The sequence below is a fragment of the Salinicoccus halitifaciens genome (assembly GCF_021026095.1).
GTDB lineage: Bacteria > Bacillota > Bacilli > Staphylococcales > Salinicoccaceae > Lacicoccus > Lacicoccus halitifaciens.
The window spans coordinates 115343-173013 of record NZ_JAJNCU010000001.1 but is presented as its reverse complement, the minus strand read 5'-3'; the positions used below and the strand labels follow the sequence as shown (position 1 = coordinate 173013).

The window sequence follows — 57671 nt, the reverse complement described above, 5'->3', positions numbered from 1 at the left end:
AATAAACCTTCAGTCTGATACATGACAAAATAATGACAAAAGACCAACACACAGTGTTGGTCTTTTGTATTTCTAGTTGACCGGTGCCCCGATCCAGACGATATAGACGAATGTCACACAGAATGCTATCGCGAAATAAAATCCTGTCATCATGAACAATTTGGCGAATTGATGCCCATTGTCCTTCATGTGCATAAAATAGTAGAACTGCAGTATAACCTGGATGAATGCAAAACCGAGTACGAGCGGAATCGTGAATTGGGCCGGAATTACCTCCATGGCTGTCAGTCCAAATGCAATGAACGTCAGGAAAATCATCAGCCCGAATGATACGAGCTGCTGACGCATTTCCCGTGTGCGCTGTCTTCTCAAGTATTCCAACTGTGCCTTTGTCATAGGTTCCTGATTAAGTTCTGCCATTTATAACACCCCTAACAAGTAAACGATAGTAAAGATGAACACCCATACTACGTCGATAAAGTGCCAGTAAAGTGCAAAAGTGTTGACTTTCGCAGCCGTGTAGACGGATAAGCCACGTTTTGCGTTACGCAGGATGAGTAATGTCGCCCAGATCAGGCCGACGATTACGTGGAAACCGTGAGTTCCGATCAGGAAGTAGAAAGCACTACCGAAGGCGCTGCTCCTGAATGTATGACCAAGACCGGTGTATTCCACGAACTCATAAATCTCAAGCGCAAGGAACGCCGCACCCAGCAGCACCGTGATACCGAGCCACAACTGCATCTTCTGGAAGTTGTTGTTCCTCATGTGGTACACCGCGTAGACACTCGTCAGTGACGATGTCAAAAGCAGCATCGTCATGACAAATGCAAGCGGCAGGTGGAAAAGGTCAGCGGCGAGCAGATGATCATCGCTCGGCACTGAATCTTTCAACGCCAGATATGTTGCAAAAAGTGAGGCGAATAACGCTGTCTCACCTGCAAGGAATATCCAGAAACCGACGAACTTATTCTGGCCTTCCTGCGTCGCTGTCTCGGGATGAGCCGGCCATCTTTCTGTAGGTACATTGTACTCCATGTTAGCCATTATTTCCCACCCCTTTCAAGTTCTTCAAGATCTCTCTCAACTTCCTCTTTCGTCACATAGTAACCGAGGTCATCTTTCCATGAACGTATGCCCATGGATACGAATGTGATGCCGAGGCCGATGATGAGTACAGGCAGGGCCCAAGGTTTCGGTTCGAGTCCTGATACTGCATCAATCGCCCACTCCTGACCGTCCGGGAAGTACATCGCACCGAATGCTGCAATGAACAATCCGAGTGACATCACTACAGGCAGGATGGAGTTGTTCGGCATATGGAAGTCCGTAAGGGATTCTGACGGCATCATCTTGCCGTTGCCTTCCTTCTTCTCGACCCAGTAAGCATCCAGACCACGGACCAGTGGAATCTGTGCAAAGTTGTAATAAGGGACCGGCAGTGGGATTGACCATTCGAGCGTACGTCCGTCGCCCCAAGGATCCATTCCGACTCTTTCATTTTTAGCAAGTGTGATGATGATGTTCACCACAAGCACGATGACCGCAATGGCCATCAGGAATGCCCCGATTGTCGAAATCATGTTGGCCGCGTTGTAGCCCTGTCCGTCCAGGTACGTGAACACACGTCTCGGCATGCCCCACAGTCCCAGGAAGTGCTGGATCAGGAACGTCATATGGAAGCCGACGAAGAAGAACCAGAACGTGATTTTACCCAATGTTTCATTCAGCATCGTATTGAACATGATCGGCCAGTAATAATGGAGGCCTGCCAATAATGCGAATACCACACCGCCTACGATGACGTAGTGGAAATGCGCAACGATGAAGTAGGAGTCGTGGTACTGGTAGTCAGCCGGCGCTGCCGCCTGCATGATACCCGTGACCCCGCCCATTGTAAATGATGGTATGAATGCGAGTGCATACAGCATCGGGGTTGTGAATTCTATGCTTCCGCCCCATATGGTGGCGATCCAGTTGAATATTTTGATACCTGTCGGCACTGCGATTGCCATCGTCGCAACTGCGAAGATCGCGTTCGCCGTCGGTCCAAGACCAACTGTGAACATGTGGTGCGCCCAAACCATGAATCCGAAGAAACCGATAAGGACTGTCGCGAACACCATCGCTGAGTAACCGAACAATCTTTTACGTGCGAATGTTGCAAAAATCTCCGAGAATATACCGAACGCCGGAAGTATCAGTATGTAAACTTCAGGGTGTCCGAATATCCAGAACAGATGCTCCCAGATGATCGTGTTACCGCCCGCTTCCACTATGAAGAAGTTTGAACCGAACATACGGTCAAACATCAGCAGGAAGATACCGATTGTAAGCGGCGGGAATGCGAATACGATCAGTACGGACGCAACGAGCGTCGTCCATGTCATAAGCGGCATTCTCATGTAAGTCATACCTGGTGCTCTCATTGTGATGATCGTCGTTGCAAAGTTGATACCCGTGATCAATGTACCGGCACCTGAAATCTGAAGACCAAGTGCATAGAAATCGATACCGTGTCCGGGTGATGCGATGGACAGTGACGCATAGCTTGTCCAACCTGCATCCGGTGCGCCGCCCATGAACCATGAAAGGTTAAGGAAGATACCACCGAATATGAACAGCCAGACCCCTAACGAGTTAAGAAAAGGGAAGGCTAAGTCGCGTGCTCCAATTTGTAAAGGTACGGTTGCGTTCATGAACGCAAACAGTAACGGCATGGCTGCAAGGAATATCATCGTCGTACCATGCATGGTGATCACTTCGTTGAATAGTCCTGCTGATAAGAAGTCGTTGTTCGGCACCGCAAGCTGGATACGGATCAACATGGCCTCTATACCACCGAGTACGAAGAAGAAACCGCCGGCAATCAGATATAATATAGCAATCTTCTTATGGTCAACAGTCGTTAAATATTCCCAAATTACAGAACCAACACCTTGTTTCCGAGCAGATGTCTGTGCCATGTGTTAGTTCCCCTCCTCTTCGTCTTCATCATCTTGTGTTTCTTCATCCGCTGAACCTTCTCCAGGCTCACCATCGCCGGAAGCTTCCCGGGATTCCTGAAGTGCTTCAACATCGCCGGATCCTTCTTCAACAGAAAGCTCCATCAGGTAAGCGGATACCAGTTCAATCTCTTCGTCCGACAGGTCGTATGTACCTGTCATCTTGTTGCCCGGCTTGAGTGACTCAGGGTCCCTGATCCACTCCTGCAGGTTCTCTTCGTTGTGCTCGAGGTATCCTGCAATCAGTTCACGATCCGCAAAGTTCGTCAGGTTCGGCCCCATTGCGCCTGCACCTGTTGCAGTCGTTGCGTGACAGCCCATGCAGGAGTTGTTGAAGATCTCCTGACCTGCCTGTGCATCTTCGGAAGACGGCTGTACAGGCTCTTCGATCGCCTGCATGTCTGCAAGCCACTGATCATAGTCTGCTTCAGACAATGCAGTGACTTTGAAGTCCATCAAAGCGTGTGAAGGTCCGCAGAGCTCGGCACACTTGCCGTAGAAGAGACGATCGGTCTCAGCAGCAGCGTCTTCATCGAATATCAGATAGAAGCTGTTGATGCCGTCGATGTTCGTATCCATCTTACCACCGGCTGCCGGCACCCAGAATGAGTGCTTAACATCTGCGCCGAGAAGGTTGAAGTAAACTCTTGAATCCGTCGGAACGACCAGATCCTGGGAAGTGACGACACCTTCACTCGGATATTCGAACTCCCACCAGTACTGGTAGGCACGTACATTGATTACTGTTTCTTCCGGATTGACTTCACCGTCATCCGTCACACTTGCACTCGTATCCGCCTGTTTGAACACAAGGTATACAGTCGGTACTGCGAGTATGATGAGCAATACGATCGGGATTGAAGTCCAGATCACTTCAAGTGTGTGGTTTGTTGCCACATCTTTGGGCTGGAAATTTTCGCCCTTCTTGCTTCGGCGGTTCCTGGTGACTGCGATGGCAAACAGTATTGTGACCACGACCACCACGAACAGCATGATAATAATTGAAAGAATCATCAAGTAGAACTGCTCTCGGCCGACTTCACCGGCAGGTCTGAGCGTACTTAAGTGATTCTTACCACATCCAGATAAAAAGACCATCAGGACAGTGAGTAAACCTATCCATTTTGCCTTCATCCAATGATTCTTCATGATTTAACCCCTCTTTCATCCATTAAACTTTATACATTCACGAGTAAGCCGGCAATCACGATCATCACGAAAAAGATGATGATGTAATTCAGAGAGAAGACAAATATCCGACCGGCATAGCGGTTATAGTCTTCGACAGGTTTGAACCGATTGAGAGATATGTACAGCCAGGTCAGATTTAAAGCTGTCGCCAGCAGTGCAAACCATAAACCGAGTTCCAGCAGTAAGACAGGTGTGAACAAAAGAAGCGTTATCCAGAACACGATCGAACGCCTGGCTCTTTCATTACCTTTCACAGATGGCAGCATCGGAATGCCGGCGAGTGCGTATTCTTCGCTCCGCCGGATGGCAAGTCCGTAAAAGTGCGGCATCTGCCATATGAACATCACGATGAACATTGCCCACGCTATCACATGCAGCCCAGGGTCGATCACCGCCCATCCAATCAGCGGGGGCATCGCGCCCGGCACAGCACCGATGATTGTGTTGGAAACGAAATGCCTCTTTGCAAACATCGAATATACGACTGCATAACCGAATGCCGCCACCAATCCGAGCGTTCCCGCCGTAAGGTTGACTGAAAATAAAATGATCAGCCCGGCTACCAGACAACCAAAACCGATCACCAATATCTGTGTCCCGGTAAATGTCCCATCAATGCTGGGACGGTCCTGTTTCGACTCCATGATTCTGTCGATGTCTCTGTCATAAAAATTATTCAGCGCACAAACACCGCCTATGACCAGAGCTGTCGCTAAAGTCATTAAAAGCAGGAGTGGCAGGTTCTGAAAAAATGACAAGCTGTAGTACATCACAGCGATAAATCCGGCAGCAAATGCTGGAATGAGATTGGATTTGATGATCCCATCCTTCAATAATGTCTTCACTGCATGATATGTTATTGCATTTGGACTATGCTGTACATTTTCACTGTAAGCATCACCTTGCATCTTCACGCCTCCTTTCATAACAGAAACATTTACCTCTAATAATAAATTACTTGGGACACAAATACTATACAATTTCACAATAAAAATGTTACTTTTTATTATGTTTGTAGAAGGTTTAACAAATCGTTCATAAATTCTTCATGAACGATGTGTGTACCGGATGATGAAGTGATTTATAATTGTCTAGGATGTTTCACATATTGATTTTACCACATATTTAAGAATTGTTAAGAGTAATTCTAAATTAATGAGATTGCAAATGTAACTTCCATCATATATATTATGAAAACACGGAGTTGCTTTTATAAAGTCTTAATTGAGGTGTAACGATTGTATAAAAATTTAAAGATTGTGGCACTCCTGACCACTATTGTCATGGTTTTCGTCCAGATCGGCGGGGCCCTCGTCACCAAGACGGGATCGGCCGACGGGTGCGGGGACTCCTGGCCATTGTGTCACGGGCAGGTCATACCGAGCGACTGGCCGCTCGACACCATCATTGAAATTGCACACAGGGGCGTTTCAGGTATAGCGATCATCCTGCTCGCCATTCTATGTATCATGGCATGGAGGCAGATACCTGAAAAACGCGAGACGAAATTCCTCGTCATCGTTTCTTTCGGATTCATCATCGTCCAGTCATTGATCGGCGCTGCCGCGGTGATCGGCATATGGGAAGGCGATTTCGTGCTTGCGGCACACTTCGGCATATCCCTGATATGTTTCGCTGCTGTATTCCTGCTGACCCTGCTCATATTTGAAGTGGATTTGAAGTTTGATGCGACCAAGCTGAAAGTCGGGTCCTTCTTAAGATACAATACGATATTCGTCACGATTTACATATATCTGGTCGTCTATTCAGGCGCACTTGTCAGGCATACGGACTCTTCACTCGCCTGCCTGAGCTGGCCGCATTGTAAACCGGGCCATATCATGCCGACGAACTTTTATGAGGCCGTGCAGATGGGCCACCGTGCACTTGCGGGCATCGCCATCATCTGGATCCTGCTGATCATGATTCACGCGATACGCCATTACAGCGAGTACCGTGTGATAGAGTACGGCTGGATCATCGCCTTCACACTGATCATGCTGCAGATGATCACAGGCCTGCTCAGCGTGTTCACAATGGTGAACATCTTCATCGCATTGCTGCACGCACTGTTCATCACGCTGCTCTTCGGGTTGTTGTGTTACTTCATAATGCTGTTGTCCCGGACCAGATGATGCAGACCACAAGTTTAAAAGCCGGCACCTCAATACGGGGTGCCGGCTTTTTTATTCTGCCCATGAAAAAGAGCACCAGCCGGGAGGCTGATGCTCTAACTGATGAATCTAGTCCGTCTTTTCCACTTTCATCATCAGGTCGTTGGATCCCACTTTATCGCCCTCTTCAACATAGACATCCGTCACTTTGCCTGCAAACGGTGCCTTGACGGAGTTTTCCATCTTCATCGCTTCCGTTATGATGATGATGTCCCCCTTGTTGAATGTATCGCCGGCCTTGAAAGGCACAAGGCTCACTGTACCAGGCATCTGCGCACCGATGTGCCCCATATCTTTAGGGTCGGCCTGCTGCAGTCTCGCAACTTTCGATTCGACGCTTTCATCCTTGATCTTGACTTTACGCGGGAAGCCGTTCAATTCGAAGTACATCCAGCGGTAGCCGTCTTCGTGTACGTGACCGATCGACAGCAGGTTCACGATCAATGTCTTGCCTTTATCGATGACGATTTCAAGCTCTTCGTTTTTACGCATGCCGAACAGGAATGTCGGTGTATCCAGCCTGTCCACATTGCCGAATGCCTCGTTCGTCGCGACGAACTCCCTGTACACCTTAGGATACAGCGCATAGCTCAGGACATCCTTGTCGGTGACTTCACTTTCCTGGAATTCCGCAACTTCCTCCCTCAATGCCTCAAAATCGATCGGCTCGAGGATTTTACCTGCACGGTCCGTCAGAGGTTCTGCACCTTTGAGGACGAGCTTCTGGAGCTCTTCATTGAAGCCTGTTGCCGGGATGCCGATTTCACCTTTGAAGAAGCTCACGACGGAGTCCGGGAAGTCCAGATGTTCTCCGCGTTCGAATAGAGACTCTTCATCCAAGTCGTTCTGAACCATGAACAATGCCATGTCACCCACGACTTTTGAGGACGGCGTCACTTTGACGATATCGCCGAACAGGATGTTCACTTTCTGGTACATCTTCTTCACTTCGCCGTATCTTTCGCCAAGCCCCATCGATTTCGCCTGGGACAGCAGGTTGGAGTACTGGCCGCCCGGCATTTCATGCTCGTATATTTCAGTATGCGGGCTCTTGATGTCACTTTCGAAATCAACATAGTACTTGCGCACATCTTCCCAGTACTGGCTCAAAGTCTCCAGGCTGTCGATGTCTGCACGGATGTTCCTGTCCGTGCCGTTCAGTGCATAGGAGAGGCTGTTTGCGCTCGGCTGGGATGTGAGGCCGGAGAGCGCCCCGAGTGCCGTGTCGACGACATCCACGCCCGCTTCAATCGCTTTAGCGTAAGTCATGACGCCGTTTCCGCTCGTATCGTGCATATGCAGATGGATCGGCAGGTCGACGGTCTCCTTCAGTTCCCCGATCAGTTCATAGGCAGCCTGCGGCTTCAGGAGCCCCGCCATATCCTTGATCGCGAGTATGTGGACACCTTCCGCCTCGAGTGCCTTGGCCATCTCTTTATAGTAGTCCAGCGTGTAGACGTTCGAACGTTCCGGATCCAGTATGTCGCCGGTGTAGCAGATCGCACCTTCGGCAACTTTGCCCGTCTTCAGTACGGACTCGATTGCAGGCTTCATCGCATCCAGCCAGTTCAGGGAGTCGAAGATCCTGAATACATCGATGCCACGCTCGGCACTTTCCTGGACGAACTTCTCGACGAGGTTGTCCGGATAGTTTTTATATCCGACCGCATTCGATGCACGGAGCAGCATCTGGAAGAGGACATTCGGGATATCCTTCCTCAGTGTCTCAAGACGCGCCCACGGGTCTTCCTTCAGGAAGTTGTATGCGACATCGAACGTCGCCCCGCCCCACATCTCAAGACTGAAGGCGTTGCCCAGGCCTTCTGCCGTGTACGGTGCAATCTTCTTCATATCATAAGTCCTGATGCGCGTTGTGAGGAGCGACTGGTGCGCATCACGCATCGTCGTATCGGTGATGAGCGTCTCATCCTGCTCCTTCAGCCACTTGCTCAGGCCTTCCGGACCGCGCTCATCGAGTATCTGCTTCGTACCGTCGATGATTTCAGGCTTGTGCTTCGGGATCCTCGGCGGGTCGAAGTGAGGTTTCTCCCGCTTCTCGACTCCCGGGAAACCGTTGACCGTGATCGTCGAAATGTAGTTGAGCGTCTTCGTGCCCCGGTCCTTCGGCTTTTCAAACACAAATAGTGAAGGTGTCGTATCGATGAATTTCGTCGAGTAGTCACCTTTCAGGAAATCCTTGTCCTGAACGACGTTCAAGAGGAACTGGAGGTTCGTCTTGATTCCGCGGATACGCATTTCCTTTAAGCTCCGTGCCATCTTTTCATTGGCATCTTTGTATGTGAGGCCGTGTGTGGAGAGCTTCACGAGCAGCGAATCGTAATAAGGTGAAATCTCCGCACCCTGGAACCCGTCGCCTGCATCCAGCCTCACACCGAAGCCGCCGCTTGAACGGTAAGCCATGATTTCACCCGTATCCGGCATGAAATCATTCAGCGGATCTTCCGTCGTGATACGGCACTGCACCGCATATCCCATGAGTGGGATATCTTCCTGCTTCGGCATGCCGACCTCTTCACCGAAAAGTTCCGCGCCGTCTGCAACGAGAATCTGCGTTTTGACGATGTCCACACCGGTCACCATTTCAGTGATCGTATGCTCCACCTGGACGCGCGGGTTCACTTCGATGAAGTAATACTCGCCGTCCGCCACCAGGAATTCAACAGTACCCGCGTTGACGTAGCCGATCTGCTCGGACATACTTTTCGCAGCGTTACAGATATCTTCACGCAGTTCATCCGTCAGCCCGACGGACGGTGCCACCTCAACGAGCTTCTGATGGCGCCTCTGCACGGAACAGTCCCTTTCATACAGATGGACGATGTTGCCATGCGTGTCCCCGATGATCTGGACTTCGATATGCTTCGGCCTGTCGATGTATTTTTCAAGATAAACTTCGGCGTTGCCGAATGATTTCGATGCTTCACTTTTGGCGCGGTCATATGCATCCCTCAGGTTGTCGTCTTCATTGACGACGCGCATCCCTTTACCGCCGCCGCCTGAAATGGCTTTGATGATGATCGGGAAGCCGTGTTCTTCGATGAACGCCTCGACTTCGCTGAAATCAGTGACCGCCCCTTCACTGCCCGGGATGATCGGCAGACCCGTCTGAATCGCCGTTTCACGTGCACGGACTTTATCTCCGAACATCTCGAGATGGCGGACTTCAGGCCCTATGAAGATGATGCCCTCTTCCGCACAGCGGGTCGCGAACTCTTTATTTTCACTCAGGAAGCCGTAGCCCGGATGGATTGCATCCACGCCGGCATCCTTGGCCACTTTGATGATGGCCTCTATATTGAGGTAACTTTCGGTCGGTGATAAGTTCGGATCCACCAGGTACGCTTCGTCCGCTTTATAACGGTGCAGGGCACCTTTGTCCTCATTGCTGTAAATTGCGACGGTGGTGATATCAAGCTCGGTTGCGGCCCTGAAAATCCGGATCGCAATTTCACCCCTGTTCGCAACGAGTAACTTATGTATTTTCCTCATAAACAAAATCCTCCCACAAAGCATAATGAATTCATTATATAGCAAAAGTTCTAAAATTCACACTATTTTTTATACGAAAAACCGGTAATTTTTAAATTACCGGCGTTTAAAATCCTGCTTTTTCCCTTTTAACATGTTTTGCTGCAATGGTCAATAATCCTATCGCAATGGAGACGGAGAGGAATGAAGAACCTCCGTAGCTGAGCAGCGGCAGCGGCACACCCGTCAATGGGATGATCTTTGATATACCGCCGATGTTGATGAACAGCTGCATACCGATATACAAAGCCACCCCGATGCAGATCAGGCTGTAAAATTTATCGTTTGAGATTGCAGCGTATCTGAGCGCCTTGAAAACCAGCACCATGTAGAGTATCAATATCAAATAAATCCCCACAAGGCCGAGCTCTTCTGCAATGACCGCAGATATGAAGTCGGTGTGCGGTTCAGGCAGGTAGCCGAGCTTCATCACTCCGCTGCCGAGCCCGTTGCCGAATATCCCGCCGTGCGAAATCGCTATGAGGGAATTGGTCAGCTGGTACCCCGCCCCCATCGGATCGACGAATGGGTTTATGAATGTCTCGATGCGCGCGACCTGGTAGTCCGAGAGCACCTGCCCGCGGAACAGCATGGAGATGGCGATCAGCACACCGGCAGCCACAGTGAGGACGAGCCCGGTCTTCATGATGAGCTTGAGCGGCACGCCCGAATAAAGGAAGACGCCGGCAATAATGGAAATGATGACCAGCCAGGTGCCGAAATCGTTCATGAGGACAAGCGTGGAACATATCCCGATGAAAGTGAGGGGATAAATGTAATCCGCATTGTCGAACCTGTGCTGGGAGAGCTTCTTGTCATATATGTAGGCCATGTATATGATGACGACTATCTTGAAGAACTCCGAAGTCTGCAGGCGCAGCGGGCCGACGTCTATCCAGTTCCTTTCCCCGTTGACTTCCACGCCGAAAAACATCGTGTATAACAAGAGGACCAGGATGGCGATCAGCGAAGTCATCTGGAATCTTTTATTCCTGAGCAGTTCTCCCGACATGAAGTAGGTCATGAAAAAAACGATGGAGAAGCCGAGAATGATGAACATGATCTGCCTCAGATAATAATATTCGGGTGTGCCTTCCACCCTCGATGCCATCACCATGCTGGCACTGTAGATCATGACGAGTCCGATCACGCTCAGCAGCACATACGTGATGATGATGGTGAAGTCCACATATTTGGAATATACTTTGACGTAATTGAAAAAATCTTTTATGTATTGCACATTGGTCCCCTCATTTAAAAAAAGTCTAAAGATTAAATTTCTTTAGACTCAAGTTTTTCCTCTTGCATATATAGATCATGGACTTTTGAGACTTCGATCTCGAGTTTCTCCAAGAGCTCCCGTCCATCTTCCGCATCCACCAACCCAAGACGTACAGCAAAATTCACTTGCTTGGAAAGTCCGTACATTTGTGTATCTAAAACTTCCTCATAGACAGGGCATTGGGGCATCGTCAAATTGTCCATCTGCACCTTGATCAGCTGTACTATACGATCTGCATCCGCTTCGAGCTGTGCATATGCCTGATGACGCAATTCTTCATTCATGGACTCACTTACCCCCTCTTCTTGCTATAATGAAAATTTTATATCACGAAAGATAAAATTGCAAGGAAACCAAAGGCTGTAAATTCACCAAAGGCGTATAATATAAAAGCGGACTTTGATATAATTGAGGTCATAAGGAGCGATGTTATGATTATACAAATTCAGGGAGATATCAAATTCCAGATCACACTAGACCCTTCAACATGGATTTTCGATGACCGCAAAATGACTTTGGACGAGGCACTGACCGCCCCGAAGGAGGATGAGGCCATATCCTTCGACGACAATACGGAGTGGAACCGCCAGATCATCGAAGGCACCTCAAAACCGCCGACACTCAAATCGGAGAAGAAGTATAAGAACAGCCAGCTGCTCGAAGAGACATTCATCATCGGCCTCAAGCCTTTTCTTGAGTATACGGAACCTGAACGCGGGGACGATGCGATGATTACATATACACATGACGACGGCACGACGATACTGCCCTTCAATGAACGCGGAAAACACTTCGCGCAGTTCAGTGAAGAGGGTAAAAGGCTGTATGATGACAATATGATCGACCTTGTCGTCATCCAGGACAATCAACCGGAGACGCGCCTGAAGCACGTGACGGCAATCTCCATAAAATAAAAACACGCCTTCCGGCGTGTTTTTTTCATCTGACTTCTTTTTGTTTCGGCGGTATATTGCCCGCCTTACGCTCCCTGTGCAGCCTGAAGCGGTAAAGGCCGAGCACGATCGCAGCAACGATCAGGCTTTCCGCCACAGGCAGGAACGCACCGAAGAACGTTAAAATCAGGCACCCTATGAACATCACGATATAGATCACTATATTCTGCCACAGTTTGATCTTCCGGGCGAAGCCCAGAATATAAACGATGACGGAGAGTATGAAGATGGTGATGAACAAAAGCCACATCCCGAGCTCGGGGTTCGTATCGAGGCCGTACAGGCGGCCGAAAAAAGTCAGGCGCTCATTGACATTGACTGAAGCATTGGACAGTACAACTGGGAGAAACAATTATATTCACTCCGATTCAAGTCTTATCTTTTCTTTCTTCTGGGCACGTTCTCTCGCGCTCTTATCGAGGATCCTCTTCCTCAATCTGACAGTATCCGGCGTCACTTCGACAAGCTCATCTTCATTGATGAATTCAAGTGCTTCCTCAAGTGTCATGACACGCGGTTTCTTCATCGTCTCCGTCTGTTCCTTCGTTGCGGAGCGGATATTGTTCGCCGCCTTCACTTTGGTGATGTTCACCGTGAGGTCGTTATCGCGGGAGTTTTCGCCGACGATCATCCCTTCATACACATCGGTGCCGGGCTCCATGAAGTTCGTGCCGCGGTCCGAAAGCTGGAGGATCGCATAGGTGGAGGCAGTGCCTTTGTCCATCGAGACGAGTACACCGTTCCTTCTGCCGCCGATGCGGCCTTTGATTGCCGGACGGTACTCTTCGAATGTATGGTTCAAAATGCCGTAGCCGCTCGTCATGGACATGAACTCGGTCCTGTAGCCGATGAGGCCCCTTGCAGGCACGAGGAACACAAGACGGGTCTGGCCGTTGCCGGTGTTCGACATATCCAGCATTTCGCCCTTGCGCTGGCCGAGGGACTCGATGATGCTGCCCGTATCGCCTTCCGGCACATCGATCTGTACACGTTCGAACGGTTCACATTTGACGCCGTCGATCTCTTTTTCGATGACGATCGGCTTGGATACCTGAAGTTCGAAACCTTCACGCCTCATGTTCTCGATCAGGATGGATAAATGCAGCTCGCCGCGTCCGGAAACGACCCACGCATCCGGCTGATCGGTCGGTTCGACCTTCAGGGATACATCCGTCTCCAGCTGCTGCTCGAGGCGCTCTTCTATTTTGCGTGCGGTGACGAACTTGCCGTCGCGCCCTGCAAACGGCGAGTTGTTGACCGAAAACGTCATCTGGAGCGTCGGCTCGTCGATCCTAAGGACCGGCATCGCCTCCTGATGGTCGACAGGTGTCACCGTCTCCCCGACGTTGATGTCCTCCATGCCGCTCACCGCGATGAGGTCGCCCGCCTTCGCATGGTCGATTTCAAGACGGTTCAGCCCGAAGAAGCCGAATATTTTGGTCACCCGGAAATTCTTCACGGTGCCGTCGATTTTGATCAGTGATACCTGCTGACCGACGCGCATCTCCCCGCGGAACACACGTCCGACGCCGATACGTCCGACGTAGTCGTTGTAATCCAGCAGCGCCACCTGAAACTGAAGCGGCTCATCGCTGTTATCAACAGGTGCAGGCACATAATCGACGATCATTTCATAGATGGACTGCATGTCTTCATCCTGTTTATCCGGATCCTCACTTGCCGTCCCGTTCATCGCCGATGCATAGGCGACCGGAAATTCGAGCTGTTCGTCATTGGCATCCAGCTCAATGAACAGTTCCAGCACTTCATCCACGACCTCTTCCGGACGTGCCGCTTCTTTATCAATTTTGTTCACGACGACGAGCGGCTTCAAATCCTGCTCAAGCGCCTTCTTCAACACGAAGCGCGTCTGCGGCATCGTCCCTTCATATGCATCCACGACAAGGATGACGCCATCCACCATCTTCATGATCCGCTCGACTTCCCCGCCGAAATCGGCGTGGCCAGGCGTATCGAGGATGTTTATTCGTGTGCCCTTATAATCAATCGCGGTATTTTTGGCAAGTATCGTGATACCGCGCTCTCTCTCTATATCATTCGAGTCCATCGCACGTTCTTCCACATGCTCATTTTCGCGGAACATGCCGGACTGTTTCAGTAATTGGTCGACTAATGTGGTCTTCCCATGATCGACATGGGCGATGATTGCGATATTGCGGATATCTTCTCTTAATTTCATTAAGACTTTCCCTTCATTGTTAGAATTGATCTTTAACTGTACCATTATATCACAGTTGCCCTTTAATTCATATAAAATGTAATCTGTTGATAAAGTGGTAAATATGCTATACTGTTAGGATATAATGACACGTAAGGAGTTCCGGATCATGGATAAACCCAAATCTAAATCTATATTTTTACTGCTCGCTTTTCTGGCCGTTTTGATGATGGTCGCTTTTTCGGTCTTCGCGGCGGAAGCGATGTGGGTGTTCGCAGCCCTCACAGTGCTGATTTTCATCGGCATCTTCGGGGTCGGTTTTACACTGAAGAAAAAATACCGTGAAAACGGCTGGTTATAAAAACTACAGTTTTCGTTTTTCTGCATCATTCCACAAACAGAATTTGAATTTCCGCTGAACAGAAACCGGGTTTCTGTTCTTTTTTCATGCCAAAAATCAAATTGTTGCACTTTGACGACAATTCCCCTCTTATGCACAATTGAAGCAATACTTATTAAAGGGGTGCAACAGATGCGCAAGAAAAATGAAAAACTGAAGATTTATGAATTCCTCTACAACCGCCTGCCGTTTTCCGAAGATGAGACGAAGGAATACCGGGCCCTCCGCCGCTCCGAAAAACTTGAAGAAGAGTTCGAACTGTACCTGGACGAAATAAAGACCGCAAACATCGATGTGTACTGGCACTCTGAAGTGTATGTCGATGGTGATTACGAATTCGTCCATGTGCTGATGGTCACGGATTACTGCTACTACATATTCATCCTCCACGACCTCGCCGGCGGCCATTACATCAACGCCTTCAACATCCTGTGCAATGATGCGCACGCTGCAGTGCTCGACTTGAACCGCAGCGACAAACTGTACCAGATGTTTAGGGCCCGGCTGATCGATGAAGGCGAGTTCCAGCGCCCGATCATCGTGAAGTACGTGATGATGAATGATGATTTCGTACTGAAGACCCGGAAGTCGGACCTGTTTTTATCGAAGCTGAATCTGCCCTACTACCTGAAGGCCATCGAGCAGTCCGCCGTCCTGAAGAATAAAGACACGCCGCTTCCCAGTTGACTTATTCCAAAAGGGCCGCCATGCATTCGACCTGTCTCTATTCAAGCCCGGAATAAGGTGCCTGAAGTGCCGTTCCCATGATTTCACGATATTCAACAGCAACCTCATGCAGTGCAATGTCTGCCTCTCCATCGACAGCCTGCTGCATCTGGCGGAAGACTACTTCTTCTGCCTGGAGAAGGTCGCGCCCGGTGTTGTCTACAGCCGTCGGGACATATTCCTCCATACGGGATTCGAGCTGAACAACTATGCATACACCAGGCTGACCGGGGCGCTCTTCAGGAAAATTTCCGCCCGCAAATATAAATTCGGGAGTGATGCGGATTAAAGTTTATGGAATTCTTTATGATTTTTGATGAATGCCTCATCAGCCTTGAAGTACTCTGTAAGCTCTCCATGTATCTTTTTATTTGCAGCAAGGATGCTGTTCGTCTTGAGCAGCCTGACCTCGTCGCCGAGCAGCGTCGTCGTGATGCCGCCGACTTCGTTCAGCAGGATGATGCCGCCTGCGAAATCCCATGGGTGGAGCCTGTAAAAGAGGGCCGCACTGCTCGTCCCGCGGACGACGTTGACGAATTCAAGGGCCGCCGAGCCGAGTGAGCGTACGCTGCGGGCATCTTTGACCACCTGGATGAACGGGGTGTTGATCCCCTCCCGCACGAGCCAGTTGGCATTCGTCGAGATGAGCGAGGACTTCAGGCTCGATTCCTCTATATCATGCAGTACCTCGTCGTTCTTATAGGCGCCCTGCTCATAGGCTGCATGGTAGAGGTCATTCTTCATGACATCGAGTATGAGGCCTGCATACGGCTTGCCGTCGATGTAGATGCCGATGGAGACGGCGAAGTTTTCAAGCTGGTGCACGAAATTCAGCGTGCCGTCGATCGGGTCGATGATCCATAAGACACCGTCTGCGTCTTCGATGTCTGCGCCGGCGCCCTCTTCACCGAGGATCCTGTGCTCCGGGTATCTTTCTTCAATTTTATCAAACAGGAATTGTTCGGTTTCTTTATCGACGTCAGTGACAAGGTCATTGGCATTCATTTTGCTGTCGATATTAAAGTCTTCAATCATCCGGTTCCGTATGAATTCCCCGGCATCCAGTATGATTTCCTGTGCAAATCTATAGATTTCCATAAATACACCTCAAAAGTTTGATTGGGTTCTTTTATTATTTTATCATATTAACAGCGATAATTTTAGAAGGGAAAATATACATGACAAAATACAGCTTTACACAAAAAGATTTCGACATATTCAAAATCGACGGCCTCGCCCCCCGCATGGAGGCATTGAAGGAAAATCCACGCGTGAAATTATATAACCTCGGCGACCATTTCTCTGGTTTCCTGACGGATCTTACCGGGGAGGAGCATTTTGCGCACGTTGCGATGCACGCCCGCCGCAAAGTGAATCCGCCGGATGATACATGGGTGGCCTTCTCGGCCAACAAGCGCGGCTATAAGATGATGCCGCATTTCCAGATCGGCCTGTGGGGGGACCACGCATTCTGCATGTACGGCGTGATCTATGAATCCCCGGACAAAAAGAACGTGGCGGAGAAATGGCTCAGTGAATCTGAGATGTTCAGGGAGCTGCCCCAGGATTATTCCATTTCACTCGATCATATGAAACCTGAAAAACCTCAATTGTCCGAGATCTCGGATGAAGAATTGGAAGCCGGACTCGTCCGGCTGCGTGATGTGAAGAAAGGTGAATTCCTCGTCGGCAAAGTCTACCATCCGGGGGATGCCGAACTCGAATCTGATGAAGCGTTCATCAATGATTTGGAAAAAGTGATGACCGACCTCGTCAAATTCTATTGATGAGGGAGAAAAGCCTGAAGCATGCCCAGCTCGAGATTTTGAACAGGCGCACCGTATTGAGTGCCCGGGACAGGAAAGACCTCCTGAAATACCGGCTGGGCTACACCGGAGAGCTGCAGTTTGATGGAATTGTGGAGGACCTCGGGGTGCCGGTTGTGCATCTCAAGGATTACAGGTTCCGCCTTGATGCTGCCGCGGATGACAGGAAAACAGCCGCCGGCCCGTCCGAAGTCCAGATCGATAACATCATCATCGCCGGCGACCAGATATATACATTTGAAATAAAGAACTACCAGTACGATATCGAATACACGGCCGACCGGTCATGGCGGTTTGTCGGCGGTAAGGAAATCGTCAACCCGCTGAACCAGGTCGACAACCACCGTAATGTCCTGACGGAAATGATGCGCGAATTCAATATGCACTTCAATATGACGAACAACATCGTCTTCATCCATCCGGAACAGACAATCTACAATTTTCCGAACCATCAGAACCTCTATATCCGAAACAACCTGAAGAAGCGGCTGAAGTACGTGCTGCAGCCAAACCAGTATGATTACTCCCGATTCATTGAAATGCTCGATTCAAGGCGTGTCGTCAAATCCGCCTACGATGCAGACGCAAACGTCACCTTCGAAGAACTCTCCGGTGGAGTGTTCTGCCCGGATTGTGAGCATGTGCCCCTTCAGCGGGTGCATCGTGATAAGTTTGCGTGCGGGACATGTCAGGCTGAATTTTGGCAGTATGAGGTGGTACAGCAGTTAATTGCAGAACTGCGGATATTGAATGCCTCATGGCAACTGAATTCAGAAATGATTTCAAAGTACAGCAATAAACTTATAAGCAGCTCCACTGTAAGAAGATACAGAATTAAAGGCCTGATTGAATACTGATATTTTATCTAACTTATAAAATGGGAAGGCACCCACCAACGAGGACAACTCTTGGTGGGTGTAATTTTTAGTTTTGATAATGTAATCGACAGGTAAAATACTTGTCGATTCCCCGTTACTGTTTAGCTGGGGCTGGTTCTGCCATTAACTAAACACTAAAGGGCCTCTCCCGTTTAGATAGCCTCGAAAATTATGCCAACTAAACACTTGGGGGCCTCTGCCGTTTAGATAGGCCTGAGAATTAGGCTAACTAAACACTTGGGGGCCTCTGCCGTTTAGGTAGCCTCGAATATCATGCTAACTAAACACTTGGAGGCTTCTGCCGTTTAGATAGGCTTGAGAATTAGGCTAACTAAACACTTAAAGGCTTCTGCCGTTTAGATAGCCTCGAAAATTATGCCAACTAAACACTAAGAGGCCTCTCCCGTTTAGATAGGCCCGAAAATGACGACAACTAAACAGTCATGACAACCAGCCTCCCCTTACAGCCACCTCCCCAACCAAAAAAGACGCGCCCGGTCTCCCGGACGCGCCATTGGCTTTAACTTTATTTTCAATGCCGATTCTTCACGAGCTCACGATTTTGCAGGCCCGCTTCAACACGGAGTTCTTTTGCCAGACTCTGTATGTCCGGCATTCTTGAGATGTCGATATTGCCGCCGCTGACGACAATGCCTGTCTTTTTCGAATCGATCGTATCATGATGGTTGAGCAGGCAGGCAAGTGCTGCTGCCCCTGCGCCTTCCACCAAAGTTTTGCTTCTTTCAAGGAAGTAGATCATCGCATCAGCGATTTCCGGCTCCGATACGCAAATTACATCGTCTACATACTTATTGATTATAGGCAATGTCAACTGACCTGGCTCTTTGACTGCTATCCCTTCTGCAATGGTTGTAACGCTTTTCAGTCGTTCAACCAGTCCATCGTGGTAGGCTTTGAAAGTCGATGGCGCCCTTTCGGCCTGTACACCGATTACCCGTATACACGGGTTGATCGTTTTTGCAGCGACTGCTATGCCGCTGATCAAACCACCGCCGCCGATCGGAACAATCAAGGTATCGAGATCCGGCTGTTGAGCCAGCATTTCAAATGCTATCGTCCCCTGACCTGCCATAATGTCATAGTCATCAAAAGGATGGACGTAAGTCGCACCGGTCTTTTTCTGATGCTCAAGCGATGCGTCATACGCTTCCTGGAAACTTTCTCCCACTAAGATGACATTCGCGCCGTATCCCCTCGTCGCTTCCACTTTATTTGTCGGAGTAGACTCCGCCATGAATATTGTAGCTTCGGCGCCGAGTTTTGCGGCAGCGAGCGCCACGCCCTGGGCGTGGTTTCCGGCTGAAGCCGTCAGCACTCCTTTTGATAACTCTGAAGCAGATAGTTTCATCAACTTATAACTGGCGCCCCTGAATTTGAACGCGCCCGTCTTCTGTTGATTTTCCATTTTGAAATAAACTTCTCTGTCTGTACGTAAGTCCGTAGTATTCGATGTGACTAAAGGCGTATTGTGGATTGTTGATTCAAGATGCCTCCAGGCATCCTGAACTAATCCACCGGTCAAGAAATCCCCATGCGACCACCACTCTCCTCATATTGTTTGATTTTGTCCTCGAGCTGCAATGTCAGTGAAATGTCATCCCATCCGTTGATGAGTTTTTCTTTATGATATGACGGGATATCAAATTTATATACTCCGCTGTCAGAGGTCACCGTCTGTTCGACGAGGTCGACTGCCAGCATGAAGTCTCCAGTTTGGGCTTTTTCCTGCCATTCCTTCACTTTATCCTCTTCAGCTTCAATGAGGATGATGCCGTTCTTGAATGCATTGCTGTAGAAGATGTCGGCGAAGCTTGGTGCGATGATGACTTTGAAGCCGAAATCGAGCAGGGCCCACGGTGCGTGCTCCCTGGAAGATCCGCAGCCGAAGTTCTCGCCTGCAACCAATATCGTGGCATCTTCATATTTCGGACTGTCGAGGTCGAAGTTCTCCCTCGGATTGCCATCGTCATCAAAACGCCAGTTATAAAACACGAATTCACCAAAACCCGTACGTTCGATCCTTTTCAAAAACTGCTTAGGAATGATCTGGTCGGTATCCACATTATCTCTGTCGAGAGGATAAACAGTACCGGTGTGTTTTTCAATTGCTTCCATTATTGATATCCTCCTTTAAGAAATCTGCGGTTCTTTACCGTATTCACGGACATCCACGAATCTGCCTTCGATCGCTGCTGCTGCAGCCATCTCAGGGCTTACAAGGTGCGTCATGGCGCCGTTGCCCTGGCGGCCTTCGAAGTTACGGTTTGAAGTTGATGCACAGCGGCCGCCGGCCGGGATGACATCATCGTTCATTCCGAGGCAGGCACTGCAGCCTGCGTCGCGCCATTCGAATCCTGCGGATTTGAACACTTTATCAAGGCCGAGCTCTTCAGCTTCCGCCTTCACAAGGAATGAGCCGGGTACGACGATTGCCTTGATGCCGTCCTTGACTTTCTTCCCTTCGATGATCTCCGCTGCACGCTGCAAGTCACGCACTCTTGAGTTCGTACATGATCCGATGAACACATGGTCGATCTCAATCGATGTGATCGGCTGATTCTCTTCCAGGTTCATGTAACTCAGCGCACGGCCGATTTCATCCTTGTTCTCGACGGAATCAAGCGATGGCGTCGTGCCGCTGATCGGAACGACCATGCCCGGGTTCGTGCCCCATGATACTTGCGGCTCGATCTCTGTAGCATCGATTTCTATCGTTTTATCATACTCTGCACCTTCATCCGTTGCAAGCGCAAGCCACTCCTCGGCCAGTGCATTGAATTCCGCTTCGTCTTTTGGAACGTAGCGGCGGCCGGTGAGGAAATCCACCGTCTTCTGATCCGGTGAGATCAGGCCTGCCCTTGCACCGCCTTCGATGGACATGTTACAGACCGTCATGCGGCCTTCCATCGTCAGATCACGTATGGCTTCACCCGTATACTCGACGACGTATCCTGTTCCGAACTTCACGCCGAATTTCCCGATGATCGCAAGGATCAAATCCTTTGCGGTCACGCCGGCACCAAGCGGGCCGTTGACTTTGACGTTCATCGTCTTCGGACGGTCGCCGTACAGTGTCTGTGTCGCAAGCACATGCTCAACTTCACTTGTCCCAATTCCGAATGCAAGTGCACCGAATGCACCGTGTGTGGAAGTGTGGCTGTCCCCGCAGACGATCGTCTTGCCGGGCTGCGTCAGACCAAGCTGCGGTCCGATGACGTGCACGATGCCCTGATCCGGATGGAACATATCGGCAAGTTTCACGCCGAAATCCTTACAGTTCTTCTTCAGTGCGTCCATCTGTTTCGCTGAAATTTCATCTTTGACGTTTTCACGGTCCTTCGTCGGTACGTTGTGGTCCATCGTTGCAAAAGTGAGGTCCGGCCGCCGGACTTTCCGGCCTGTCAGCCTTAAACCTTCAAATGCCTGAGGAGAAGTGACTTCGTGAACTAAATGCTGATCGATGTATATTAAATCCGGCTGTCCCTCTTCTCTATGAACAACATGTTTTTCCCAGATTTTATCAATAATAGTTTTTTTCTCAGCCATTCCTCAATCAACTCTCTTATTCTTATTATTTAATGTAACTCATTACGGCTTCCACCATCTCTTCAGTGCCGACCTTACGGCCGCCTTCAAAGTCGAGGTCCGGTGTATGGATGCCGTCTTTCAGCGCATTGTCCACTGCGGCTTCGACCGCTTCCGCCTCTTCGCTCAAATGGAATGAATATTTGAGCATCATCGCAGCGGAGAGGATCATGGCCAGCGGGTTCACGATATTCTGCCCGGCAATATCCGGGGCCGAACCGTGCACCGGCTCATACAACCCGAAGCCTTCGCTGTTCAGGCTTGCAGATGGCAGGAGGCCGATGGATCCCGTAATGACCGATGCTTCATCACTCAATATATCGCCGAAGAGGTTTTCGGTGACGACGACATCGAAATGCGCCGGGTTGGTGATGAGCTTCATCGCCGTGGAATCCACGAGCGCGTGCTCGACTTTCACTTCAGGGTGCTCGGCGCTTTTGGCATCCACGATCTCACGCCACATGCGGCTTGATTCAAGGACGTTTGCCTTGTCCACCGAAGTGAGCCTGCCGCCGCGCAGCTTCGCCGCCTGGAAACCGTATTCGACTATGCGTTCTATCTCTTCTTTAGTGTATATGAGGGTGTCGACGACGGAATTGCCGCCGTCCCGCCGTTCACTCGGCCGCCCGAAGTACAGTCCCCCCGTCAGTTCCCGGACGAATAAAATATCCGTACCGCTGACGATGGTTTCCTTCAGTGGAGAAGCGGGTATCAGTTTATCGAATACTTTGATGGGTCTTAAGTTCGCAAACAACCCGAGTTCCTTGCGGATCTTCAGGAGTCCCTGTTCCGGCCTCAAAGTTTTATCAATCGTATCCCATTTGGGGCCGCCCACTGCACCGAGCAGGACTGCATCCGCGTTCTTTGCCCGCTCAAGCGTCGCATCATCGAGGGGTGTGCCGGTTGCATCATATGCGGCACCCCCGATGAGGCCGTCCTCAAAAGTGAATTCGTGATTGAAATCTTTGGCGATCTTTTCAAGGACCGCTTTGGCACCAGTCATTATTTCAGGTCCGACGCCGTCACCCGGAAGGGTCAGTATATGTTTTTTCATGGGTGGCACTCCTTTTGGTCATCTGCTGACCGAGACTGATTTTTCCTCTGTGTTCTTGATCAGGTAACGGTTCACGGCGTTGATGTAGGCATTTGCAGAAGCCTCGATCACGTCCTGTGCAGTGCCGCGTCCGTTCATCACCTGGCCGTCCACTTTCAGCTGTACATGTGCTTCAGCAAGCGCATCTTTGCCGCGTCCGACGGAATTCAGCTGATAATCGATCAGGTTCAGTTCCATATCGATCAGGCTCTTTATCGTGCCGTAAAGTGCATCGACGCTGCCGCTTCCCATCGTCGTGTTGGAGACGACTTCGCCTGCCGGCGTCCGGAGCGAAACTTCACTTTCAGTGCCGTTTTCAGGCCCGTAATTCACCTGGAAGTTCTCCATCTTGTACATAGGAATATCGGTGTCCTCGGTTTTTATTTCCATTAATATCGTGTAGATGTCATCTTCAGTGACTTCTTTCTTCTGGTCCGTCAAAAGCTTGAACCGCTTGAATGCTGTAGTTATGTCATCCTCATTCAACTCGAGTTTGAACTCCGCCACTTTGTCCTTGAATGCGTGGCGGCCGGAGTGTTTTCCGAGGAACAGGGTGTTCTCGGAGACACCGACGAGTTCAGGTGTGATGATTTCGTAGGTTTCGGCATTTTTCAGCACGCCGTCCTGATGGATGCCGGATTCATGCGCGTAGGCATTCCGGCCGATCACCGCTTTGTTCGCCTGGATGTACATGCCCGTCAGCTTGCTGACGATGTCGCTTGTACGTTTGATCTCCTTCAGCACGAGTGACGTCCGGTAAGGGTAGAAGTCTTTCCGGATTTCAAGGGCGACGGCGATTTCTTCGAGTGCAGCGTTGCCTGCACGTTCGCCGATGCCGTTCACTGCGCATTCAACCTGTGTTGCGCCGTTTTCGACGGCGGCCATGGAGTTCGCGACCGCCATGCCGAGGTCGTCGTGGCAGTGGCAGGATAGATTGACATTTTTGATGTTCGGTACTCTCTCACTGATCGTTTTGAACATCCGGCCGTATTCAAGGGGTGTGGTGAACCCGACTGTGTCCGGGAGGTTGATCACCGTGGCTCCGGCATCGATCACCTGCTCGATCAGCCTGCACAGGAAATCTATATCGGAACGCGTCGCATCCTCAGCTGAAAATTCCACTTCCGGGAACCGCTCTTTGGCGTATTTCACCATCTCGACGGATTTGGAGAGGACTTCTTCTTCAGTCATCTTCAGTTTATATTCCATGTGGATGGGTGAAGTCGCCAAAAAGATATGGATCCTCGGTCTTTCAGTGTTCTTCAAAGCTTCATATGCCCGGTCGATATCTTTTTTATGGGTCCGTGCAAGTGCCGTCACCGAAGCGTTTTTAACAGTCTCGGCAATCAGCTTCACCGCTTCGAAGTCACCTTCGGAAGCTGCAGGGAAACCCGCTTCAATAATATCCACACCGAGGCGCTCGAGCTGTTTGGCAATCTCCAGTTTCTCACTCTTATTCAGATTCACCCCCGGCGATTGTTCGCCATCCCTCAGTGTAGTATCAAAAATTTGAATATCAGCCATTGCCAATCATCCTTCCTTACAATTATTTTTTCACTGCTTCCCCTACAAACGGCATTAGTTCCCTAAGGTCCTTGCCGACCTGTGTGATCGGGTGGTTGTACTCCTGGTTATTGATTGCATTGTATCTTGGACGGCCCGCCTGGTTTTCAAGCACCCAGTCTTTTGCGAAGCTTCCGTCCTGGATTTCCGTCAGGATTTCCTTCATGCGCGCTTTAGTGTCGTCGTTGACCACTCTCGGTCCGCTGACGAAGTCACCCCACTGCGCTGTATCGGAAATCGAGTAGCGCATGTTTTCAAGGCCGCCTTCATACATCAGGTCGACGATCAGTTTCAATTCGTGCAGACATTCGAAGTATGCCACTTCCGGCTGGTAGCCTGCATCCGTCAGCGTTTCGAATCCTGCTTTGACAAGTGAAGTCATGCCGCCGCATAATACTGCCTGCTCACCGAACAAGTCGGTTTCAGTCTCTTCCTGGAATGTTGTCTGAAGGATGCCTGCCCTGCCTGCACCGATGCCGCCTGCATAAGCCATCGCCACCTGTGTCGCATTTCCTGTGACATCCTGATAGATTCCGTACAGTGCCGGAACGCCCGCTTCTTCCTGGTAAGTCCTGCGTACGAGGTGCCCCGGTCCTTTCGGCGCAACGAGGAATACATCGACATCTTCCCTCGGTACGATCTGACTGAAGTGGATGTTGAAACCATGCGCGAAAGCGAGTGCGCTGTTCGGCTTCATGTTATCTTTTATGCTTTCGTTGTAAACTTTCGCCTGATGTTCGTCGGGAAGTAAAATCATCGTGACATCCGCATCTTTAACTGCGTCCGCTACCGCTTTGACTTCGAAGCCGTCTTCTTGTGCCTGATCAAAGGATTTACCTTTTCTTAGACCGATGATGACTTCATAGCCTGATTCTCTCAAGTTCTGTGCGTGGGCGTGGCCCTGCGAACCGTAACCAATGATGGCGATTTTTTTTCCGTTCAATACTGCTTGGTCAAGATCTTTGTCATAAAATACTTTAGTCATAATAATTTTCTCCCTTTCATTCCTGTGAATTTATACTATTAATGTTTGGTAATCCGAAATCTGTTTGCTCTGTGTGCCTCTGGTGAATGCTGTGATGCCTGTGCGTGAAAGTTCCTTGATGCCGTATGGCGTGAGGAGGTCAATCAATGCCTCCACCTTATCCGGCTTCCCGGTCACTTCCACAATCAGGGAATTCTTTGAAATATCGAGTATCCTTGCACGGAAGGGCTCCACGATGCCGCTTATTTCGGAACGGCTCTGCGGTGTCGCCACCACTTTGATGAGGCACAATTCCCTGGCCACCTTATTATGGTGGGTGATGTCGTTCACTTTCAGGACATCGATCTGCTTATGAAGCTGCTTCGTCAGCTGCTCCACTTTGCGCTCTTCTTCGACGTCCACCACGAAAGTGATCTTGGAGATGCCCTCCTGTTCCGTCCCGCCTACTGTGATACTTTCAATATTGAAGCCGCGTCTTGACAGTAAGCCGGTCACACGGTTCAGAACCCCGCTGGAGTTCTGCACCGTTGCCGTAATTATTCTTCGCATGGTTTCACTCCTATCATTTCATGGTTCCCCTTGCCCGGCGCAACCATCGGGAATACAAGGTCCAGTTTGACGATGCGCGCATCGATCAGGGCAGGGCCGTCATGCTCGAATGCTTTCCTCAATGTTTCCCTGACTTTGCTTTCTTCCGTTACCTGGAAAGTTTCTGCACCGAAAGCTTCTCCAAGCTTCACGAAGTCCGGGTTGTTGTCGAGGAGTGACTCGGAATAGCGTTCTTCGTAGAACTTCTCCTGCCACTGCCTCACCATGCCAAGCGCCTCGTTGTTGACGATGACCACTTTGACCGGCAGGTTGTAATGCTTCAGTGTCTGCATTTCCTGCATCGTCATCTGGAATCCGCCGTCACCGACGATCGCCACCACGGTATCATCCCTGCTGCCGAGTTGTGCACCGATGGCTGCCGGCAGGCCGAAGCCCATCGTGCCGAGGCCTCCGCTTGTGACGAACCGGTTGGCTGCGTCGAATTTATAGAACTGCGCCGCCCACATCTGGTGCTGGCCGACATCCGTCGTGACGATTGCCCGGCCTTCGGTTTCTTCATATATTTGTTCGATCAGCCACTGAGGTGATATCAAATCATCGCTGCGTTCGTACCAGAATGGTGCATCGTTTTTATTTTTCATTACTTTCTCATACCACTCGGAATGGTCTTCGCAGTCCACTTCCGTTTTGTTCATGCGTTTCAGTGCTTCTTTGGCATCCCCCACCACCGGGATGTGTGTTTCGATGTTCTTGCCGATTTCGGCCGGGTCGATGTCGATATGGGCCACTTTCGCATTTGGTGCGAAGTGCTGTATCGCACCGGTCAGCCTGTCATCGAACCTTGCACCGATGTTGATCAAGAGGTCTGCTTCATATATCGCCATGTTCGCTGCATATGATCCATGCATGCCTGCCATGCCGAGGGACTGTTCGTGTGTGCCCGGGAATGTACCGAGGCCGAGCAGTGTCGTAGTGACGGGTATCCTGTACTTTTCAGCGAACTCGAGCAGATCTTCGGAAGCTTTTGCGAACTGCACGCCGGCACCTGAAAGGATGACCGGTTTTTTCGCTGTGCGCATCGCATCCATCAGACGCTTGATCTGTAATGGGTTCGGGTTGATCGTCGGCTGGTATCCCGGAAGATGGAAGTCTGTTTCAAAGGCTTCCGTGACGATCTCCTGTGAGATGTTCTTCGGAACATCGATCACCACCGGACCCGGTCTCCCTGTAGTGGCGATATGGAATGCTTCCCTTACGATTCTTGGTAAATCTTTGACATCCGTCACCTGGTAATTGTACTTTGTGATCGGCGTGGTCAGACCGATGAGGTCCGCCTCCTGGAACGCATCAGTACCGATGACGGCTGTGGACACCTGTCCTGTGAAGACGACGATTGGAAGTGAATCCATCATCGCATCCGTGATGCCCGTGATCAGGTTTGTCGCACCCGGTCCGCTCGTCGCGATCACGACGCCCGGTTTCCCGGTGGTCCGCGCATATCCTTCAGCTGCGTGGATCAAACCTTGTTCATGTCTGCATAAAATGTGATTGAATGATGCATTGCTCTTGTGGAGTGCATCATAAATGGGCAGTACAGCACCTCCAGGATAGCCGAATACTGTATCCACATTTTGATTATCCAACGCCTCAATCAAGACATCGGCACCTGTCATAAAATCCTCTTCAACTCTGCTATTCAACTGCGCCTCTTTTATTGCCAGTTCTGTCTTCATTGATAAGACCTCCTCATTTCATTCAATCACTTTTATTAAAATAAAAAACTCTTTTCCACCCACTGCTACAAAGTAACAATGGGGAGAAAAGAGCTCACTCACGGTACCACCCATTTTTGCCGGCACCTCACGGTACCGGCCTTATGGACTGCATGATAAGAGGGGTAAATGTTAATAAGGAGTTAATTTTATGGCGGTCATTCCATTTAATTTATCACTTACCATGCAGTCCGTTAATAACGGGTGGGACGCACCCGGCTGATCCTAATAAGTATGAACCTTTCAGAACAGCACTCAGGGATGAGCATAAAGTTTATATTGATCTGGGCTTTCAGCCGGGTCCCATTCTCTTTAAATCAATACGGCAAACTTTAAATTCCCTTCAAAGCTTTGTAGATTATTCAGTTTTGAATTAATCTGATATTTCTGTGATATGATGTTGAGAGTTATATTACAGCCTTTTGGCGTAAAAATCAACCTTTTCACAAAGATTTTTTTAAATTGTCTAAATCTTTTGTATTTGAAAACGATTACAACCTTGATGTGATGCATTGTTCGGTTTTTTAAATTTTTTTAAAGTTTTTTCATGGATATATGAGGCTGCCGGATAAAAATATACACACAGCATATAAAAAACCCGGACGATTAAATTCGTCCGGGTTCTTTGATCATATTTATCTTTGGTTGATGTCATCCCTGTTGAAGAAATCCGTCACTGCTCCGAGTGAGGAATGGGAGACGATATGTGCATACTTTCCGAGCACGCCTTTTTTATACAGCGGCGGCAGTTCGAGTTCATCTGCACGTGCCTTCATTTCCTCAGGGGAAACATTCATCGTGATATTCTTCATATCCTGGTCGATCGTCACAAGGTCACCTGTCTTGACGAGTGCAATCGGGCCGCCTTCCTGTGCTTCAGGCGCAATGTGGCCCACGACGAGGCCGCGTGTGCCGCCGGAGAATCTGCCGTCGGTGAGAAGTGCGACGTCTTCGCCGAGACCTTTCCCTGAAATCAGGCTGGACAGCGAAAGCATCTCGGGCATGCCCGGTCCGCCTTTCGGACCGACATAGCGTACGATGACGACATCGCCCTTTTCGACTTCATTGGCCATCACCGCATCGATCGCCTCCTGCTCCGTATTGAACACTTTGGCCGGCCCCTCATGGCGGCGGACCTGGACGCCCGATACTTTGGCGACCGCGCCTAATGGTGCAAGGTTGCCTTTCAGTACGATGAGAGGACCATCCGCACGCTTCGGTCTTTCAAGCGGCAGGATGACATCCTGTCCTTCTTTCAGAGGTTCGACTTCCTCGAGGTTCTCGGCAATAGTCTTGCCGGTCACCGTCAGGCAGTCGCCGTGGATCAGGCCGTTTTCATACAGATACTTCATTACGCCCTGCACACCGCCGACATTGTAAAGATCCTGGAAGACATATTTACCGCTCGGCTTCAGGTCCGCCAGATGCGGCACTTTCTCCTGCATGACGTTGAAGTCATCGATGGTCAGTTCCACTTCGGCCGCATGCGCAATGGCAAGCAGATGCAGGATTGCGTTCGTGGAGCCGCCGAGGGCATAGATGACGGTGATTGCATTTTCAAATGCTTCTTTCGTCAGGATGTCTTTTGGATAGATGTCTTTTTCAAGCAGGTTCAAAACGGCTTTGCCCGCTTCATATACATCCTGCTCCTTATCTTTGGAAGCAGCAGGGTTCGAAGACGACCCCGGCAGGCTCATGCCCATCGCTTCCAGGGCTGCAGCCATGGTGTTTGCCGTGTACATGCCGCCGCAGCCGCCCGGTCCCGGACAGCCGTTGCATTCGATTGCCTTCAATTCCTCGTCATCGATCTCGCCGTTGTTCCATTTGCCGATACCTTCAAAAACACTGACCAGGTCGATGTCTTCACCCTTGTGCTTACCCGGTGCGATCGTTCCGCCGTAGACGAATACGGCAGGGACGTTGAGGTTCGCCATTGCGATGGCACAGCCCGGCATGTTTTTATCACAGCCGCCGATCGCGACAAGTGCATCAAGGTTCTGCCCGCCGACCATCGTTTCGATCGAATCCGCGATGATGTCCCTTGAAGGCAGTGAAAAACGCATACCCTGCGTGCCCATTGCGATGCCGTCCGCGACAGTGATCGTGTTGAACTGTATCGGTACACCGCCTGAGGTGCTGACACCTTCTTTTGCAAATTGCGCCAGGTCATTCAGATGGATGTTGCACGGCGTCGTCTCCGCCCAGTTGCTTGCGACACCGATCTGCGGCATCTGGAATTTCTCGTCGGTGAAGCCGACCGCCCTGAGCATCGCACGGTTCGGTGCCTTGACGTTGCTTTCTGTGTAGACTTTACTGTTGATTCTGAGATCTTTTTTCTCTGACATGAATTTTCCCGCCTTTTTAAGTGATTATTTCTTCTGTCTGTCCTGTTTCTTTTTGTGCCTCTGTTCCTTCTTCATCATTCTTGATTTTGCTCATCCAGTTTGCAACGAGTGAACCTGATATGTTGTGCCATACCGAGAAGATCGCACCCGGAACTGCTGCGATCGGTGAAAAATGCGCGGTCGCAAGCGTCGCCGCAAGCCCTGAGTTCTGCATGCCCACTTCGATGGAGACCGCTTTCTGGTCCTGAACTTTGAAGTTCAGCACTTTTCCGAGCAGGAAGCCTGCAGCATAACCGAGCAGGTTGTGCAGGATGACGACTGCGAAAATCAGCAGTCCGGTCTCGATGATGTTCTGGACGTTCGTCGAGACGACGGCTGCAATTACACCGATTATACCAATAACCGACACTAATGGTAAAACACCCACCACTTTTTCCACGCGCTCACCGAGCAGATAGTTGACGAATATGCCCAGCACGACCGGTATCAATACGATCTGAACTATGGAGATGAACATCGCCATGAACGACACCGGCAGCAGTGCACTCGCAAGCAGCAGTGTCAGCATCGGCGTGATGACCGGTGCAAGCAGTGTGGAGATGGATGTCGCCGCAATGGAGACCGCGACGTTACCCTTGGCAAGGAAAGTCATGACGTTGGATGACGTCCCGCCCGGTGTACACCCGACCAGTATCACACCGATCGCGATTTCTGCCGGCAGCTGGAATGCCCATACCAGCAATATCGAGATGAGCGGCATGATCGTATACTGCGCGAGCACAGTTACAAGGACTGGCTTCGGCGCCTTGACGACCTGCTTGAAGTCGCTGAGCTTCAAAGTGAGCCCCATGCCGAACATGATGATTCCGAGCAGTATCGAAATGTACGGTGCAATCCAGGTGAACCCTTCCGGTAAAACAAACGCGAGAACCGCAAAGACGAGTGCCCATACCGCGAAAGTGCTGCCCACGAACTGGCTGAAACGAATTAATGCATTCATAACTGAAGACCCCATTCTATGTATATTCATTTAATAGCACTTATGATAACAAATTTTCAAAGAAGACAATAGCTTTATTTTTTAATTTTTAGAATGTTTCCATCTTTCCGTGAGTGGGGACAGTCATGCGGACTCTGATTTCATCGTGTTGGTACCGATTCCAAATGATACCGACTTTTTTGTAACAAATTGCACCGGTAAGGCATGTCAATAAAAAAAGCCCGCACATGGCGGGCGCATTCATCATCTGTAATCGTCATTGTTGCGGCGGTCCACGTTCTGGCGGCGCTCTGTCGTTGCATCGCTTTCATAGCTGTAGTCCTTATCACGTCCGGAACGGCTGCGGTCATCATCGACTGCGAGGCCGTGCGTGCGCTTATATTCCTCTTCAGTCACAGGTTCCACCGTGCTTTCGGAATCGATGTTGCCGTCCACGAAGCGGTCGTTCTCCCTCGTCTCCGTGTAATGGTCGCCTTCACTGATCTTGTTGAACTGGCGGGTTTCCTCGATGTCGCTCCGACGGTCCCTCGTGTTGTCGTCCCTGTAGTCGCGGTCGGTCCGGACATCATCTCTGTCCCTGCCCCGGCTGCGGTCGGTTTCATATTCGCGCTCGCGTTCGTACTCCTGGCTGCGCGCATAATCACTCTGTCTGCCGCGGTCATCAAGATCACGGTCGTATCTTACAGGTCCGGCATTCGGGTCTTCAGAACGGTCCCTGATACCGCCGCGGTCCGCATCAAGCGGCTCCAGGTCATCACTTGTGATCACTTCATCCTTCCTCACGAATAAAAGGATTGCTGCAATGATGAAGAATAAAGGTATGAGTCCTGTAATCACACCCAGTACGAGCGGTGCGGACAACAGCCCAGCAAGCAGCAGGAGGAACCCTGCCAAAATGCGGCGCCTCATGGTCAACAGCCCGAACAGGCCGAGTATCAGCGGCAGTGCCAGGTACAGCGCGAACATCCAGAAGCTGTTCAGAATCCCGATCATCATCTGGGACATTTCTTCTGCGCTCACACCATCAATATTCTGCATTTCTATCTGTTCCTGGGCGATCATGTTGATCTCATCAAGGAATGCCTGATCGTTCACCGTCACCAGTGAGAAAAATAACAGGAATCCTGCGATGATAAGTAATCCGATCCATGCCAGCCAACCGAATATCTTCTCTGCAATACGGCTCACCGGCCGTACAGTCTGTGTGTATTCTCGTCTAGCCATAGCGACCTCCTGTAAATATGTCTTTTAAAATCACTTCTTTAAACCATTACCCGTGATCATATAATTTAATCACAAATGTTCTGCAATATATATTTAAAACTGCAGAAAACAAACGTGCAATCCGCGGCGGTCATGCCCTGATTATATCCTGGTCGCCGGCGTCTTTCAGCTGCCTGACCAGGGTGTAGGACTCAAGGCCGCTCTGCTCCTTGAATTCCCTGAAAAGCGTCTTCTCCCCGCTCTTCGAGGGCACGACTTCCTTGAAGGCCCTGTAGCGCCGTTTAAGTTCCGCCGCCGAAACCCCTTCATCATGGCCGTTCTCCACCGCTTCGAAGAATTCAACGACTTTCACGACTTCATCCGTCGTCCAGTCGGTATCCAATGGATAACTGTATTCCTGTGCCATCTTCAATCACCTCATAAAAATCAAAAATAAAAGGCGTCATAAAGACGCCTTGAAATTTATATTACATGGAGTGGATCGGTCTGCCCAGTGCGACTTCAGCCGCTTCCATAGGAATCTCACCTAAAGTAGGGTGTGCATGGATCGTCAGAGCGATATCTTCCAGAGTGATGCCTGTCTCGACGGCAAGTCCGAGTTCTGCAATGATGTCGGAAGCACCGTCACCTGCGATCTGCGCACCGAGTACGAGGCCGTCTTCTTTACGCGCAACGACTTTTACGAAACCGTCCGATTTGTTCAGACCGAGCGCACGTCCGTTTGCACCGAACGGGAACTGTCCTGTGACGACTTCAAAGCCTTCTTCCTTGGCATCCGCTTCGTTGAGTCCGACTGTCGCCAGTTCAGGCTCGGTGAAGCATACTGCAGGCATGCCGATGTAGTCGACTTCTGACTTCTCGCCCGCAATCGCTTCAGCGGCGATCTTGCCTTCGTAGCTTGCTTTGTGTGCAAGCGGCAGACCTTCAACGATGTCGCCGATTGCGTAGATGTTGTCGATGGAAGTCCTTGACTGCTTGTCGACTTCGATCAGGCCGCGGTCCGTCTTTTTGATGCCGAGCTGTTCAAGGCCGATTTCTTCGGTGTTCGGTTTACGGCCGACAGTGACGAGCACGTAGTCCGCTTCGACTTCGTGGGTTTCACCTTTGGCTTCATAAGTGACCTTCACACCGTTTTCAGTTTCTTCAGCAGATTTCGCCATCGCCTGAGTGACGACTTTCACGCCTTTTTTCTTAAGGTTACGCTTGACGAGTGAAGTCATGCGCTTTTCGAATCCGCCGAGGATATCTTTTTGCCCTTCGAGGATCGTCACTTCAGTGCCGAAGTTCGCGTAGGCCGTGCCGAGTTCAGTACCGATGTAGCCGCCGCCGATGACGATCAGCTTTTCAGGCTTCTCCTGAAGGTCAAGTGCGCCTGTTGAATCGATGATGCGCTCGCCGAACTTGAAGCCCGGGATTTCAATCGGACGTGAGCCCGTCGCGATGATCGCATTTTTGAACTTGTAAGTCTGGGACTGCTTGTCGTCCATGACTTTCATCGTGTTGTTGTCGACGAAGTAAGCTTCACCTTTGACCATTTCGACTTTGTTGCCTTTCAGAAGACCTTCAACACCGCCGACAAGTTTGTCGACGACACTTTGTTTGAAGGACTGCACTTTGGAGAAGTCAAGGCTGACATTTTCAACTTTGACGCCCATTTCTTCGGAATTCTGCGCTTCCTGGAAACGGTGTGAGGATGAGATGACTGCTTTAGACGGAATACATCCGACATTCAGGCACACGCCTCCCCATGCATTCTTCTCGACGATCGTCACTTTCTGTCCCAGCTGTGCTGCACGGATTGCCGCAACATAACCTCCTGGACCTGCACCAACTACAATTGTATCTGTTTCAATAGGAAAATCTCCAACTACCATTCCAATTATCCCTCCATCAGTAATAATTCCGGATTATTCAATAATCTCTTGATATGATTTAAAGCAGTTTGAGCTTTCATGCCATCAACCTGTCTATGGTCATAGCTCAATGATAACGCAAGAACACGTGCCGGTACAACCTGACCATCCCTGACGATCGCTTTTTCCTCGATGCGCCCGATTCCAAGGATTGCCACTTCAGGCTGGTTGATGACCGGGGTGAAGTGGGCTCCGCCTGCAGAACCGAGGTTTGAGATCGACATTGAGCCGCCCTTCATCTCGTCGCCGGACAATTTACCGTCGCGGGCTTTTTCAGCAAGCTGGTTGATTTCATCCGAGATTTCAAACATCGACTTCTTGTCGGCATCTTTGATGACCGGGACCACAAGGCCGCGCTCGGTGTCCGCTGCAATGCCGATGTTGTAGTAATGTTTCTGGATGACTTCCATTGATTCGCTGTCGATGGAAGTGTTCAGTTCAGGGAATTTCTTCAGTGCCGATACCACTGCTTTGACCACATAAGGGAGGAAAGTGAGTTTCACACCCTGCTCTGCAGCGATCTCCTTGAATTTCTTGCGGTGATCCCACAGGTCATCCACTACGACTTCATCAAGATGCGTCACGTGAGGTGAAGTCTGTTTGGAATTCACCATGGCTTTGGCGATCGCCTTCCTCATGCCGGACATTTTCTCCCGTGTTTCAAGGGACTCATCCGCTGAAGCGGCTGCTGCGGTTTGTACCTCTTCCTGTGGTGCCTCTTCGGAAGCCGCTTCTTCTCCGGATTCTGCCGGTGCATCGCCGCTCTTGAATGCTTCGATATCTTCCTTGGTCACACGGCCGTTTTTGCCCGAGCCGCTCACCTGGCTGATATCGATGCCTTCTTCACGTGCGAACTTGCGCACCGACGGCATCGCGATCACACGGCCACCTGAAGGTTCCTCTTCTTTTCCATCTTCCTGATCTTTGGAATCATCCGCGCCTTCTGCTTCGGGCTCGGCTTCTTCCTTCTTGGAGTCGTCTTTCTTCTCTTCCTCTTCAGAGCTTTCTTCTTTGGAGCTGTCTTCTTCTGATGTTTCAGACTCCCCGCTGTCTTCGGAACCGTCATCGATCGTCACGATGACAGTACCCACGGTCGTCACTTCACCTTCTTCAATATGAAGCTTTTTGATCGTGCCGTCAACCGGTGACGGTATTTCAACAAGTGCTTTATCGTTCTGGATTTCAGCGAGTACGTCGTCTTCTTTGATTTCATCGCCTTCGGCGACCATCCACTTCGCTATTTCACCTTCATGGATGCCCTCGCCGATATCAGGCAGTTTAAATTCAAAAGCCACTGTAACTCCTCCTTTTTGAATGTGTTTATATTAGAAATTATAAACTTCTTTGGCAGTTTCGATGATATCGTCCTTGTTCGGCAGCCATACTTCCTCCGCCTGTGTGAACGGATAGACCGTATCCGGTGCCGTCACCCGCTTGATCGGTGACTCGAGGCTCAAAATCACGCGCTCGGACAGTTCGGCTGCAACGTTTGCTGCAATGCCGGCCTGGCGCTGTGCTTCCTGCACGACCACCGCACGGTTCGTCTTTTCAACCGATTCGACCAGGGTCTCATAATCCACAGGGGACACGGTCCGGAGGTCGATCACCTCTGCGGAGATCCCTTCCTCTTCAAGCGCTTCTGCAGCCTTCAGTGATTCCTGCACCATCGCACCGTATGCGATCAGGGTGATGTCAGTGCCTTCCCGCTTCACTTTCGCCTTGCCGATTTCAACCGTATAATCCTCTTCCGGCACTTCTTCACGGAAGGAACGGTACAGCTTCATATGCTCAAGGAAGACCACCGGGTCATCCGAACGTATCGCTGCGATCAGCAGTCCTTTCGCATCTGCAGGGTTGGAAGGGATGACCACTTTCAGGCCCGGCGTCTGTGCCATCAGCCCTTCCAGTGAATCCGCGTGCATTTCAGGCGTGTGGACACCGCCGCCGAATGGTGCACGGATGACGACCGGTGTCGGTTTTGATGCACCTGAACGGTAACGGTGCCTTGCGATCTGACCTGCAACCCCGTCCATCGCCTCGAATACGAATCCGAAGAACTGGATTTCCATGACGGGACGGTACCCTTCCAGCGTCAGGCCGAGGCCCATCGATACGAGGGCACTTTCGGCGAGCGGCGTATCGAATACGCGCTCTTCGCCGAATTCTTTCTGCAGGCCTTCAGTCGCACGGAAGACACCGCCGTTGACGCCGACGTCCTCACCAAAGACAAGGACATTTTCATCATTTTTAAGTTCAGTGGCCATCGCTTCTGTGATCGCCTGAATCATCGTCTTTTCAGCCATTATCTATTTCGACTCCTTTTCTTTGTAGACTTCATACTGTTCTTCCAGGTTTTGCGGCATGTCATCATACATGATCTCCATCAGCTGCGTGACAGTCTGTTTATCTGTCGCATCCGCCTCTTTGATCGCTTTTTTGACATCTTCTTTCGCCTGCTCCATTACCTCGTTCTCTTTATCTTCGCTCCAGAGGTCCTTTGATTCAAGGAACTTGCGGAAGCGGACGAGCGGATCCTTCTTCTCCCACTCGGAGTCCTCATCGGATGTACGGTAGCGTGTCGGGTCGTCCCCGGCCATCGTATGCGGTCCATAGCGGTAGCAGAGCATCTCGATCAGGGTCGGACCTTCGCCGTCCACGGCGCGGTCCCTTGCATCTTTCGTCACTTTATATACAGCAAGCGGATCCATGCCGTCGACGAGCACACCCGGTATGCCGACTGAAACTGACTTCTGCGCCAGTGTTTTGGCATTCGTCTGCAGGTCGCGCGGGGTGGAGATGGCGTAATGGTTGTTCTGGATGACGAAGATTGCCGGCGCGAGATAAGCGCTTGCAAAGTTGATGCCTTCATAGAAGTCACCCTGTGAGGAACCGCCGTCGCCCGTATAAGTGATGGCCACGGCTTTCTTGCCGCGTTTCTTCAGCCCGAGTGCGACACCTGCCGTCTGCACGAACTGTGCACCGATGATGATCTGCGGGCTTAAAGCGTTTACACCTTCCGGGAACTGGTTCCCTTTGAAGTGGCCGCGTGAGAACAGGAATGCCTGTGTCAAAGGCAGGCCGTGCCAGATCAGCTGCGGGACGTCCCTGTAGCCCGGCAGGATGTAGTCCTCTTTTTCAAGGGCGTACTGGCTTGCGATCTGTGATGCCTCCTGGCCGGCAGTCGGTGCATAGAAGCCGAGGCGCCCCTGTCTGTTCAGCGAGATTGAACGCTGATCCAGGACACGTGTCCAGACCATCCGCCTCATCAGCTCGACGAGTTCATCGTCCGATAAGTCGGGCATATCCGCCTTGTTCACTACTTCCCCTTTTTCGTCCAGAATCTGGTACATTTCAAATTTTTCTTCGATCTCTTCCAATGTTTTTACAGGATCGAATCCTTTTTTAGATGCCATTGAATGTTCACCGAACCTTTCACAATTTAGTGGTTGTTTATTAAACCATTTATATAAGATTTTATCACACCCTGTTATAACAGTAAATTAAGCGGATGTGAAACAGATTGATACAAACATTGAGGCAAAGCGCTTTCAAAGTCAGAACAGAAAAATCTGTTATATGACACGGATGTTTTATTCCGCAAAGATGCTGTAAACTTCATTCTTTACTTCATTTAACCTTTCTGTGGCGGTCGCAAACTCATCCTGCTTTTCTGTAAGCGCTTCATATTCTTCATTCAGTGTGTTGATTCTGTCGTCGATGGTGTCCTGGCTCAGCTCTTCGGACTGCAGGTGTTCGAACAGCCCCATCTCCTTATTCAGCACCCTCTCGAACACACCCATCAGGTCGCCGTGCACGTCATAGCGCTCATCCGCTGCGGTGATCAGCCCCTCCGCATGCCGGCGGTACTCGTCGTTGTCGATGTCGTCTATTCCTTCCGCCGCTTCCGCCGCTTTTTCTTCAGACTCCGCCATGACCGCCTCTTCGGCCCTGATCAGCCCGAGGCGCTCTTCGGTGTTCGCTTCAAGTGTCTCGCCCATCTCAGTCAATTCACCGCGCTCCGCCGTCGATAAGTTGTCCTGTATCTGTCCCCGCTCATTTTCAAGTGCATTGTAATCACTGCTGATATCCCGGATCTCCTCTTCAATTTCAAGCGTTTCCTGGAATTCCATATAGAAGTCTTCCAGTTCATCCATTTCACTGCTGCATGCGCCAAGTATGAAAATCAAACCTGCCATCATGAAGCCGGCAATCTTCCTCATTAAAAATCCCCCACATTATCCATTTTAAATAGTCGCCAGATGTTATCTATCATGTCCATTTATAGTATACTATAAATATTCCTACACAAAAACAGGAGGGTTTAACGTGTTGACTATGAAAGACATCGTACGTGATCCGGATCCGATCTTAAGGAAGAAAGCCGCCGAGATCACTGATATAGACGAAGAAACGATTTCGCAGCTGAAAGAGATGAGGGAATACCTCATCAACTCACAGAATCCGGAGACGGCGGAGAAGTACGGCCTGCGCCCGGGCGTCGGCATCGCCGCACCGCAGATCGGCCTCGATAAGAGGATGCTCGCCATTTATGTCGAGAATGAAGAAGGCGAAGCGGAATATGATTATATGCTGATTAACCCGAAGGTGAAGAGCCATTCGGTGACCGAGACATACCTGCCGGGCGGCGAAGGGTGCCTGAGCATCGATGAGGAGTATGAGGGGCTCGTCCACCGGTACCAGCGGGTGCGCGTCACTGCGACGACGATCGACGGGAAACCGATCGAGATCAAGGCCAAAGGGTATCTTGCAGTCGTACTCCAGCATGAGCTCGACCACCTCGACGGCATACTGTTCTATGACCGCATCGACAAAGATTTCCCGAACGACCCGAAAATCGGCGCAAAACCTTTGGAATAATAAAAAACCCGTGGATCCACGGGTTTTACAGGAAATCATCCCGGCGTTCCTTGAACGGGATGTTTTTTTCGTAGAGCAGCGGTTTCAGTTCATCGAACGTCTCCAGGTCCAACACTTCTGGATCCTTAACGTGCCTCGGCCGGTGGATGTCCCCGGTGCCTGTTGCGTCCGCGTATTCGTAGTTCATGACGACGCCCCTGTCACGGACATTGAACTCGAGGCGGCTGAATTCCCGGTCCTCCCGTTCCGACTCCATCATGATCCGCGTCAATAAGTCTTGTGCTTTCACATGCTTCCCTCCATTCACTTCCATTATAAAGTCTTTGCATGCCGGTCGTCTATATTGTAGAATAAAAATAAGTGTATATGGGGGATGCAGGTATAGATCGTGAAGCATCCTCGGGAGAAGAAGTTTATTAGGCAATGAATTCAGGAAGAGTGATTAATCCTAAAATTGTGCTTAACTTATATTGAGCACAATTTTTTTGATGATAATAAAAACCAATATATATTTATAAAGAAGGAGAAATGAAAATGGCAGTATTCAAAGTGTTTTACCAGGAAAACCTGACAGACCGCATCATCCGTGAAGATACGTCCACAAAATATTTCGAAGCCGAATCAGAGTCGGAAGTGCGCAGGATTTTAAGCGACTCGGGCTACAACATCGAATTCATCGAGGAACTCAGCGATGCTCACCTGAATTACGAAAAAGAAAACAATTCACAATTTAAGGTGGAGAATTTATAATGGCACTCGAAAAACAGGAAGTCGGCGTATTCGCGCTGGGCGGTCTTGGTGAAATCGGCAAGAACACCTACTGCGTCGAATACAAAGACGAAATCATCATCATCGACGCCGGGATCAAGTTCCCGGATGACGAGCAGCTCGGAATCGACTATGTCATACCCGACTACAGCTACCTGATCGAAAACAAACATAAGATCAAAGCGCTCGTCGTCACGCATGGGCATGAGGACCACATCGGCGGGATACCGTATTTATTGAAAGAGCTGAACGTACCGATATATTCCGGCCCGCTCGCACTCGGGCTGATACGCAACAAACTGGAGGAGCATCGTCTGCTGCGTACGGCGGAACTGCACGAAGTCCAGGAGGACACCGTACTCGACTTCGGCAATATGACCGTCGACTTCTTCCTCGTCACCCACTCCATACCGGAGGCATACGGCGTCGTCGTAAGGACACCGGAAGGCAACATCGTCCATACCGGCGACTTCAAATTCGACTTCACACCGGTCGGTGAGCCTGCAAACATCGCGAAGATGGCACAGCTCGGCGAAGAAGGCGTATTGTGCCTCCTGTCGGATTCGACGAATGCGACCGTCCCGAACTTCACGATCAGTGAAAAGGCGGTCGGCCAGAATGTCGAGGACATCTTCAGGAAATGTACGGGGAGGATCATCTTTGCGACATTCGCATCGAACATATACCGTGTGCAGCAGGCGATCGACGCCGCTGTGAAGCTCGACCGTAAAATCTGCATCTTCGGACGCAGCATGGAGAACAACATCAGGATCGGCACCGAGCTCGGCTACATCAAGGCGCCGCCTGAGACGTTCATCGAGCCGAAGATGATCAACAAGATCGAAAAACACAAAGTCATGATCCTGTGTACAGGCTCCCAGGGTGAGCCGATGGCCGCCCTTTCAAGGATCGCGAACGGCACGCACCGTCAGATCAGCATCATCCCGGATGATACGGTCATATTCAGTTCATCACCGATCCCGGGCAACACATTGAGCGTCAACCGTACGATCAACTCGCTCTTCAAAGCAGGCGCGGACGTTATCCACGGCCGCTTATCCAATATCCATACGTCGGGGCACGGTTCCCAGGAGGAGCAGAAACTCATGCTCCGCCTGATCAGGCCGAAGTACTTCATGCCGATCCACGGCGAGTACCGCATGCTGAAGCTCCATAAGGACCTCGCCGTCTCGACAGGCATGGCAGAAGAGGACGTATTCCTCATGGAACTCGGCGACGTGCTTGCGCTGACGAAGGATTCGGCACGCTTGAGCCACCGCGTCCAGGCCGGCACCGTCTTCGTCGACGGCATCGGCATCGGGGACATCGGCAACATCGTCCTGCGCGACCGCAAGGACTTGTCCGAAGAAGGACTCGCAATCGTCGTCGTCTCCATCGACTTCAAGAATAAAAAGCTCCTCAGCGGACCGGACATCATCTCCCGCGGATTCGTCTACATGCGCGAATCCTACGGACTGATCCGCAGCGCCGAGAAGAAGATCAAAGACGACGTCAATAAACTCCTCGAATCCAAAGATAAGGTCGAATGGTTCAACGTCAAACAGGTCATCATCGAAGAACTCAGCCAGCACCTGTACAGAAAGACCAAACGCAGCCCGATGATTCTTCCGATGATCATGAGGGTCAACGACGAAAAACTTCAGAAGAAATAAATATGCATGAAGCCGGGACTTTTGTCCCGGTTTTTTTGTGTGCTGGTGATGCGGGGGCGCGGGTGGCGTTTAGTTGTGGCCGGACAGTCTCGTAACTAAACGTTTGGGAACCAGTAGTGTTTAGTTGTGGCTGGAAAATCTCGTAACTAAACGTTTGGGAACCAGTAGTGTTTAGTTGTGGCGGGAAAATCTCCTAACTAAACGTCTGGAACCTGGTAGTGTTTAGTTAAGCTTGGAAAATTTCGTAACTAAACGGCACTGCCCGGCCCCACGGCAAAAAAGAGGCTGGCGTCTTATGCCCGGCCTCTTTCCCGTGTCTGATATGATTTTTATTTGCATGAAATTTAACTTAATCCATCATCTTTTTCTCAAAGGCGGTGAGGTCACTGTCTTCGCCGATGGCGATCAGTATATCATCCCGCTCGATCTCGAGGTTCGGATCCGGGGAGATAAGGATGTCCTTACCCCGCTTGATCGCGATGATGCTGATGCCGTAGACCGCGCGGATGTTCAGTTCAAGGATCGACCGTCCGGCGAGCTTCTTGCCGGCGAGGTATTCCACGACTGAATATTCGTTGCTCAGTTCGATATAATCCAATACGGAGCTCGACATCATCTTATGCGCGATGCGTCGCCCCATGTCGCGTTCGGGATGGACGACATAATCCGCACCGATCTTATCGAGCACCCGCGCATGATATGTGCTCTGGGCCTTCACCGTCACACTCTTGACGCCGATGTCCTTCAGGAGGAGTGTCGTCAGTATGCTCGACTGGATGTTGTCACCGATCGCCACGATGACATGGTCAAAGTTCCTGAGCCCGAGATCTTTCAGGACGGACTCCTCCGTCGTATCGGCGATCACCGATTCGGTCGCGATATCCTGAAAATCCTTCACCCGCTCAGGGTCCCTGTCTATCGCCAGCACATTGGCATCCAGTTCATTCAGTTCCTCCACTATGCTGCCGCCGAACCTGCCAAGCCCGATCACCGCAAATTCCTTCTTCATTTCCGACTCCTCCGCTTCATTGAAACATCTTCATGATCATAATTCATATAATAAACTTCTCACTGCAGAATTCAACATATAAATTAAAAAACCGCGCCCCTTTCCGGGACGCGGTGCAAATCAGTATCCTTCCTCATTCTTACCTTCCACATACTCCGCATTGAAGATGAAGAGTCTGAGGAGGAGGATGAGGCTCGGTATGAGCAGCAACAGACCGAGGACGAAGGCGACCGTCAGGCTGAATGCCATCGCTTCGTTCACAACGCTCGTGTTGATGTCGATGTAAGGATACAGTATATACGGCAGCTTGCTGATGCCGTAGCCGTAAAACGCAAATCCGAACTGCAGCATGATCATGATGAATGCAAGGCCGAAGTTCCGCTTCTTCCAGATCAGGAAGACCGCGATGATCATCGCAAGCAGGCTCAGGCCGAATAAATACCAGTAATCCTGTGCCGACTGGAAGTGCTCATAGTTGTGCTCCCTGAGGCTCAGGAAAGTGAACTGGCTGATCACAAGCATCGGCAGCGACCAGATCAGAAACCAGTTCCTGAACGTCTCCATGGCGTCTTTATTTTTCGCCTTTGATGCATAGTACGTCAGGAATCCGCTGGAGATATACAATACAAGGATGATCGCAAGGAACACGATCGTCCATGCATAGGAACTGAAGAACAGCTCCTGTATGTTCAGCTGCACCCCGTCGCCGTCCTCGTATATATATCCGCCTTCCGAGATCACCAGCACCACCGACAGTGATGCCGGGATCAGAAGCCCCGTCACCCCGTACAGGAATGCCCAGGATTTACGCGGTTTCGTCGCACTCGCGTTGAATGCATAGTAGCTTCCGCGTATCGCGAGGAGGATCAGTGCGATGCTCCCCGGTATCAACAGCGTGGTCCCGAGATAGTACGCGGTGTCCGGATAGAATCCGACGATGCCCACGAAGAAGAACACGAAGAATACGTTCGTCACTTCCCAGACCGGGCTCAAATAGCGCTGGATGATATGGCTGACCGTCCGGTGCTGGCCTGTCTCTATCGCATAGTAGTTGAAGAACCCGGCCCCGAAATCGATCGCCGCAACGATGATATAGCCGTACAGGAAAGTCCAGAGCACCGTGATTCCGATCAATTCATAATTCAGATCCATCATTTGGCATCCACTCCCTCACCGTAATATTCCGCACGCGAAGCTTCCGCCGAACTGTTGTTGAACATCTTGATCAGTACATAGGCACATGTGAATCCGAGTATGATGTACAGGATGATGAATGCAATCAGCACGAGGCCGAGTCCATCCGCATTGGTGACGGCTTCCGCCACCCGCATATAACCCCGTATGATCCATGGCTGACGCCCCATCTCCGCCAGGAACCAGCCTGCCTCGATCGCCATCATGGACAGCGGTCCGGTCAGGAAGTATGCATACAGCAGCGCCGGATGGTGTTCGTTAAAGCGGGTGAACTTCTTGACGATGAAGTAGATCACCGAGACGCCGAAGGCATACATCCCGAAGAACACCATCAGGTCAAAGAAATAATGGATGACCATGGGCGGATGTTCTTCTTCCGGTATGTCATTCAGACCGGTCACCTCCGTATCAAAGGAGTTGCCCGACAGGAAGCTGAGCGCCCACGGGATCCTAAGCGCGTAATTCACTTCCTGTGTCTCTTCATCAAGCACGCCGAACAGGACCAGATCGGCATAAGGCTCAGTCTCGAAATGCCACTCCATCGCGGCCAGTTTTTCCGGCTGCTCATTGTGGAGGAATTTCGCTGAGAAGTCTCCTGCGACTATTGTAAGTAAACTCATGACAAGGCCGATGGCCATCGTCACTTTCAGACCCTTCATATGATATTCGCGGTCTTTTTTGAATTTATTTTTGATCAGCTTGAATGCTGCAATCGATGCAAGTATGAATGCTGCGGTCATATAGGCCGTTGCCACGACGTGGAAGACCCTCACGTAGACCGACGGGTTGAACATCGCCGCAATCGGGTCGACGTTGACGAATGCGTCTTCGGCCAAATCGAATCCGGCAGGCGTATTCATGAATGAGTTCACAGATGTGATGAACACCGCCGACAAAGTTGAACCGATGACGATTGGAATGTTCAATAACCAGTGATGCCAAGGGTTTTTGAACCGGTTCCATGTATATAGGAAAATACCCAGGAATATAGCTTCAAAGAAAAACGCAAATGTTTCCATGAACAGAGGCAGTGCGATGAGCTGTCCGCCGAGCCTCATGAAGTCCGGCCATATCAGCGACAGCTGCAGGCCGATGATGGTCCCCGTCACGACCCCGACTGCGATCGTTACGGTGAATCCTTTGGCAATCCGTCTTGCCATAGTCATATACTGGGAGTCTTTATTTTTAATACCCAAAAATTCCATGACCATAATAACGATTGGTATGCCGACACCCAAAGTGGCGAAGATTATGTGGAAACTGAGTGTACTCGCCGTTATTATGCGTCCTAATAGAACATCATCCACTTTTATCACTCCTTATATCCGTATCCCTCATTATATATCCAAATCACCGGATTTCAATTCTCATCCATGACAATATTGTGAAAAAATGTTCAATAAAATAAAAGACAATTTATCGCCATCAAAATGCGGATATATTCCCGGTGAAATAAAAAAAGGCACATGAAAATTCACAGTCGGATAGCGTGAAATTCATGTGCCGTGTGCACATTACAGACGTTCGGTATACTCTTTGACAAGCGCGGTCACCGTATCTGAATCCGGTGAACGGAGGGCCGCTTCAACCAGATGCTCCATATCCGTCTTTTTAAGGTTTTTGATCTGGCTGCGTGCTTTCAGCACACTGCCTGCACTCATTGAAAGCTCATCGAGGCCGAGGCCGATGAGGAGCGGCATGGCAGTCGAATCCCCCGCCATCTCGCCGCACATGCCGACCCATTTGTCCTCGCGGTGTGCGGCTTTGACGACGTTGTCGATCAGCCGCAGCAATGCCGGGTGGTAAGGCTGGTACAGATAGGATACGTTCTCATTCATCCGGTCTGCAGCGAATGTATACTGGATCAGGTCGTTTGTGCCGATGCTGAAGAAGTCCACCACTTTTGCGAATTCATCCGCAAGGATGGCAGCAGACGGGATCTCCACCATGATGCCTGTCTCTATATCATCTTTGACATCCACCTTGTCCGCCTTCAGTTCATCCCTGCACTCGATGAGCAGTGCCTTCGCCTCTTCGAATTCCTGGATAGTGGCGATCATCGGGAACATGATCTTCAGATTCCCGTGTACACTTGCACGGAGCAGTGCACGCAGCTGCGTCCTGAAGAGCTCTTTATTGCCGAGGGCCATACGGATGGCTCTGTAGCCGAGGAAGGGATTGAGCTCCTTCGGCATATCGAGGGCCGGCACTTCCTTGTCGCCGCCGATGTCGATCGTCCTGACGACGACGGGTTTATCGTCCATCTTTTCAAGCACGGTCTTGTATGCTTCATACTGCTCATCTTCAGTCGGCAGCTTGTCGCGTCCCATATAGAGGAACTCGGTGCGGAACAGGCCGATGCCTTCGGCGCCGTTGGCAAGCACGCCCTCGACGTCATCCGGCGTACCGATGTTCGCGCCGAGCTCGACCGTGATGCCGTCCTGCGTCTCAGTCTCATCATCTTTCAGTTCAAGAAGGGTTTCACGCTCGCGCTTAAGCTCGTTCGTCTTCAGCTCGTAGGCCTTGATTTCCTTTTCATCCGCCCCGGCGATGACGTCCCCGGCCGTCCCGTCGACGATCACGATATCGCCGTCATTGACAGCAGACGTCACCTCTTTTGTGCCGACGACCGCAGGAATCTCAAGGGACCGTGCCATGATCGCAGAATGCGATGTACGGCCGCCTGCATTCGTCACAAAGCCTTTCACGAACCGCTTGTCGAGCTGTGCGGTGTCGGAAGGCGTCAAGTCGTCTGCCACGATGATGACTTCCTCATCGATCGATGCCGGGTCCGGCAGGGTGCGTCCGAGCAGGTGTGCAAGCAGGCGCTTCGACACATCCTTGATGTCCGCTGCGCGCTCCCTCATGTATTCATTATCCATCTCTTCAAAAGTCTTCAAATACTGGTCGCGCACCTCGACGAGTGCCTGCGGTGCACTATGACCGCCGGTGATCTTCTCTTCGATCGGGCCGACGAATTCCGGATCATCCAGGACCATGAGGTGTGCTTCGAAAATCGCTGCATGCTCAGGCCCTACGGTCTCCTCTGCATAGTTGCGGATTTTGGTGACCTCCACTTTCGTCTCGTGGAGGCTGTTTTTGAATTTCTGCACTTCATCTGCCGATGCACTGCCGTCGATTGAAGTTTTGGTGAAATTCAGGTCGGGTTCGACGAGTGAGTAGGCTTTTGAAATCGCAATGCCGTCACTTGCGCCGATCCCTTTCAGTATTTTTGACATCAGCCAGTCAGCCCCTCTTTACTAAGAGTATCCGTCACTGCCTGCAGTGCTTCTTCTTCATCATTCCCATCTGCATAGACTGTGACTTCCGAATCTTTGCCCACTCCGAGTGACATGACACCCATGATTGATTTCAGGTTGACTTTCTTGCCGTTGTACTCCAGCTGCAGATCCGAGTCAAACTTGGATGCCGTCTGTACGAGGATGGTTGCGGGCCTTGCATGTATACCTGTTTCGTCTGTTATGAAATATGATTTTTGCTCCATTGCTGATTATCTCCTTTTTGTCGTGAAATGAATTGATTGTGTTTACAGCATTGCTTAATATGATTTTATCACCTTGGACCGGGGGATTGCCAACAAGAATGTCCTGAGGTTTAGGCTGCCTGGTTCCTCAAATGCTCCACCACATGTTCGATGTGGTCATCGCCGAGTTTCTTCATCAGGAAGTAGCTGACGCCCGCTCCGAGTACATTGCCGAGGAGTGTCACCAGGCCGAACCGGCTGAACTTCTGCTTTTTGCTGAATATGCGGAAGACGAACGGGGTGACGTTTTTACGCATCAGCTCACTGCCGATGCTCGTCGCCATCACCCATGCACGTGTCATGAGGTCATCACTCGTCGTGGATACATCATCATGGTCCACCTCGAAGATGTCTTCGATCTCGCCGTATATATCCTTCATCAGCTTCATATCTGTGCCGACATCAAGGAACGGGATCGGGAGGATTGCGGCGATGGCTGAGGTCCTCGCTTTTTTCTTGACCAGTTCCTGCGCCTCTTCCTGCTTTTTCTTCAGATTCTGCTCAGTGATTTGATATTGAACCATAAATAACCCTCTCTCCATAAGAATACTTATCTAGTGTTTACAATACCCAAATCCCTGTTTTCTAATCGTTGGCAAGCTTTATCGTGACGATTTTCAAGTACTTGCCGCCCTTGTAGCCTTTGGTCGTTTTGAAGTCCTTCGGCAGCCCCTTGACATCTTTCAGGGTGTAGCGGATGCCGAGGCCGTTCATCGTTTCATCAATCTGCTTTTTGAACTGGTTCAGCGTGAACGTCTCCAGGTTCTGGCTCAAGATCAGCTCGCCCCCGGGCTTCAATATTTTCACCGCCTCGCGGATCAGCTGTGGGTAGTCACGCCCGACTTTAAAGACTTTCTTCTTGTTCCGGCTGAAGCTCGGCGGATCGATCAGTATGACATCGAACTGATGGTTTTTCCTCGCTGCATATTTGAGGTAGTCGAAAGTATCCATGATATGGATATGGTGGTTGTCGAGCGGCAGGTCGTTCACATTGAAGTTGTCCGTGACGAGTTCCGTCGTCCTCCCCGCAAGGTCGACGCTCGTCGTCGACATCCCGGCCATGGCCGCTGCCACTGAAAAGGAGCCGCTGTATGAAAAGAGGTTCAGGAACGTTTCGTTATGAGATCTTTTATTGTTGAGGAGCGTCTTCCGCGTCTCACGCTGATCCAGGAACAATCCGGTCATCGGGCCGGTCTTTAAGTGCACGTTGAAGCGCATGCCGCTCTCGGTCACGACGATCTTTTCCGGCACATTGCCCGTCACATGGTTGTTTTCGATCTGCATCCGGCCATCGATTGAAAATCTCGTCTGCTCAGTGATCGAGTCCGGAGAGAGTGCCTCTATCAGCACCTGGACGACCAGATTGCGGATCTTATAGATCCCGGCAGAGTAATACGTGATGAACAGGTGGCCGTTGAAGTTGTCGATGGACAGGCCGCCGATGCCGTCGCCGATTTCATTGAAGATGCGGAAGACGTCCGTATCCTCCTGGTTGTAAAGCGGCGTCCTGTCCTCGATCGCCCCGGTGATCTTTTCCCTGATGAATGCTTCATCTATATGCGCATCTTTGTCGTGTGACAAAACCCAGCCGTGTGTCCTCTGTTCAAAGCTCATCATCGCATAACCGATGAATCCGCCGAGGTAATCGGTCAGTTCGACCACTTCGCCGTCCTTCAAAAAGACGGAATCGCTCAAATCTTCTTCGTTGATATTCAGTTTACCGTTATGGAAAGGTTTCTCTGCACCTTTTTTCAATTGTATGACATTCATCTGAAAGCATCCTTTGCAATGAGGAATTTGTGTAGCAGGCTTGCGGCGAGCGCACTCGTCCGATCGCCCTCGTCAAGCGGCGGCGCCGTCTCGCTGATATCGAAGCTCACGAGGTTTTCAACACCCGCAAGCCGTTCGATCAATTCGTGTATCTCCATTGATGTGAAGCCGTTCGGCAGCGACATGCTGACGCCCGGCGCATAGGCTGTCGCGATCGAATCCATGCACAGCGTCGCAAAGACGAAGTCATAGCTTTCAAGCGCCTTGAACATGTAGCCGGTGACCTTCGGCGAACTCCGCATCTCGCCGAGCTTCGCGTAGTTCACGTTGAGCGCATCCGCCGTGTCGAAAAGCGTGCCGGTGTTGCCGCTTTCCTGGATGCCGAGCACATAATAGTCGACGTCCGTATCCTGCGTGAGTATCTGATAGAACATCGTGCCGGACGTCGCCCGCTCCTCGATCCGGAGGTCGAAATGCGCATCGAAGTTCAGAACCGCAATCTTCGCATCGGGATATGCCTCCCTGACGCCGAGATAGTGTCCGTATAATGTTTCGTGCCCTCCGCCGATGATGAGCGGGAAATCCCCGTTTCTTAAGATTTCTGCAGTGGCAGACCCGAGGGCCTGCTGCGAAGTCTCGAGGTCTTCCGTGCCCATCACGGTGCCGTAATCGTAGATTTCCTCGGTATACGGCAGGCCTGCAAGCTTCTCGCGGACTTTGAACGGCCCCTCCGCTGCGCCCGCATGACCTTTATTCCGCCTGACGCCCTCATCGGAGGAGAAGCCGAGGAGGACGGGTGCCGCACTTCCCGGCTGTTTCTTTTCATAATCCGAAATCACCTGATGGATGCGTTCCTTCACATCCGGGTTATCGATGCGGCCTTCAAGTTTTTGCTTTTTTATTTCCGTCATTTGCAGTCCCTCCATTGAATTCTTTAAAGATGCTGAATAGTACGAGCGGTGTCGTGAGTATCACCAGTGCGATGTTGAACGGCAGAATGAAGAGTGAGAGCTCCACATCGTGGAAGACGGTGACGAACAGGCTCACCGTAAGCTTCAGCCACAGTGCGATGATGACGATCATCTGCCTGTTGTAGTAGATATTCTTCCACAGGTTCATGACGGTGAAGTACAGGTAGAGGAGCGCCAGCACAAGCGTCAGGAACAGGTTGATCCATTCATAGAGGTAGCTCATCTGAGACAGCCTGAAATAGCCTTCCGTGAACACACCCTGCCTGTTGTTGAACTCCACCCCGATGAACACGAGCACGAGCAGGCCGAGCAGGAGCTCTAGATAATTGACCTTGAGCCATCCCGGTATGCCGATTTCAAGGAAGTCCTTCGTGCGGGTGAGCAGGCGGTTCCTGAACTGGTACATCTTCTCCGAGAACCCGAGATACTGGTTCGGATTCAGTTTGCTGATGCCGCGCTTCGAACTTCTGGAGAGGTCCTCTTCGCTTTTCGTCTTCGGTTTCTTGAGCAGGTTTTTGGATTTGGACAAGAAGACTCCCACCCACAGCGCCATCAGTGCAAGCACCAGCACGACCGCGAAGAACATGTTGATGCTGAGCACATCCGTCGGGCTCAGTGCATCCTCGATGTTCGAATATACGGCGTTCTGTGTGAAGAAATACGCCACGCCGTAGAAGAACATGATGATCATGTAATGCTCTTTCCGGTGCTTCGGGTTCAGATATTCATGGTATATGTTGTAAAGCAGGTGGACCATGAATGCGATGAAGAATAAAATCGCCCACCAGCCGTAAACCTGCATCATGAGAATGGTCGTGATGATGAATAAAAACAGCGCAAGCCCGAGAAAGAAGAAAGACAGCATCCCGTCATACTTCGTCGTATCCCTCACCGTCTTGCCGACCTTGAACATGAAGACACCGAACAGGATGAGCAGTATGCCGGCGATAATCGGGAAATCCCCGATCAGGATCGACAGCATGTTCGTCACTTCAAGGAAGAAAGCATTGACCAGATCCCAAATCGTATCAATCTCCGATTCATCAACGGGACTGCCGTCTGCAGCACCCCGTATCCTTTCAGTATTAAATAAAATGAAAACACCTAATATTATGAAGAATAAGCCGAGCAGCAGGCTGATATGCACTTCACTCTGACTTCTCAATTTTTTAAACATCCAGTTCACCTCAGTCCCTCACCATTATAGTAGAAATACCGGAATATTGCATTATACAAGCGGCTGCACGCGCCCGCCCCGTGATTTTATTTGAAAAACTTTTTGATCTCGATGTTTACTGCAGAGAGTGCTGGGTATATACAGAGTACAGATAATAATATAATATAATGATATTCTCCCAGGAGAGTGATACAAGTGGCTTTGGACAAGGATAAAAAAGATGTATTTGAAGAAGAAAAACGCGAACAGGCTCGTGAAGAAGAGCGTGAAGCGAAAGAAAATACAAAAGATCTAGAGAGTGATGACGCGAAAAAAGGCGACGAAGAAACGAAGGAAAATCTCCAGGATGCCTATGAATAGCACCACAATCCAAGGGCTTTAAGTTCCACCTTATAGTATTTGGCTTTATGCAATATGCAAGAGGAAAGCACCCGCATGCGACGGGTGCTTTTCTTTGTGTCTGAGGATCTGGGGTGGCTGGCTGGATTCTGTCTTCGGATCCGGACGGAGGAGCCGGCGCTGACGCCGCTGTCTCGATTTTGTCTCTGGATCCGGATGGAGGTGTTGGGGGTGAGACCGCTGTCAGGATTTTGTCCCCGGATCCGGACGGAGATGCCGGTGCTGACGCCGCTGTCGGGATTCTGTCTTCGGATCCGGATGGAGATGCCGGGGGTGACACCGCTGTCGGGATTTTGTCCCCGGATCCGGACGGAGATGCCGGTGCTGACGCCGCTATCGGGATTTTATTCTCATGCCCCGTCTTCAATCGCAACCTCCATCATAAAAGCAGCATGACCTTGCGAAATCGGCATGCAGAATCGCAACGTTGACCCGGGAGACGGCGGGAAGTTGCGAAAACAGCACCCGGAATCGCAACATTGACCCGAGAGACGGCCAGAAGTTGCGAAAACAGTACCCGGAATCGCAACATTGACCCGGAAGATGGCCGGAAGTTGCGAAAACAGTACCCGGAATCGCAACATTGACCCGGAAGGCGGCCGGAGGTTACGAAATCAGCACTCAAAATCGCAACATTGACCCGGAAAGCGGCCGGAGGTGGCGAAATCGGCACCCAAAATCGCAACATTGGCCCGGGAGGCAACTGGAGGTTGCGGAATCTACATCTAAAAATAAAAAACACCCGCCGAAGCGGGTGTTCCAACTTACTTCATCGCCCTGTAACCGATGTCCTTCCGGTAGAAAAAATCATCTGTCCCGTACTCGATCTGGCCGACGCCTTCATAGGCGGACTCGGCCGCTTCCTCGATCGTTGAACCGTGGCCGGTGACAAGCAGCACCCTGCCGCCGGATGTGACAACACCGCCGTCTTCGTTCCGGTCCAGTCCGCTGACAAAGCAGCGTGGCATGAGTGTTTCGGGAATCTTCACAGACTTCCCCTTCTCAAACGCACCCGGATAGCCCTGGCTCGCGAGCATGACGCCTGCCACGCATCCGGTCCGCCATTCGAGTGAGAACGGCTTTTTATGATACATATTCTCAAGCACCTCTCCGAGGTCGCTTTCCAGTAGGCTGAGGAGCACCTGCGCCTCCGGGTCGCCGAATCTTGCATTGAATTCGATGACTTTCACGCCGTCTTCGGTGACGATGGCACCGAGATACATCACACCGAAGTAGTTGAGGCCTTCATCAACCAGTGCTTTCGCCATCGGCTTCACGATCTTATCGACAGCCTCCGTGCGCAGGTTCTCCGGAATGTGCGTGACCGGGGCATAGGCACCCATGCCGCCGGTGTTCGGGCCCGTGTCCCCGTCGAAGGCACGTTTATGGTCCTGCGCCATCACTTCGAACGGATAGATGAACTCCCCGTTCACAAGCACCATCAGGCTGAACTCCTCGCCTTCCATGAACTCCTCGATGACGACATGGCCTCCCGAGTCCGCCATCATGTCATGCACTGCCTCTCGGGCGGTCTCGATGTCCTGTGCCACAACGACGCCTTTACCCGCAGCGAGCCCGTCCTTCTTGACCACGATCGGAGCACCCACACGATTGATATATTCCAGCGCATCGTCATGGTCTGTGAATATTTCGTATCCCGCAGTCGGGATATCATATTTCTTCATGAGGTCCTTTGCGAAAGCCTTGGATGATTCGAGCTGTGCTTCCAGTTTCCTCGGACCGAACACTTTCAGATCATGCTGGCGCTCGAGGAAATCCGCCATCCCGCCGGATAACGGCGCTTCCGGACCTATCACGACCCACTCGACTTCTTCACGGTCGCAGATCTTCCCCACTTCCCCGAAATCTTCCAGGTCGACACCCGGCACAAGCTTTGCCATATCACCCATCGCATAGTTGCCGGGTATCGCGATGATCCCGCTCACCGATGGTGATTCATGAAATTTTTTGACGAGCGCATGCTCACGGCCGCCACTGCCTATCACTGCTACTTTCATATTTTAAAGCCTCCATCATAGAATAAAATACGCGTTTCAGTTTATCAGTGCTTGAAATGGCGCATGCCGGTGAACACCATGGCAATGCCGTGTGCGTTGCAGAAATCGATCGACTCCTGGTCACGCTTCGAGCCACCCGGCTGGATGATCGCCTTGATGCCGTGCTCATGTGCGAGCTCGACGGAGTCAGGCATCGGGAAGAAGCCGTCACTTGCAAGCACCACATCACCGTCAAGCCTGATGGCCCGGTCGGCTGCGATCTTCAGCGCACCGACGCGGTTCATCTGACCGGCACCGATGCCCACGGTCTGCTTGTCATTTGCGAGCACGATCGCATTCGACTTCACGTGCTTCGACACTTCCCATGCAAGGGCGAGTGCCTTCATCTGCTTTTCTGTCGGAGACGTTTCCGTCACCACGTCGATCGAGGCCGGATTCAGCCTGCCGGTATCGCGGTCCTGAACGAGGTATCCGCCGGACACGCTGACGAATTCATCGCCGTCCACCTCTTCGGTGAAATCGACTGTGAGAAGCCTCAGGTTTTCTTTATTATCAAACACTTCAAGCGCACCGTTCGTGTAGGATGGTGCGATGACGACTTCCAAAAACACTTTGCTCATCGCCTCGGCCGCCTCGCGGTCCACCGGGCGGTTCAGCGCGACGATGCCGCCGAAGATCGACTGGCTATCCGCTTCGAACGCATTGTTGAAGGCTTCGACCATCGTCTCGCCGGTGCCGACGCCGCACGGGTTCATGTGCTTCACGGCGACCGCAACCGGCAGGTCGAACTTTTTGGCGAGCGCGAATGCACTGTCGGCATCACGCAGGTTGTTGTAGCTGAGCTGCTTGCCCTGCAGCACGGTCGCATTCAGAATCGTGTTCTTATCATCCGTCGTGCGCACGAGTTTCGCATCCTGATGCGGGTTCTCGCCGTATCTCAGCGTGCGTTCGCTGTCGGTGAAATAGCTGACGATCGCACGGTCGTACTCGGCCGTGTGCCTGAACGCGCGGATGCTCAATGTGCGCCTGTACTCTAGGTCGAGCGTGCCGGATTCGATATGCTCGAGCACTTCATCATAATCCTGCGGGTTGACGACGGTTGTGACATGCTTGAAATTCTTCGCCGCCGCACGGAGCATCGTCGGTCCGCCGATGTCGATGTTCTCGACCGCTTCCTCTTCCGTGACGCCCTCTTTTGCGACCGTCTCCTTGAACGGATAGAGGTTCACGACAACGAGATCGATCGCCTCGATACCGTTTGATTCCATTGCCTCCACATGTGACGCATTGTCGCGGTCTGCAAGGATGCCGCCGTGGATCTTCGGATGGAGCGTCTTCACGCGCCCGTCCATGATTTCCTCAAACTGGGTGAGGTCGCTGACGCTTGAAACGTCGACGCCGAAACTTTTGATCTTCTCGTAAGTGCCGCCCGTGGAATAAATGTCATAGCCTGCCTGAACGAGCCCCTTTACGAAATCTTCAAGGCCCGCCTTGTTCGATACGCTGATTAATGCTTTCATTGTTCATCCTCCTGACGTTTTGCCAAAATCATCCGCACTGCCTGCGGATAGAGCTGGTATTCGATGCTGTGGATTTTATTTTCAAGTGTCTCGAGCGTGTCATCCGGCGCCACATCGACGGGCACCTGGGCGATGATCTCACCCGTATCGATGCCGGCGTCGACGAAATGCACGGTGACCCCGGTTTTACTCACGCCGGCGCGGAATGCATCGCCGATCGCGTCCGCGCCCTTGAAATCCGGGAGCAGCGACGGATGGATGTTGATGATTTTCCGCGGGTACCTGTCGACGAAATCCGCGGACAATATCCGCATGAATCCGGCGAGCAGTATATATTCGACATCATACATCTTCATCACGCTTAAAATGTCGCTCTCAAACTCACTTTTCGTGCCGTACTTCTCACGCTCGACCACGATGTAGTCGACGTCATGGTTGATCGCACGCTGGATTGCATAGGCTTCGTTGTAATCCGAGATCAACAGGACGATGTCGATGCCGATCTCATCCTGCTTCCGCACAAGGTTTTCAAAGTTCGTGCCGCCGCCGGAGGCGAAGACGGCAACGCGGGGTTTACTCATGGATCTCGATCCCTGCCTTGTCAGTGACCTCACCGATTTTAACCGCCGCCTCGCCCGCATCATGCAGGACGCTGAGTGCAGTGTCGGCGTCGGCGGCATCGACGATGACGACGAAGCCGATGCCCATGTTGAAGACGTTGTACGCTTCATCCATACTGATGCCGCCCTGTTCAATCAGCCAATCGATGACCGCCGGGACTTTGATGCCGGACGTCGAGATCTCGATGCCGAGACCTTCGGGTACTGCACGGGGCAGGTTTTCGACGAAGCCGCCGCCGGTGATGTGGCTCATCGCTTTGATGTCCACCTTCTCCATCAGCTCCCTTACCTCGCGCACGTAGATGCGCGTCGGTTCAAGCAGACGGTCGATCAGCTTTTCGCCTTCGAGGTCCGCCTCGACGTCGATATTGTTGTCCGCAATGATCTTCCTCACCAGGCTGTAGCCGTTCGAATGGACACCGCTCGACGGCAGGCCGATGATGACATCACCCGCCTTGACTTTTGAGCCGTCGATGTAATCCGGCTTCTCCACCGCACCGACCGCAAAGCCTGCAAGGTCGTATTCACCGGGGCCGTACATGCTGCCCATCTCGGCCGTCTCGCCGCCGATCAAAGCGCACCCCGCCTGGACGCATCCGTCGGAGACGCCCTTCACGATATCCGCGACCGTCTCCGGCACCACTTTTTCCACCGCTATGTAATCCAGGAAGTAAAGCGGCTCCGCACCGGTCGTCAAAATATCGTTCACACACATGGCCACCGCATCGATGCCGATCGTATCATGACGGTCATGGTCGATCGCAAGCTTCAGCTTCGTGCCGACACCGTCCGTGCCGGATACGAGCACCGGCTGTTTCATATTCAGCTGCGACAGGTCGAACCCCGCACCGAAGCCGCCGAGGCCGCCGAGCACTTCCGGACGCCTCGTCCTCTTCACGTGTGATTTCATCTGTTCGACCGCTTCGTAGCCCGCTTCAATGTCAACGCCGGCTTTTTTATACTGCTCGCTCATCACTACACTCCCTTTTGTTTTAGATCTTTTTCCTGAGGAAGGATCGCTTCCTCTATATCAATCGGGTAATTCCCGGTGAAGCATGCATCACACTGGCCTTTTGAGCCGAATGAATGATAGACGTCGTGCATCTTGTCGACGGAGAGGTAAGTCAGTGAATCCGCACCGATCTCATCACGGATCTCCTCCGGCGACTTCCTGCTTGCGATGATTTCCGCATGCGTCGATACATCAATACCATAATAACACGGGTTTTTAAGCGGCGGGGAGGAGACGCCCATATGGACTTCCTTCGCCCCCGCCTTCTTCAGTGCCTTCACGATGAAGCGGCTGGTCGTCCCGCGCACGATTGAATCATCGATGACAATGACCCGCCTGCCTTCGACGATGTCGCGCACCGGCGAAAGCTTCATCCGCACCGCGCGCTCGCGCGCCTCCTGGCCCGGTGTGATGAACGTCCGGCCGACGTAGCGGTTCTTCAAAAGCCCCTGCTCCTGCCGGATGCCGGAAGCCTCACTGAAGCCGTGCGCTGCGGCAAGAGATGAATCCGGCACACCGATGACGATGTCCGCATCCACCTGCCGCATTTCATCCGCAAGCGCCCGGCCGAGCTCCTTACGTATCCTGTAGGTCGAGGTGCGCCTGAATTCGGAGTCCGCACGCGCAAAGTAGATGTACTCCATCGAGCACATATGCGGGCTCGTCACATCCGTATAATGATCGAAATCGATGCCTTCGTCCGTGATCGTGATCATCTCACCCGCCTCGATATCGCGGATGTACTCCGCCCCGATCGCCGTGAACGCACACGTCTCACTCGCAACGCAGTATGAACCGTCCTTCCTGCCGAGCATCAAAGGCCTCACGCCGTGGTCGTCGAGTGCAACCGTCAGGCTGTCCTGATGCATGATCATAAACGCAAACGCGCCTTTCACCTGCTTCAA

The 57671-nt window shown here is 51.2% G+C and carries 55 protein-coding genes (1 of these 55 cut by a window edge); 12 read left to right on the top strand and 43 right to left on the bottom strand.

Annotation, left to right across the window (positions count from 1 at the left end; genetic code table 11):
* Positions 1-72 precede the first annotated feature (72 nt).
* Genes LPW40_RS00810 through cyoE form a run of 5 tightly spaced genes read right to left on the bottom strand, consistent with a single transcriptional unit; the run spans position 73 to position 5104 of the window.
* The gene (locus tag LPW40_RS00810; protein ID WP_230820354.1) at positions 73-420 is read right to left on the bottom strand and encodes a cytochrome C oxidase subunit IV family protein; all 348 of its coding nucleotides are present in this window, start codon (positions 418-420) and stop codon (positions 73-75) included.
* Positions 421-1047, bottom strand: a complete 627-nt coding sequence (locus LPW40_RS00805; RefSeq protein ID WP_230820353.1) for a cytochrome c oxidase subunit 3 — start codon at positions 1045-1047, stop codon at positions 421-423.
* Positions 1047-2966, bottom strand: a complete 1920-nt coding sequence (locus LPW40_RS00800) for a cytochrome c oxidase subunit I (protein ID WP_230820352.1) — start codon at positions 2964-2966, stop codon at positions 1047-1049. Before LPW40_RS00800 ends, LPW40_RS00805 begins: the two co-directional genes overlap by 1 nt.
* 3 nt (positions 2967-2969) lie before the next feature.
* On the bottom strand, positions 2970-4154 hold the full coding sequence (locus LPW40_RS00795; RefSeq protein WP_230820351.1) for a cytochrome c oxidase subunit II: 1185 nt from the start codon (positions 4152-4154) through the stop codon (positions 2970-2972).
* Positions 4155-4183: 29 nt separating this feature from the next.
* Entirely contained in the window at positions 4184-5104 is a 921-nt protein-coding gene (cyoE, locus tag LPW40_RS00790) for a heme o synthase (RefSeq protein WP_230820350.1), read from the bottom strand.
* A gap of 330 nt (positions 5105-5434) precedes the next feature.
* On the opposite strand from cyoE, the gene LPW40_RS00785 reads away from it, so the two are divergent.
* Positions 5435-6331, top strand: a complete 897-nt coding sequence (locus LPW40_RS00785; protein WP_097038131.1) for a COX15/CtaA family protein — start codon at positions 5435-5437, stop codon at positions 6329-6331.
* Between the two features lie 108 nt (positions 6332-6439).
* On the opposite strand, the gene LPW40_RS00780 is transcribed toward LPW40_RS00785, so the two are convergent.
* From LPW40_RS00780 to LPW40_RS00770, 3 genes are all read right to left on the bottom strand, one after another.
* Complete coding sequence (locus tag LPW40_RS00780) at positions 6440-9880, bottom strand: pyruvate carboxylase (protein WP_230820349.1); 3441 nt, start codon at positions 9878-9880, stop codon at positions 6440-6442.
* 106 nt (positions 9881-9986) lie between these two features.
* Positions 9987-11159 (bottom strand): FtsW/RodA/SpoVE family cell cycle protein, encoded by a 1173-nt coding sequence (locus LPW40_RS00775; RefSeq protein WP_230820348.1) that lies wholly within the window; start codon positions 11157-11159, stop codon positions 9987-9989.
* Positions 11160-11191: 32 nt separating this feature from the next.
* The gene (locus LPW40_RS00770; RefSeq protein WP_230820347.1) at positions 11192-11485 is read right to left on the bottom strand and encodes an Fpa/YlaN family protein; all 294 of its coding nucleotides are present in this window, start codon (positions 11483-11485) and stop codon (positions 11192-11194) included.
* 147 nt (positions 11486-11632) lie between these two features.
* Between LPW40_RS00770 and LPW40_RS00765 the strand changes: the two genes are divergently transcribed.
* Positions 11633-12115, top strand: a complete 483-nt coding sequence (locus tag LPW40_RS00765; protein ID WP_230820346.1) for a hypothetical protein — start codon at positions 11633-11635, stop codon at positions 12113-12115.
* A 25-nt stretch (positions 12116-12140) separates the two neighbouring features.
* Here LPW40_RS00765 and LPW40_RS00760 read toward each other — a convergent pair whose 3' ends face one another.
* Both LPW40_RS00760 and typA read right to left on the bottom strand, forming a co-directional pair.
* Positions 12141-12506: a YlaH-like family protein gene (locus tag LPW40_RS00760; protein WP_230820345.1), complete on the bottom strand. Its 366-nt coding sequence runs from the start codon at positions 12504-12506 to the stop codon at positions 12141-12143.
* A gap of 6 nt (positions 12507-12512) precedes the next feature.
* A complete protein-coding gene (gene typA, locus LPW40_RS00755) occupies positions 12513-14354 on the bottom strand; it encodes a translational GTPase TypA (RefSeq protein WP_413775977.1) in 1842 nt (613 codons plus the stop codon).
* A 148-nt stretch (positions 14355-14502) separates the two neighbouring features.
* On the opposite strand from typA, the gene LPW40_RS00750 reads away from it, so the two are divergent.
* The 3 genes from LPW40_RS00750 (at position 14503) to LPW40_RS00740 (ending at position 15748) form a co-directional block, all read left to right on the top strand.
* Entirely contained in the window at positions 14503-14694 is a 192-nt protein-coding gene (locus tag LPW40_RS00750) for a DUF5325 family protein (RefSeq protein WP_097038120.1), read from the top strand.
* Positions 14695-14865: 171 nt separating this feature from the next.
* Complete coding sequence (locus tag LPW40_RS00745; RefSeq protein WP_230820343.1) at positions 14866-15420, top strand: hypothetical protein; 555 nt, start codon at positions 14866-14868, stop codon at positions 15418-15420.
* Between the two features lie 106 nt (positions 15421-15526).
* Positions 15527-15748, top strand: a complete 222-nt coding sequence (locus LPW40_RS00740; protein ID WP_230820342.1) for a hypothetical protein — start codon at positions 15527-15529, stop codon at positions 15746-15748.
* On the opposite strand, the gene LPW40_RS00735 is transcribed toward LPW40_RS00740, so the two are convergent.
* A complete protein-coding gene (locus tag LPW40_RS00735; protein WP_230820341.1) occupies positions 15745-16557 on the bottom strand; it encodes an inositol monophosphatase family protein in 813 nt (270 codons plus the stop codon). The genes LPW40_RS00740 and LPW40_RS00735 overlap by 4 nt on opposite strands.
* Positions 16558-16637: 80 nt before the next feature.
* Between LPW40_RS00735 and LPW40_RS00730 the strand changes: the two genes are divergently transcribed.
* Together LPW40_RS00730 and LPW40_RS00725 are read left to right on the top strand one after the other, a co-directional pair.
* A complete protein-coding gene (locus LPW40_RS00730; protein ID WP_230820340.1) occupies positions 16638-17246 on the top strand; it encodes a YktB family protein in 609 nt (202 codons plus the stop codon).
* A complete protein-coding gene (locus LPW40_RS00725) occupies positions 17246-18142 on the top strand; it encodes a nuclease-related domain-containing protein (RefSeq protein WP_230820339.1) in 897 nt (298 codons plus the stop codon). The genes LPW40_RS00730 and LPW40_RS00725 overlap by 1 nt, the downstream gene beginning before the upstream one ends.
* A 553-nt stretch (positions 18143-18695) precedes the next feature.
* On the opposite strand, the gene ilvA is transcribed toward LPW40_RS00725, so the two are convergent.
* From ilvA to LPW40_RS00640, 17 genes are all read right to left on the bottom strand, one after another.
* Positions 18696-19706, bottom strand: coding sequence for a threonine ammonia-lyase (ilvA, locus tag LPW40_RS00720; RefSeq protein WP_269063142.1), 1011 nt, complete (start codon positions 19704-19706; stop codon positions 18696-18698).
* Positions 19703-20299, bottom strand: a complete 597-nt coding sequence (gene leuD / locus LPW40_RS00715) for a 3-isopropylmalate dehydratase small subunit (RefSeq protein WP_230820338.1) — start codon at positions 20297-20299, stop codon at positions 19703-19705. The genes ilvA and leuD overlap by 4 nt, the downstream gene beginning before the upstream one ends.
* Positions 20300-20314: 15 nt before the next feature.
* Positions 20315-21730, bottom strand: a complete 1416-nt coding sequence (gene leuC / locus LPW40_RS00710) for a 3-isopropylmalate dehydratase large subunit (protein WP_230820337.1) — start codon at positions 21728-21730, stop codon at positions 20315-20317.
* A gap of 25 nt (positions 21731-21755) precedes the next feature.
* Positions 21756-22823 carry a 3-isopropylmalate dehydrogenase gene (leuB, locus tag LPW40_RS00705; protein WP_230820336.1) on the bottom strand — a complete coding sequence of 356 codons (1068 nt, stop codon included), beginning with the start codon at positions 22821-22823 and terminating at the stop codon, positions 21756-21758.
* 18 nt (positions 22824-22841) lie between these two features.
* Positions 22842-24386, bottom strand: a complete 1545-nt coding sequence (locus tag LPW40_RS00700) for a 2-isopropylmalate synthase (RefSeq protein ID WP_230820335.1) — start codon at positions 24384-24386, stop codon at positions 22842-22844.
* A 22-nt stretch (positions 24387-24408) separates the two neighbouring features.
* Positions 24409-25410 (bottom strand): ketol-acid reductoisomerase, encoded by a 1002-nt coding sequence (gene ilvC / locus LPW40_RS00695; RefSeq protein ID WP_230820334.1) that lies wholly within the window; start codon positions 25408-25410, stop codon positions 24409-24411.
* 30 nt (positions 25411-25440) lie between these two features.
* Positions 25441-25959, bottom strand: a complete 519-nt coding sequence (gene ilvN / locus LPW40_RS00690) for an acetolactate synthase small subunit (protein WP_230820333.1) — start codon at positions 25957-25959, stop codon at positions 25441-25443.
* Entirely contained in the window at positions 25947-27692 is a 1746-nt protein-coding gene (gene ilvB, locus LPW40_RS00685; RefSeq protein WP_230820332.1) for a biosynthetic-type acetolactate synthase large subunit, read from the bottom strand. Before ilvB ends, ilvN begins: the two co-directional genes overlap by 13 nt.
* Before the next feature lie 674 nt (positions 27693-28366).
* Positions 28367-30076, bottom strand: a complete 1710-nt coding sequence (gene ilvD, locus LPW40_RS00680; RefSeq protein WP_230820331.1) for a dihydroxy-acid dehydratase — start codon at positions 30074-30076, stop codon at positions 28367-28369.
* 16 nt (positions 30077-30092) lie between these two features.
* Complete coding sequence (locus LPW40_RS00675) at positions 30093-31076, bottom strand: bile acid:sodium symporter family protein (RefSeq protein ID WP_230820330.1); 984 nt, start codon at positions 31074-31076, stop codon at positions 30093-30095.
* A gap of 243 nt (positions 31077-31319) precedes the next feature.
* A complete protein-coding gene (locus LPW40_RS00670; RefSeq protein WP_230820329.1) occupies positions 31320-32300 on the bottom strand; it encodes a DUF4064 domain-containing protein in 981 nt (326 codons plus the stop codon).
* Between the two features lie 130 nt (positions 32301-32430).
* Positions 32431-32706 (bottom strand): UPF0223 family protein, encoded by a 276-nt coding sequence (locus tag LPW40_RS00665; protein WP_230820328.1) that lies wholly within the window; start codon positions 32704-32706, stop codon positions 32431-32433.
* Between the two features lie 61 nt (positions 32707-32767).
* Entirely contained in the window at positions 32768-34174 is a 1407-nt protein-coding gene (gene lpdA / locus LPW40_RS00660) for a dihydrolipoyl dehydrogenase (protein WP_230820327.1), read from the bottom strand.
* A gap of 5 nt (positions 34175-34179) precedes the next feature.
* On the bottom strand, positions 34180-35508 hold the full coding sequence (locus tag LPW40_RS00655) for a dihydrolipoamide acetyltransferase family protein (protein WP_230820326.1): 1329 nt from the start codon (positions 35506-35508) through the stop codon (positions 34180-34182).
* Positions 35509-35538: 30 nt separating this feature from the next.
* The gene (locus LPW40_RS00650) at positions 35539-36516 is read right to left on the bottom strand and encodes an alpha-ketoacid dehydrogenase subunit beta (RefSeq protein WP_230820325.1); all 978 of its coding nucleotides are present in this window, start codon (positions 36514-36516) and stop codon (positions 35539-35541) included.
* Between the two features lie 3 nt (positions 36517-36519).
* On the bottom strand, positions 36520-37626 hold the full coding sequence (gene pdhA, locus LPW40_RS00645; RefSeq protein ID WP_230820324.1) for a pyruvate dehydrogenase (acetyl-transferring) E1 component subunit alpha: 1107 nt from the start codon (positions 37624-37626) through the stop codon (positions 36520-36522).
* Between the two features lie 177 nt (positions 37627-37803).
* Positions 37804-38433, bottom strand: a complete 630-nt coding sequence (locus LPW40_RS00640; protein ID WP_230820323.1) for a YkyA family protein — start codon at positions 38431-38433, stop codon at positions 37804-37806.
* Positions 38434-38539: 106 nt separating this feature from the next.
* On the opposite strand from LPW40_RS00640, the gene def reads away from it, so the two are divergent.
* Positions 38540-39091, top strand: coding sequence for a peptide deformylase (gene def, locus LPW40_RS00635; protein ID WP_230820322.1), 552 nt, complete (start codon positions 38540-38542; stop codon positions 39089-39091).
* Between the two features lie 25 nt (positions 39092-39116).
* Here def and LPW40_RS00630 read toward each other — a convergent pair whose 3' ends face one another.
* Positions 39117-39380, bottom strand: a complete 264-nt coding sequence (locus LPW40_RS00630) for a hypothetical protein (RefSeq protein WP_230820321.1) — start codon at positions 39378-39380, stop codon at positions 39117-39119.
* 245 nt (positions 39381-39625) lie between these two features.
* On the opposite strand from LPW40_RS00630, the gene LPW40_RS00625 reads away from it, so the two are divergent.
* Together LPW40_RS00625 and rnjA are read left to right on the top strand one after the other, a co-directional pair.
* Complete coding sequence (locus tag LPW40_RS00625) at positions 39626-39841, top strand: DNA-dependent RNA polymerase subunit epsilon (RefSeq protein WP_230820320.1); 216 nt, start codon at positions 39626-39628, stop codon at positions 39839-39841.
* On the top strand, positions 39838-41532 hold the full coding sequence (gene rnjA, locus LPW40_RS00620; RefSeq protein WP_413775984.1) for a ribonuclease J1: 1695 nt from the start codon (positions 39838-39840) through the stop codon (positions 41530-41532). Before LPW40_RS00625 ends, rnjA begins: the two co-directional genes overlap by 4 nt.
* Positions 41533-41881: 349 nt before the next feature.
* Here the strand turns inward: rnjA and LPW40_RS00615 are convergent, their stop codons facing one another.
* The 9 genes from LPW40_RS00615 to auxA all read right to left on the bottom strand — a co-directional run bounded on the left by LPW40_RS00615 (position 41882) and on the right by auxA (position 51197).
* Entirely contained in the window at positions 41882-42541 is a 660-nt protein-coding gene (locus LPW40_RS00615) for a potassium channel family protein (protein ID WP_230820318.1), read from the bottom strand.
* Between the two features lie 120 nt (positions 42542-42661).
* Positions 42662-43687, bottom strand: a complete 1026-nt coding sequence (locus tag LPW40_RS00610; protein WP_097039615.1) for a cytochrome d ubiquinol oxidase subunit II — start codon at positions 43685-43687, stop codon at positions 42662-42664.
* Positions 43688-43692: 5 nt separating this feature from the next.
* Entirely contained in the window at positions 43693-45042 is a 1350-nt protein-coding gene (locus LPW40_RS00605) for a cytochrome ubiquinol oxidase subunit I (protein ID WP_097038072.1), read from the bottom strand.
* A 207-nt stretch (positions 45043-45249) separates the two neighbouring features.
* Positions 45250-46974, bottom strand: coding sequence for a phosphoenolpyruvate--protein phosphotransferase (ptsP, locus tag LPW40_RS00600; protein WP_230820317.1), 1725 nt, complete (start codon positions 46972-46974; stop codon positions 45250-45252).
* Entirely contained in the window at positions 46974-47240 is a 267-nt protein-coding gene (locus LPW40_RS00595; RefSeq protein ID WP_097038070.1) for a phosphocarrier protein HPr, read from the bottom strand. Before LPW40_RS00595 ends, ptsP begins: the two co-directional genes overlap by 1 nt.
* Before the next feature lie 110 nt (positions 47241-47350).
* A complete protein-coding gene (locus LPW40_RS00590; RefSeq protein WP_230820316.1) occupies positions 47351-47803 on the bottom strand; it encodes a hypothetical protein in 453 nt (150 codons plus the stop codon).
* A gap of 61 nt (positions 47804-47864) precedes the next feature.
* Positions 47865-49049 carry a class I SAM-dependent rRNA methyltransferase gene (locus tag LPW40_RS00585; protein WP_230820315.1) on the bottom strand — a complete coding sequence of 395 codons (1185 nt, stop codon included), beginning with the start codon at positions 49047-49049 and terminating at the stop codon, positions 47865-47867.
* Entirely contained in the window at positions 49046-49960 is a 915-nt protein-coding gene (gene hutG / locus LPW40_RS00580; protein WP_230820314.1) for a formimidoylglutamase, read from the bottom strand. The genes LPW40_RS00585 and hutG overlap by 4 nt, the downstream gene beginning before the upstream one ends.
* A complete protein-coding gene (gene auxA, locus LPW40_RS00575; RefSeq protein ID WP_230820313.1) occupies positions 49932-51197 on the bottom strand; it encodes a lipoteichoic acid stability factor AuxA in 1266 nt (421 codons plus the stop codon). Before auxA ends, hutG begins: the two co-directional genes overlap by 29 nt.
* 195 nt (positions 51198-51392) lie before the next feature.
* Between auxA and LPW40_RS00570 the strand changes: the two genes are divergently transcribed.
* Positions 51393-51557: a hypothetical protein gene (locus LPW40_RS00570; protein ID WP_230820312.1), complete on the top strand. Its 165-nt coding sequence runs from the start codon at positions 51393-51395 to the stop codon at positions 51555-51557.
* 210 nt (positions 51558-51767) lie between these two features.
* Positions 51768-51992: a hypothetical protein gene (locus tag LPW40_RS00565; RefSeq protein ID WP_230820311.1), complete on the top strand. Its 225-nt coding sequence runs from the start codon at positions 51768-51770 to the stop codon at positions 51990-51992.
* A 368-nt stretch (positions 51993-52360) separates the two neighbouring features.
* On the opposite strand, the gene purD is transcribed toward LPW40_RS00565, so the two are convergent.
* The 5 genes in view from purD to purF are tightly spaced (at most 44 nt apart) and all read right to left on the bottom strand, a layout consistent with a single transcriptional unit that may run on beyond the window.
* A complete protein-coding gene (gene purD, locus LPW40_RS00560; protein ID WP_230820310.1) occupies positions 52361-53614 on the bottom strand; it encodes a phosphoribosylamine--glycine ligase in 1254 nt (417 codons plus the stop codon).
* Between the two features lie 44 nt (positions 53615-53658).
* On the bottom strand, positions 53659-55134 hold the full coding sequence (gene purH, locus LPW40_RS00555; RefSeq protein ID WP_230820309.1) for a bifunctional phosphoribosylaminoimidazolecarboxamide formyltransferase/IMP cyclohydrolase: 1476 nt from the start codon (positions 55132-55134) through the stop codon (positions 53659-53661).
* Positions 55131-55715, bottom strand: coding sequence for a phosphoribosylglycinamide formyltransferase (purN, locus tag LPW40_RS00550; protein ID WP_230820308.1), 585 nt, complete (start codon positions 55713-55715; stop codon positions 55131-55133). Before purN ends, purH begins: the two co-directional genes overlap by 4 nt.
* Entirely contained in the window at positions 55708-56727 is a 1020-nt protein-coding gene (gene purM, locus LPW40_RS00545) for a phosphoribosylformylglycinamidine cyclo-ligase (protein ID WP_230820307.1), read from the bottom strand. Before purM ends, purN begins: the two co-directional genes overlap by 8 nt.
* 2 nt (positions 56728-56729) lie before the next feature.
* A protein-coding gene (gene purF / locus LPW40_RS00540; RefSeq protein WP_230820306.1) for an amidophosphoribosyltransferase crosses the window boundary here: on the bottom strand, positions 56730-57671 show its 3' portion. 498 nt of this gene lie beyond the right edge of the window; only the last 942 of its 1440 coding nucleotides appear in the window; its start codon lies beyond the right edge, outside the window; its stop codon occupies positions 56730-56732.

Coding starts and splice junctions, on each gene's coding strand:
- ilvD (WP_230820331.1), bottom strand. CDS start 30,076: ATGTCAGAGAAAAAAGATCTCAGAATCAACAGTAAAGTCTACACAGAA.
- LPW40_RS00745 (WP_230820343.1), top strand. CDS start 14,866: ATGCGCAAGAAAAATGAAAAACTGAAGATTTATGAATTCCTCTACAAC.
- pdhA (WP_230820324.1), bottom strand. CDS start 37,626: ATGGCATCTAAAAAAGGATTCGATCCTGTAAAAACATTGGAAGAGATC.
- LPW40_RS00615 (WP_230820318.1), bottom strand. CDS start 42,541: ATGAAGAAGGAATTTGCGGTGATCGGGCTTGGCAGGTTCGGCGGCAGC.
- LPW40_RS00765 (WP_230820346.1), top strand. CDS start 11,633: ATGATTATACAAATTCAGGGAGATATCAAATTCCAGATCACACTAGAC.
- LPW40_RS00800 (WP_230820352.1), bottom strand. CDS start 2,966: ATGGCACAGACATCTGCTCGGAAACAAGGTGTTGGTTCTGTAATTTGG.
- LPW40_RS00725 (WP_230820339.1), top strand. CDS start 17,246: ATGAGGGAGAAAAGCCTGAAGCATGCCCAGCTCGAGATTTTGAACAGG.
- purD (WP_230820310.1), bottom strand. CDS start 53,614: ATGAAAGTAGCAGTGATAGGCAGTGGCGGCCGTGAGCATGCGCTCGTC.
- LPW40_RS00675 (WP_230820330.1), bottom strand. CDS start 31,076: ATGAATGCATTAATTCGTTTCAGCCAGTTCGTGGGCAGCACTTTCGCG.
- LPW40_RS00795 (WP_230820351.1), bottom strand. CDS start 4,154: ATGAAGAATCATTGGATGAAGGCAAAATGGATAGGTTTACTCACTGTC.
- lpdA (WP_230820327.1), bottom strand. CDS start 34,174: ATGGTAGTTGGAGATTTTCCTATTGAAACAGATACAATTGTAGTTGGT.
- LPW40_RS00735 (WP_230820341.1), bottom strand. CDS start 16,557: ATGGAAATCTATAGATTTGCACAGGAAATCATACTGGATGCCGGGGAA.
- purH (WP_230820309.1), bottom strand. CDS start 55,134: ATGAAAGCATTAATCAGCGTATCGAACAAGGCGGGCCTTGAAGATTTC.
- hutG (WP_230820314.1), bottom strand. CDS start 49,960: ATGACGGAAATAAAAAAGCAAAAACTTGAAGGCCGCATCGATAACCCG.
- LPW40_RS00730 (WP_230820340.1), top strand. CDS start 16,638: ATGACAAAATACAGCTTTACACAAAAAGATTTCGACATATTCAAAATC.
- leuC (WP_230820337.1), bottom strand. CDS start 21,730: ATGGCTGAGAAAAAAACTATTATTGATAAAATCTGGGAAAAACATGTT.
- LPW40_RS00640 (WP_230820323.1), bottom strand. CDS start 38,433: ATGAGGAAGATTGCCGGCTTCATGATGGCAGGTTTGATTTTCATACTT.
- leuD (WP_230820338.1), bottom strand. CDS start 20,299: ATGGAAGCAATTGAAAAACACACCGGTACTGTTTATCCTCTCGACAGA.
- auxA (WP_230820313.1), bottom strand. CDS start 51,197: ATGTTTAAAAAATTGAGAAGTCAGAGTGAAGTGCATATCAGCCTGCTG.
- LPW40_RS00595 (WP_097038070.1), bottom strand. CDS start 47,240: ATGGAGCAAAAATCATATTTCATAACAGACGAAACAGGTATACATGCA.
- LPW40_RS00780 (WP_230820349.1), bottom strand. CDS start 9,880: ATGAGGAAAATACATAAGTTACTCGTTGCGAACAGGGGTGAAATTGCG.
- LPW40_RS00770 (WP_230820347.1), bottom strand. CDS start 11,485: ATGAATGAAGAATTGCGTCATCAGGCATATGCACAGCTCGAAGCGGAT.
- ilvC (WP_230820334.1), bottom strand. CDS start 25,410: ATGACTAAAGTATTTTATGACAAAGATCTTGACCAAGCAGTATTGAAC.
- leuB (WP_230820336.1), bottom strand. CDS start 22,823: ATGAAAAAACATATACTGACCCTTCCGGGTGACGGCGTCGGACCTGAA.
- LPW40_RS00625 (WP_230820320.1), top strand. CDS start 39,626: ATGGCAGTATTCAAAGTGTTTTACCAGGAAAACCTGACAGACCGCATC.
- ilvN (WP_230820333.1), bottom strand. CDS start 25,959: ATGCGAAGAATAATTACGGCAACGGTGCAGAACTCCAGCGGGGTTCTG.
- LPW40_RS00700 (WP_230820335.1), bottom strand. CDS start 24,386: ATGGCTGATATTCAAATTTTTGATACTACACTGAGGGATGGCGAACAA.
- ptsP (WP_230820317.1), bottom strand. CDS start 46,974: ATGTCAAAAATACTGAAAGGGATCGGCGCAAGTGACGGCATTGCGATT.
- cyoE (WP_230820350.1), bottom strand. CDS start 5,104: ATGCAAGGTGATGCTTACAGTGAAAATGTACAGCATAGTCCAAATGCA.
- purN (WP_230820308.1), bottom strand. CDS start 55,715: ATGAGTAAACCCCGCGTTGCCGTCTTCGCCTCCGGCGGCGGCACGAAC.
- LPW40_RS00665 (WP_230820328.1), bottom strand. CDS start 32,706: ATGGCACAGGAATACAGTTATCCATTGGATACCGACTGGACGACGGAT.
- LPW40_RS00750 (WP_097038120.1), top strand. CDS start 14,503: ATGGATAAACCCAAATCTAAATCTATATTTTTACTGCTCGCTTTTCTG.
- typA (WP_413775977.1), bottom strand. CDS start 14,354: ATGAAATTAAGAGAAGATATCCGCAATATCGCAATCATCGCCCATGTC.
- ilvB (WP_230820332.1), bottom strand. CDS start 27,692: ATGAAGACAGAACTGGCAATAAAAGAGGCGCAGTTGAATAGCAGAGTT.
- purM (WP_230820307.1), bottom strand. CDS start 56,727: ATGAGCGAGCAGTATAAAAAAGCCGGCGTTGACATTGAAGCGGGCTAC.
- LPW40_RS00805 (WP_230820353.1), bottom strand. CDS start 1,047: ATGGCTAACATGGAGTACAATGTACCTACAGAAAGATGGCCGGCTCAT.
- LPW40_RS00670 (WP_230820329.1), bottom strand. CDS start 32,300: ATGGCTAGACGAGAATACACACAGACTGTACGGCCGGTGAGCCGTATT.
- LPW40_RS00740 (WP_230820342.1), top strand. CDS start 15,527: ATGCAGTGCAATGTCTGCCTCTCCATCGACAGCCTGCTGCATCTGGCG.
- LPW40_RS00650 (WP_230820325.1), bottom strand. CDS start 36,516: ATGGCTGAAAAGACGATGATTCAGGCGATCACAGAAGCGATGGCCACT.
- LPW40_RS00810 (WP_230820354.1), bottom strand. CDS start 420: ATGGCAGAACTTAATCAGGAACCTATGACAAAGGCACAGTTGGAATAC.
- LPW40_RS00585 (WP_230820315.1), bottom strand. CDS start 49,049: ATGAATGTCATACAATTGAAAAAAGGTGCAGAGAAACCTTTCCATAAC.
- LPW40_RS00590 (WP_230820316.1), bottom strand. CDS start 47,803: ATGGTTCAATATCAAATCACTGAGCAGAATCTGAAGAAAAAGCAGGAA.